Annotated in this window: 45 protein-coding genes (1 of these 45 only partly in view); 18 read left to right on the forward strand and 27 right to left on the reverse strand. The window is 59.1% G+C overall.

Features of this window, described 5'->3' with window-relative positions:
* Nucleotides 1-693, reverse strand: partial view of an AraC family transcriptional regulator gene (locus tag Q668_RS00245; protein WP_036218655.1) — the 5' portion only. The gene continues 348 nt to the left of window position 1, outside the view; 693 of the gene's 1,041 nt are visible here — the first part of the coding sequence; its start codon is at nt 691-693; its stop codon lies beyond the left edge, outside the window.
* Nucleotides 694-1,064: 371 nt separating this feature from the next.
* On the opposite strand from Q668_RS00245, the gene Q668_RS00250 reads away from it, so the two are divergent.
* From Q668_RS00250 to Q668_RS00265, 4 genes are all read left to right on the forward strand, one after another.
* The gene (locus Q668_RS00250; RefSeq protein WP_022987568.1) at nt 1,065-1,856 is read left to right on the forward strand and encodes an alpha/beta fold hydrolase; all 792 of its coding nucleotides are present in this window, start codon (nt 1,065-1,067) and stop codon (nt 1,854-1,856) included.
* A 91-nt stretch (nt 1,857-1,947) separates the two neighbouring features.
* Nucleotides 1,948-3,033, forward strand: coding sequence for an SMP-30/gluconolactonase/LRE family protein (locus Q668_RS00255; protein ID WP_036218657.1), 1,086 nt, complete (start codon nt 1,948-1,950; stop codon nt 3,031-3,033).
* A gap of 14 nt (nt 3,034-3,047) precedes the next feature.
* Complete coding sequence (locus Q668_RS00260) at nt 3,048-3,518, forward strand: acyl-CoA thioesterase (protein ID WP_036218660.1); 471 nt, start codon at nt 3,048-3,050, stop codon at nt 3,516-3,518.
* A gap of 85 nt (nt 3,519-3,603) precedes the next feature.
* Nucleotides 3,604-4,584, forward strand: a complete 981-nt coding sequence (locus tag Q668_RS00265; protein WP_022987571.1) for an NADP-dependent oxidoreductase — start codon at nt 3,604-3,606, stop codon at nt 4,582-4,584.
* 27 nt (nt 4,585-4,611) lie between these two features.
* On the opposite strand, the gene Q668_RS00270 is transcribed toward Q668_RS00265, so the two are convergent.
* The 3 genes from Q668_RS00270 to Q668_RS00280 all read right to left on the reverse strand — a co-directional run bounded on the left by Q668_RS00270 (nt 4,612) and on the right by Q668_RS00280 (nt 9,324).
* A complete protein-coding gene (locus tag Q668_RS00270) occupies nt 4,612-6,477 on the reverse strand; it encodes a cation:proton antiporter (RefSeq protein WP_022987572.1) in 1,866 nt (621 codons plus the stop codon).
* A 21-nt stretch (nt 6,478-6,498) separates the two neighbouring features.
* Nucleotides 6,499-7,290, reverse strand: coding sequence for a tRNA cyclic N6-threonylcarbamoyladenosine(37) synthase TcdA (tcdA, locus tag Q668_RS00275; RefSeq protein ID WP_022987573.1), 792 nt, complete (start codon nt 7,288-7,290; stop codon nt 6,499-6,501).
* Nucleotides 7,291-7,548: 258 nt separating this feature from the next.
* Entirely contained in the window at nt 7,549-9,324 is a 1,776-nt protein-coding gene (locus Q668_RS00280; protein WP_022987574.1) for an acyl-CoA dehydrogenase C-terminal domain-containing protein, read from the reverse strand.
* Nucleotides 9,325-9,533: 209 nt separating this feature from the next.
* Here Q668_RS00280 and Q668_RS00285 point away from each other — a divergent pair, with 209 nt between their 5' ends.
* Nucleotides 9,534-10,271, forward strand: a complete 738-nt coding sequence (locus Q668_RS00285) for an SDR family NAD(P)-dependent oxidoreductase (protein ID WP_022987576.1) — start codon at nt 9,534-9,536, stop codon at nt 10,269-10,271.
* A gap of 43 nt (nt 10,272-10,314) precedes the next feature.
* Here Q668_RS00285 and Q668_RS00290 read toward each other — a convergent pair whose 3' ends face one another.
* The 3 genes from Q668_RS00290 to speA all read right to left on the reverse strand — a co-directional run bounded on the left by Q668_RS00290 (nt 10,315) and on the right by speA (nt 13,599).
* The gene (locus tag Q668_RS00290) at nt 10,315-10,953 is read right to left on the reverse strand and encodes a ChrR family anti-sigma-E factor (protein WP_022987577.1); all 639 of its coding nucleotides are present in this window, start codon (nt 10,951-10,953) and stop codon (nt 10,315-10,317) included.
* Complete coding sequence (locus Q668_RS00295; protein WP_022987578.1) at nt 10,950-11,552, reverse strand: sigma-70 family RNA polymerase sigma factor; 603 nt, start codon at nt 11,550-11,552, stop codon at nt 10,950-10,952. Before Q668_RS00295 ends, Q668_RS00290 begins: the two co-directional genes overlap by 4 nt.
* Nucleotides 11,553-11,688: 136 nt before the next feature.
* Nucleotides 11,689-13,599 carry a biosynthetic arginine decarboxylase gene (speA, locus tag Q668_RS00300; RefSeq protein ID WP_022987579.1) on the reverse strand — a complete coding sequence of 637 codons (1,911 nt, stop codon included), beginning with the start codon at nt 13,597-13,599 and terminating at the stop codon, nt 11,689-11,691.
* A gap of 139 nt (nt 13,600-13,738) precedes the next feature.
* Here speA and speE point away from each other — a divergent pair, with 139 nt between their 5' ends.
* Nucleotides 13,739-14,620 carry a polyamine aminopropyltransferase gene (speE, locus tag Q668_RS00305; RefSeq protein ID WP_036218634.1) on the forward strand — a complete coding sequence of 294 codons (882 nt, stop codon included), beginning with the start codon at nt 13,739-13,741 and terminating at the stop codon, nt 14,618-14,620.
* Nucleotides 14,621-14,712: 92 nt separating this feature from the next.
* Nucleotides 14,713-14,907 (forward strand): DUF6316 family protein, encoded by a 195-nt coding sequence (locus tag Q668_RS00310; protein WP_022987581.1) that lies wholly within the window; start codon nt 14,713-14,715, stop codon nt 14,905-14,907.
* A gap of 72 nt (nt 14,908-14,979) precedes the next feature.
* Here Q668_RS00310 and Q668_RS00315 read toward each other — a convergent pair whose 3' ends face one another.
* A complete protein-coding gene (locus Q668_RS00315; RefSeq protein WP_011784067.1) occupies nt 14,980-16,251 on the reverse strand; it encodes an ammonium transporter in 1,272 nt (423 codons plus the stop codon).
* Between the two features lie 73 nt (nt 16,252-16,324).
* Nucleotides 16,325-16,663, reverse strand: coding sequence for a P-II family nitrogen regulator (glnK, locus tag Q668_RS00320; RefSeq protein WP_011784068.1), 339 nt, complete (start codon nt 16,661-16,663; stop codon nt 16,325-16,327).
* 351 nt (nt 16,664-17,014) lie between these two features.
* On the opposite strand from glnK, the gene Q668_RS00325 reads away from it, so the two are divergent.
* The 3 genes from Q668_RS00325 (at nt 17,015) to trmB (ending at nt 19,703) form a co-directional block, all read left to right on the forward strand.
* Nucleotides 17,015-17,266, forward strand: a complete 252-nt coding sequence (locus Q668_RS00325) for an accessory factor UbiK family protein (protein ID WP_022987582.1) — start codon at nt 17,015-17,017, stop codon at nt 17,264-17,266.
* Between the two features lie 84 nt (nt 17,267-17,350).
* A complete protein-coding gene (locus Q668_RS00330; protein WP_022987583.1) occupies nt 17,351-18,880 on the forward strand; it encodes a YifB family Mg chelatase-like AAA ATPase in 1,530 nt (509 codons plus the stop codon).
* A 97-nt stretch (nt 18,881-18,977) separates the two neighbouring features.
* Complete coding sequence (trmB, locus tag Q668_RS00335) at nt 18,978-19,703, forward strand: tRNA (guanosine(46)-N7)-methyltransferase TrmB (RefSeq protein ID WP_022987584.1); 726 nt, start codon at nt 18,978-18,980, stop codon at nt 19,701-19,703.
* Nucleotides 19,704-19,738: 35 nt separating this feature from the next.
* Here trmB and Q668_RS00340 read toward each other — a convergent pair whose 3' ends face one another.
* From Q668_RS00340 to Q668_RS00385, 10 genes are all read right to left on the reverse strand, one after another.
* A complete protein-coding gene (locus Q668_RS00340; protein ID WP_022987585.1) occupies nt 19,739-20,290 on the reverse strand; it encodes a hypothetical protein in 552 nt (183 codons plus the stop codon).
* A complete protein-coding gene (gene hemW, locus Q668_RS00345; RefSeq protein WP_022987586.1) occupies nt 20,290-21,438 on the reverse strand; it encodes a radical SAM family heme chaperone HemW in 1,149 nt (382 codons plus the stop codon). Before hemW ends, Q668_RS00340 begins: the two co-directional genes overlap by 1 nt.
* A gap of 4 nt (nt 21,439-21,442) precedes the next feature.
* Entirely contained in the window at nt 21,443-22,042 is a 600-nt protein-coding gene (gene rdgB / locus Q668_RS00350; protein WP_022987587.1) for an RdgB/HAM1 family non-canonical purine NTP pyrophosphatase, read from the reverse strand.
* A gap of 4 nt (nt 22,043-22,046) precedes the next feature.
* Nucleotides 22,047-22,496 carry a DUF4426 domain-containing protein gene (locus Q668_RS00355; RefSeq protein WP_022987588.1) on the reverse strand — a complete coding sequence of 150 codons (450 nt, stop codon included), beginning with the start codon at nt 22,494-22,496 and terminating at the stop codon, nt 22,047-22,049.
* Nucleotides 22,493-23,095, reverse strand: coding sequence for a methionine biosynthesis protein MetW (gene metW, locus Q668_RS00360; RefSeq protein ID WP_022987589.1), 603 nt, complete (start codon nt 23,093-23,095; stop codon nt 22,493-22,495). The genes Q668_RS00355 and metW overlap by 4 nt, the downstream gene beginning before the upstream one ends.
* On the reverse strand, nt 23,092-24,240 hold the full coding sequence (gene metX / locus Q668_RS00365; RefSeq protein WP_022987590.1) for a homoserine O-succinyltransferase MetX: 1,149 nt from the start codon (nt 24,238-24,240) through the stop codon (nt 23,092-23,094). The genes metW and metX overlap by 4 nt, the downstream gene beginning before the upstream one ends.
* A gap of 172 nt (nt 24,241-24,412) precedes the next feature.
* Entirely contained in the window at nt 24,413-26,377 is a 1,965-nt protein-coding gene (locus Q668_RS00370) for a dynamin family protein (RefSeq protein ID WP_022987591.1), read from the reverse strand.
* Nucleotides 26,378-26,595: 218 nt separating this feature from the next.
* On the reverse strand, nt 26,596-27,180 hold the full coding sequence (locus tag Q668_RS00375) for a YggT family protein (protein ID WP_022987592.1): 585 nt from the start codon (nt 27,178-27,180) through the stop codon (nt 26,596-26,598).
* A 22-nt stretch (nt 27,181-27,202) separates the two neighbouring features.
* Nucleotides 27,203-28,036, reverse strand: coding sequence for a pyrroline-5-carboxylate reductase (proC, locus tag Q668_RS00380; protein ID WP_022987593.1), 834 nt, complete (start codon nt 28,034-28,036; stop codon nt 27,203-27,205).
* A gap of 61 nt (nt 28,037-28,097) precedes the next feature.
* Nucleotides 28,098-28,811 (reverse strand): YggS family pyridoxal phosphate-dependent enzyme, encoded by a 714-nt coding sequence (locus tag Q668_RS00385; protein WP_022987594.1) that lies wholly within the window; start codon nt 28,809-28,811, stop codon nt 28,098-28,100.
* Nucleotides 28,812-28,863: 52 nt separating this feature from the next.
* Between Q668_RS00385 and Q668_RS00390 the strand changes: the two genes are divergently transcribed.
* The 3 genes from Q668_RS00390 to Q668_RS00400 all read left to right on the forward strand — a co-directional run bounded on the left by Q668_RS00390 (nt 28,864) and on the right by Q668_RS00400 (nt 32,575).
* Nucleotides 28,864-29,898: a type IV pilus twitching motility protein PilT gene (locus tag Q668_RS00390; protein WP_022987595.1), complete on the forward strand. Its 1,035-nt coding sequence runs from the start codon at nt 28,864-28,866 to the stop codon at nt 29,896-29,898.
* A gap of 17 nt (nt 29,899-29,915) precedes the next feature.
* A complete protein-coding gene (locus Q668_RS00395) occupies nt 29,916-31,037 on the forward strand; it encodes a PilT/PilU family type 4a pilus ATPase (protein ID WP_022987596.1) in 1,122 nt (373 codons plus the stop codon).
* Nucleotides 31,038-31,180: 143 nt separating this feature from the next.
* Entirely contained in the window at nt 31,181-32,575 is a 1,395-nt protein-coding gene (locus Q668_RS00400) for an OmpP1/FadL family transporter (protein ID WP_022987597.1), read from the forward strand.
* A gap of 37 nt (nt 32,576-32,612) precedes the next feature.
* On the opposite strand, the gene Q668_RS00405 is transcribed toward Q668_RS00400, so the two are convergent.
* Nucleotides 32,613-32,975, reverse strand: coding sequence for a hypothetical protein (locus tag Q668_RS00405; RefSeq protein ID WP_036218663.1), 363 nt, complete (start codon nt 32,973-32,975; stop codon nt 32,613-32,615).
* 86 nt (nt 32,976-33,061) lie between these two features.
* Nucleotides 33,062-35,791, reverse strand: a complete 2,730-nt coding sequence (gene polA, locus Q668_RS00410; RefSeq protein ID WP_022987599.1) for a DNA polymerase I — start codon at nt 35,789-35,791, stop codon at nt 33,062-33,064.
* 85 nt (nt 35,792-35,876) lie between these two features.
* Here polA and Q668_RS00415 point away from each other — a divergent pair, with 85 nt between their 5' ends.
* Nucleotides 35,877-36,215 carry a DUF2782 domain-containing protein gene (locus Q668_RS00415; RefSeq protein WP_036218666.1) on the forward strand — a complete coding sequence of 113 codons (339 nt, stop codon included), beginning with the start codon at nt 35,877-35,879 and terminating at the stop codon, nt 36,213-36,215.
* A 143-nt stretch (nt 36,216-36,358) separates the two neighbouring features.
* Complete coding sequence (locus tag Q668_RS00420; RefSeq protein ID WP_022987601.1) at nt 36,359-36,775, forward strand: hypothetical protein; 417 nt, start codon at nt 36,359-36,361, stop codon at nt 36,773-36,775.
* 31 nt (nt 36,776-36,806) lie between these two features.
* Here Q668_RS00420 and Q668_RS00425 read toward each other — a convergent pair whose 3' ends face one another.
* Together Q668_RS00425 and pyrE are read right to left on the reverse strand one after the other, a co-directional pair.
* The gene (locus tag Q668_RS00425; protein WP_022987602.1) at nt 36,807-37,499 is read right to left on the reverse strand and encodes a DUF4124 domain-containing protein; all 693 of its coding nucleotides are present in this window, start codon (nt 37,497-37,499) and stop codon (nt 36,807-36,809) included.
* 3 nt (nt 37,500-37,502) lie between these two features.
* The gene (gene pyrE / locus Q668_RS00430) at nt 37,503-38,141 is read right to left on the reverse strand and encodes an orotate phosphoribosyltransferase (protein WP_022987603.1); all 639 of its coding nucleotides are present in this window, start codon (nt 38,139-38,141) and stop codon (nt 37,503-37,505) included.
* Between the two features lie 82 nt (nt 38,142-38,223).
* Here pyrE and Q668_RS00435 point away from each other — a divergent pair, with 82 nt between their 5' ends.
* Nucleotides 38,224-39,030: an exodeoxyribonuclease III gene (locus tag Q668_RS00435; RefSeq protein ID WP_022987604.1), complete on the forward strand. Its 807-nt coding sequence runs from the start codon at nt 38,224-38,226 to the stop codon at nt 39,028-39,030.
* Nucleotides 39,031-39,177: 147 nt separating this feature from the next.
* Here Q668_RS00435 and rph read toward each other — a convergent pair whose 3' ends face one another.
* Nucleotides 39,178-39,894: a ribonuclease PH gene (gene rph, locus Q668_RS00440; protein WP_022992163.1), complete on the reverse strand. Its 717-nt coding sequence runs from the start codon at nt 39,892-39,894 to the stop codon at nt 39,178-39,180.
* Nucleotides 39,895-40,076: 182 nt separating this feature from the next.
* Here rph and Q668_RS00445 point away from each other — a divergent pair, with 182 nt between their 5' ends.
* The gene (locus tag Q668_RS00445) at nt 40,077-40,946 is read left to right on the forward strand and encodes a YicC/YloC family endoribonuclease (RefSeq protein ID WP_022987606.1); all 870 of its coding nucleotides are present in this window, start codon (nt 40,077-40,079) and stop codon (nt 40,944-40,946) included.
* Between the two features lie 185 nt (nt 40,947-41,131).
* Complete coding sequence (locus tag Q668_RS00450) at nt 41,132-42,373, forward strand: tyrosine-type recombinase/integrase (protein ID WP_022987607.1); 1,242 nt, start codon at nt 41,132-41,134, stop codon at nt 42,371-42,373.
* Nucleotides 42,374-42,383: 10 nt separating this feature from the next.
* On the opposite strand, the gene Q668_RS16660 is transcribed toward Q668_RS00450, so the two are convergent.
* The 3 genes from Q668_RS16660 to Q668_RS00460 are packed head-to-tail and all read right to left on the reverse strand — an operon-like array spanning nt 42,384 to nt 44,555.
* Nucleotides 42,384-42,626 (reverse strand): helix-turn-helix transcriptional regulator, encoded by a 243-nt coding sequence (locus Q668_RS16660; protein WP_023008356.1) that lies wholly within the window; start codon nt 42,624-42,626, stop codon nt 42,384-42,386.
* Nucleotides 42,619-44,343, reverse strand: a complete 1,725-nt coding sequence (locus Q668_RS00455) for a DUF927 domain-containing protein (protein WP_022987608.1) — start codon at nt 44,341-44,343, stop codon at nt 42,619-42,621. Before Q668_RS00455 ends, Q668_RS16660 begins: the two co-directional genes overlap by 8 nt.
* An 11-nt stretch (nt 44,344-44,354) precedes the next feature.
* Nucleotides 44,355-44,555: a helix-turn-helix transcriptional regulator gene (locus tag Q668_RS00460; protein ID WP_022987609.1), complete on the reverse strand. Its 201-nt coding sequence runs from the start codon at nt 44,553-44,555 to the stop codon at nt 44,355-44,357.
* Between the last annotated feature and the right edge of the window lie 513 nt (nt 44,556-45,068).

The following is a 45,068-nucleotide window of genomic DNA, read 5'->3' on the forward strand; positions in this document are numbered from 1 at the left end:
CAGTACGGCGTTTACCTGTTTCAGTACCGCCGAATACACATAGGGGTTGCGGTGCGGAATGCGGTGCCCCAGGTGCTTGCTGGCAAAGGCCATGCGGGTAATGCCACAGCCGAACAGGACCTGGCCGCCGAACAGCTTCTGGTATTCCGCGGCGTAATCCGGTTCCGGATGGGCAATTTCCACCCAGTCTGCCTCGATGCCCCGATGAATAAAGTGCCGGGTGCGGCACAGGGCGGCGGCCAGGGTGCGGTCCATGTCCTGCCGGCAGTAGTGGGCCGGGTTATCCGGTTGCCAGGTCAGAATGGCCTGCTCCGGCGTCTGCTCGAAGCTGAGCGTCACCGATTCGTTGATCAGTCGGTGCAGCCTTACGTACTGGACAACGGCTTCCCCCAGGGTGTCGCAATTGAAGAACACATGGCCTACCAGCCCCATGCGTTCCGGGTCGATCACTTGTCCCGCGTGCAGGCCTACGCCCGGGTCTGCGGTCAGCTGCTCGGCCAGTTCCCATAGCTGGTAGTGAATGCTGGCGGGAATGCGCAGGTCCGGGTCATCCAGTTCTTCCAGACGTACCCCTGCGATGTCTTCCACCCGGGCACGGTCCAGCAGGCCCCACTTTTCGAGGTAATGCACCAGTGCAAGGGTGCTGGAGGCCGCCACATGGGGCGTTGTTGCTGGATCCGCTTGGGGATGCATGGTGTTCGCTGGCTCCGCGGTTCGGTTCAGGCTGATACAAAATGTCAAACGATTGGCACAGCTGGTCAACGGGTATCAACACCTTAAACGATAGCATGTGTGGCATCAGGTTGAAGTAGCCATAACGCCAATTGGAGGTGTTGTATGACACAGGAAATCTTTGTTCCCCGTACCCAGAGCGAGCGCGAAAACATCGTGGCGCTGGCTGAATATCTGGACAGCATCTTCTATTGCTGATTTCTCAGTCGTAATGTCTGTGACCATTTAGCCGGGCCTTTGCCCGGCTTTTTTCTGCCTGAATTTTCCCTTGCCCCGTGCACTGGCGGTGGTAGTGTATCCGGTTCATTCAGATAACCGGAGGTTGCCTGCGTATGGGCGTTGAACTGAATCACCGTATTTCCGGCCAGGGAGAGCCGCTGATCCTGTTGCACGGATTGTTCGGATCCCTCGAGAACCTGGGCGGCATTGCCCGCCGGCTGGAAGATAACTGGCAGATTCACGCGCTGGACGAGCGCAACCACGGCAGTTCTCCCCACAGCGATGAAATGAACTATCCGGCTATGGCCGCCGATATCGTGGCTTACATGGATGCTCAGGGGCTGGAGCAGGCTACTATTCTGGGCCACTCAATGGGTGGAAAGGTGGCCATGCAGGTGGCCCTGAGTTATCCGCAGCGGGTGAAAGCCATCATCGTGGCGGACATTGCCCCGGTGACCTACCACCCCCGCCATGACGACATCCTCGAAGGTATGAAAAGCCTCGACCTGACCGGGGTCAAATCCCGAAAACAGGCAGACGAACGGCTGGCAGAATTCGTGGAAATCCCCGGTGTGCGGCAGTTCCTGCTCAAGAACCTGGAGCGTATTCCGGCCGAAGAACAGACCGACAGCGATATCATCTTCCGCTGGCGCCTGAACCTGCCGGTGATCGATGCCTGCTACCAGAACCTGGCGGACGCACCGGAAGGTGATGGCCCGTTTGAAGGGCCGGTGCTCTTTATCAAGGGCGCAGACTCCGCCTACATCCAGGAAAAACACCAGGACACCATCCGCCGCCTGTTTCCGAACGCCGAACTGAAAATTATCGAAGGCACCGGCCATTGGCTGCACGCCGAAAAAGCCGATACCTTCGCCACCCTGTGCCGGCGGTTTCTGGAACAGTAAGGTGTGATGCGGCCATTGCCGGTAACCGGTGGATGTCTGCTAAGGTGAGTGGTCCCAAACGAAGAATCATAAAACGGATCGGGCGTGCATGATGAAATGGTTACTGGCCGCAATATTGGTGCTCTTTGTGCTGGTGGGCAGTTTTCTGCTGACACCATCTCCTGTCGACAGCAAGGCCTGGGAGCCGCCCGAGCCTCCGGCCCTGACCGGAATCCTGGCGCCCAATAACCAGCTGCGACAGGCCGAGCTGCTGGCCCGGGGCCAGGTGTACGGCCCGGAAGACACCACGGTGGATGCCAACGGCGTGCTCTATACCGGCACCCAGGACGGCAAAATCGTTCGGGTATTTCCTGACGGCCGGGTGGAAACCTGGCTGCAGACCGAAGGCCGGCCACTGGGCATGGTGTTTGACCGCCAGGGTAACCTGATTGTGGCGGATGCCTGGAAGGGCTTGCTGTCGATAGCGCCGGACGGTGAGATTACCGTGCTTACCCGGGAAGCTGAAGGCACACCGTTCCGGTTTACCGACGATGTGGTTGTCGCCACGGATGGTCGTATCTACTTTACCGATGCCAGCTCCCGCTTCCGCCAGCCGGATTACATCCTGGACCTGCTGGAAATGCGCCCCCACGGTCGCTTGCTGCGCTACAACCCGAAAACCCGCAGAACCGAAGTACTGCTGCGTAACCTGTATTTTGCCAATGGCGTGGCGGTATCTCCGGATGGTGACTACCTGCTGGTAAATGAAACCTGGAAATACCGCATCCTGAAATACTGGATCAACGGCCCAAAAGCCGGCCGTACCGAAGTGTTTGCAGACAACCTGCCCGGTTTCCCGGACAACCTGGCCGTGGATGAACAGGGCCGTTACTGGGTTGCCTTCCCGACCCTGCGTAACCCCCAGGTGGACGCCATGCACCGCCGGCCCTGGATGAAGAACCTGGTTGCTCGCCTGCCTGCTGGCTTCCAGCCCGAGCCGGAGGAATACGGCCTGGTAGTGGCCTTTAATGACCGCGGCCGTATGCTCACCAGCCTGCACGACACCACCGGCAGCCATTTGCAGGAAATCACCTCGGTGAACCCGCACAACGGCTTTCTATACTTTGGTTCACTTCACAATGACCGCATCGGCCGGCTACCTTTGCAGGCTATTTCCGGTCTGGGGGAGCAGCCTTGAGCGATGAAACAGCCATGAGCGAATCAGAAGCACACAACTGGGATCTGCCGGATCCGTTCATCCTGCCCATCACCGTGCGGGAAGAAGACACCGACCGCCTCGGCCATGCCAATAACGTGGTCTACGTGCGCTGGATGGAAGACGTCAGCTGGGCCCACATCGAAAGCCTGGGGATGACCTGGGCCCTGCACGAAGAAACCGGCAAGGCCATGGCCATCACCCACACCGAGGTGGATTACCTGTTGTCTGCCAATGCCGGCGACGAGCTGGTGCTGGGTACCTGGCTGACGGACTGGGACGGCCGGTTCCGCTCGGCCCGTCAGTTCCAGCTGATTCGCGTGGCCGATGGCAAAACCCTGCTGCGGGGGCTTTCAACCCATGCCTGCGTGGATATGAAGAGCCAGCGGCCGTCCCGGGCACCGAAAGCCTTTGCCGAAATCCTCTCCGGTGCCCTGGTGCCGGGTGGTCGTGGTTTGCCCCTATAAAGCCCGCCGGGTGAAATTCTGCTAGTCTGAAGCTGAAACTGCGCGCCTGTTCAGGCGCTTGACTCATTGTTGTCTGGAGACACCCATGGAATCCTCTGAAGCAACTGACGCTGTGCCGATGCGCCACGTGGTCTATGACCGGTTTGGGGGCAGTGATGTTCTGCAGGTAACGGAGTCTCCGGTACCTGTGCCCGCCGGAGGCGAAGTGTTGATTCGAGTCCACGGCGCCGGCCTGAACCCCATCGACTGGAAAACCCGCAAAGGCCTGGGTTTTGTCGCCACGCAGATCGAAGGCCGTATGCCATGGACCCCGGGCTACGATGCCGCCGGTGAAGTCGTGGCCGTGGCTGATGACGTGACCACCCTGGCACCCGGGGACCGGGTGATGGGCATGATCGGCTTTGCCGAATCTGGCGGGGCCTATGCACAGTATGCCGTGGCCCGGGCTGACGAACTGGCCATCGTGCCGGAAGAGCTGGACCTGGTTACCGCAGGGGGCGTGCCGCTGGCGGCGCTGACGGCCTGGCAGGCGTTGTTTGAAGTGGCCGGGCTGGAGTCCGGGCAGAAGATTCTGATCCACGCCGGGGCTGGAGGCGTTGGCCACTTTGCCGTGCAGTTCGCCCTGGAGCGCGGTGCCCATGTGATTGCCACGGCGTCTGCCAGCAACCGGGACTTCCTGGCCGAGCTGGGCGTGCATGAAGTGATTGATTACCACACCACCGACATTGCGGACGAGTGCTACGGACTGGATGTGGTGCTGGATTTGATCGGTGGTGAAACCGGCAAGCGGTCATTGCAGACCCTGTCGGAATCCGGTGTGCTGGTGACCATTCCCACGGTGACCGCCGATGAGGTGGTCAGTGCCGCGGAAGCCATGGGCGTAAGAGCCCATGGTATGAAAACCCGGCCGGACGTTTTCCACCTGGAAGAAATTGCCGAGCTGATCGAAGACGGCGATGTGCGGGTGCACGTTGACCGGGTATTCCCGCTCGAGCAGGCTCGCGACGCCCACGACCTCCTGGAAGCAGGCCACGTGCGGGGCAAGCTGGTGCTCGACTGCCGCTGATCTGCCCCCGCTGGATTCAGCAGGCCGTCAGGCCTGCTGCTCTCCGTTGCTGGCGGCCTTCTGGTCGTCGGTATCGGATGCCCGCTCTTTCCGTTCCTTCTGGGGCTGTGGTGGCACCAGGCTGATCAGAACCCAGTCGTCTTCCGGTTCCAGGTCATCCATCGCTTTCACCGGATGGATGTGTTCCCGCCCGTCCATCACAAACAGCACCAGGGCTTCGTTCTGGTACTGGTTCAAGAACTGCTCGTAACTGAACTCCTCGCTCAGCTGGGTGGTCTTCACCGTATAGCCCTGGCTCACCAGGCTGGCCAGCTTGGCATAGCTCACACCGTCAAACAGACCCCGGGTCTGCTGCACCTTGCCGGCGGTTTGCAGGCGGGCGCGCTGGTCCTGGTCGCCTTCCGTCAACCCGAATACCGAGTGCTCGCCGAACCAGTCCAGGAAGTGATAAGTGGCCAGGCTGTTCATCTGTTTGTACGGCGACAGGATCAGCAGGTTGCCGATGCCGGTCAGGTCCATATGTTTTGCAGCATGTTCCGAGGCCGGGTTGCCGAAATACACCGGCAGGTTCTCCATGCGGGCCTGGCGCACGTTTTCCCAGTTGGTATCGGTCAGCATGGCCGGAATTTCGTGTTTTTTCAGGGCCTGGGCAATCAGGCGGGCTACCGGGTTGGCACCCAGAATCAGGAAGCCATGGGCCGGCGGTTCCTGTACGCCCAGCAGCTTGGCGACCGGCCGCGCCGTCAGGCTCTGGATCACCACCGTGGTAATGATCAGCATGAACACCAAGGGCACCAGCACGCCGGCGCTCTCATAGCCGATCCGTTCCAGCTGGAAAGCGAACAGGGCGGAGACAGCAGCTGCCACGATACCCCGGGGTGCAATCCAGCTCAGGTAAAGTTTGTCTCGCCAGGTGAGGGACGTACCGATGGCCGACAGAAAGATACTGGCAGGCCGGGCCACCAGCATCAGGCAGGCCAGCACTGCCACCAGGCCCCAGCCCAGGTCGGCAATGGCGGTAAATTCTACCCGGGCGGCAAGGATGATAAACAGGGCCGAGATCAGCAGTACGCTGAGGGATTCCTTGAACTCCAGGATGCTGTCGATCGGCACCTGTTTCATGTTGGCCATCCAGATGCCCATTACCGTCACGGTCAACAGGCCGGACTCATGGGCCATCTCGTTGGAAATGGCAAACACACCGAGCATGAAGGTCAGCGTGCCGGCATTGTGCAGGTACTGGGGAATCCAGTGCTTGCGAAGCACCAGGCCATTCAGGTAACCGGCTGCCGCGCCGATCAGGAAACCCACCAGCAGGGTTTTGCCGAAAATATACAGGGAGTGGCTGAAGACATTGCCCTGGCCCCAGGACACAATTCCTTCGAACACCAGCACCGCCAGCAGGGCGCCGACCGGGTCAATGATAATGCCTTCCCAGGTCAGGATATTGGCCAGCTTGGAGGTGGGCCGCACCGCCCGTAGCAGCGGTGCAATCACCGTTGGCCCGGTTACCACGGAAATGGCGCCAAACAACAGGGCCACTTCCCAGGACACCTCCAGGATCCAGCGGGCGGCCAGGGTGCCGATAATGCAGGTAACAATGGTGCCGACCGGGATCAGGTTGCGCACCATCTTGCCGTGGCCTTTGATTTCCTCGTACCGGAGCGTCAGGCTGCCTTCGAACAGAATGATGGCCACCGCAAGCGAAATCATCGGAAACAGGATATCGCCAAAGATATCTTCCGGATGCAGAAAGCCCGTCACCGGGCCGGCGATGATGCCGCCAGCGAGCAGAAACAGGATGGCCGGCATACGAACCCGCCAGGCAGCCCATTGGCAAATCAGGGAGGTAACGCCGATACCTGCGAGGATCAGGGTGGTGCTAATGGCCATAAGCGGGTTCCGGTTGGTTAATTAAAGATTGGCTTTGCGTGCAATTCTGTTCAGCAGCCGGGACGCGGCAAAGAATCCGAAGCTGGCGGTTACCGGGCTGGCGGCGCCAAAACCCGAGGCACAATCCAGCCTCACCGGGCCGTCTGTGGCCGGCTTCTGCAGGCACACTTCACCATCGGCCGCCGGATAAGTCAGCTGCTCCAGAGAGTATACGGCCTCAATGCCAAAACGCCGCTTGGGATTTCGTGAAAAGCCGTATTCCCGACGCAGCATATTACGAACCTTGGCCAGCAATGGATCCTGGGTGGTCTTGCTCAGGTCGGCCACCTGGATCTGGGTCGGGTCCATCTGGCCACCGGCACCGCCGGCACAGACAATCGGAATCTTGCGCCTCTGGCAGTGGGCAATCAGCGCCGCTTTTGCCTTCACGCTGTCGATAGCATCCACCACCGCGGTCATGTCTTCGGTAATCAGGTCGGCCACGTTTTTAGTGGTCAGGAACCCGAAGTGCACCCGGATATCCGCCTGGGGGTTGATGGCCCGAAGCCGCTCAGCCATGGCATCGGTCTTGGTGCGGCCATACTGGCCCTGCAATGCGTGCAACTGGCGGTTGGTGTTGGACACGCAGATGTCGTCCATATCAATCAGTGTAATCGTGCCAAGGCCACTGCGAGCCAGGGATTCCGCTGCCCAGGAGCCAACGCCGCCGAGGCCGACAATGGCGATGTGGGCATTGCGGAAAGCGTTCAGGGCTTTGCGGCCATAGAGGCGCTCTATGCCGCCGAAGCGGAAAGCGTAGTCGTCGCCGGTCATTCAGTCTCCGCGGGAGTGTCGCATGAAAGGCACTATTGTACCCGTTGATGACTGGATGGAGAAAAATCCACAAAAAAAGCCGCGCAAAGCGCGGCTTCAAGAAGGTGCCAACCTCACAAGGAGGCGGGTTGGACTAGTTCAGAGACACTAATCAACGTATTCATTATTGACCGGAAACATGTCTTGATAAAGGTCATGAATGGACATTTACCGGTCATTTCCGGCCAGATTTTTGGTCTGGCCGGCATTTATGGCCCGTCAGGCCACCCAGTGCTCATCGGAAAGCGACATCAGGCTGTCCTTTCCGCTCTGGATGTCTTTCAGCAGCCAGTCAGTTTCCGGCATCAGCTTTTCGAAGTAGAAGCGGGCCGAGGCCTGCTTGCTTTCCAGCAATGGCTTGTTGCCTTCGCCGGCTTCGAGTTGCTGGCCGGCAACGCCCGCCATCCGTGACCACAGGTAACCGATCACGGTCAGGGCCATCAACCGCAGGTACGGGGTGGCTGCGGCTCCGGCCTGCTCCGGGTCTTTCGGAGCGTTCTGGGCCAGCCACAGGGTGGCCTGTTCCAGGCCCTTGATGGCGCCTTTCAGTTCTTCCCGGTGGGGTGCTTCCGGGTTGTCCTTCAGGTAGCCGGTCAGCTCGGCAAACAGGGCGCGTACCAGCTGGCCACCTTTCAGGGCCAGCTTGCGGCCCACCAGGTCCATGGCCTGGATGCCGTTGGTGCCTTCGTAGATGCGGGCGATCCGGCCATCACGCACCAGTTGCTCGAGCGGCCAGTCCTGGGTGAAGCCGGAGCCGCCCAGCACCTGCTGGCCCCAGTTGGCGTTGTTGTAGCCTTCATCGGTCAGGAAGGCTTTGACCACCGGCGTCAGCAGTTGCACCAGGTCATCGGCGTTTTCACGCACCTTTTCGTCCGGGTGTGCCACGGAGAGATCCAGCTGGTGGCCGGTAAACAGTGCCAGGGCACGCATGCCTTCGTTCAGTACCTTCTGACGCATCAGCATACGGCGTACATCCGGGTGCACAATGATCGGGTCTGCCGGGCCGTCGGGATTCTTCGGGCCACTCAGGGAGCGGCTTTGCAGACGCTCTTTGGCGAAGGCCAGGCTCTCCTGGTAAGCCATTTCCGCCAGGCCCAGGCCCTGCATGCCCACCATCAGACGGGCTTCGTTCATCATGGTGAACATGGCGCTCATGCCCTTGTTGGGCTCGCCCACCAGCCAGCCCTTGGCGCCTTCGAAGTTCATCACGCAGGTGGCGGAACCCTTGATGCCCATCTTGTGCTCAAGGCCACCACAGAGGGCCGGGTTGCGCTCGCCGGAATCCGGCAGGAACTTGGGCACCACAAACAGGGAAATGCCCTTGGTGGTATCCGGTGCGCCCGGCAGCTTGGCCAGTACCAGGTGCACAATGTTGTCGACCAGGTCGTGTTCGCCGCCGGTAATCCAGATCTTGGTACCTTCGATGGCGTAGCTGCCGTCGTCGTTCGGGGTTGCCCTGGTGCGGATCAGGCCCAGATCGGTGCCGCACTGGGGCTCGGTCAGGCACATGGTGCCGGTCCACTCACCGGAGATCAGTTTTTCCAGGTAGGTCTGCTTCAGCTCGTCGGAGCCATGGGCGTAAAGGGCGCTGATGGCGCCGTGGGTCAGGCCCGGATACATACCCAGCGACAGGTTGGTGGAGCACACCATTTCGTCTACCACGAATTTCAGGGTGTGGGGCAGGCCCTGGCCACCGAACTCGATGGGTGCGTCCAGTGCGGTCCAGCCACCTTCCACGAATTTGTCGTAAGCGGCCTTGAAGCCATCCGGGGTTTTGACCAGCTTGGTCTCCGGGTCGTAGCTGCAGCCCTGGCGATCGCCAACCTGGTTGGTGGGCTGGATCACTTCCGCGGCCAGTTTGCCGGCTTCGTCGATCACGGCCGAGATCAGGTCGGGCGTGGCATCGGCGTATTTTTCCAGTTCGCGCAGCTTGTCTGCACCAAGGACATCAAACAGCAAAAAGCGAAGATCATTGGCAGGTGCCTGATATTGCATGGACTCTCTCCTGTTATCGGTGGGTAGCTCGGGCTACCGGTATTCGCCTTGCACGGTGGGTACAAAGTCGATGTGGTCATTCATACGGCTGTTTGAATGTTTTGGTTTGCTGCAGGCGAGCCCGATTGGATGGTTTTTTCGTATGGTTGGAATGAATCGGATTGATCACAACCTTCATCACAATTCTGATGACAACAGGGGAGAGTGGAATGGCAACCATCATTGCCGGTATATCAGGTGCAATTGGCCAGGCACTGGCCTTGAAGTATCTGGATGAGTTTCCGGAGCAACCGGTGATCGGTCTGTGCCGGAACCAGGCCAAGGCAGCGGAAGCGATGGGGAAGCCGCCAGGACTGCACCTTCGGCCCTGGGATGCGGAGTCTGCAGTGCCGCTGGAGGTGGATGATGAACTGGCACAAACGCTGGTGGATTCCGGCGGCATTCGCCGGCTGATCTACGCCGCCGGGTTGTTGCACGATGACCGGATGTTTCCGGAAAAGCGCCTTGAGGACCTGGACGCAGACAATCTGGCCAGGGCCTTCCAGGTGAACTGTGTCGGATTCGGGCTTCTGGTGCAGGCGTTGTCGCCCTGGTTCCGGGGGCCGCAGCTAACCCGTGTTGCTGCCATTTCAGCCAAGGTGGGTTCCATCAGCGATAATCACCTGGGTGGCTGGTATGGCTACCGCTGCTCGAAAGCGGCGCTGAATATGCTGGTGAAAAACCTGTCGGTGGAGCTGCCCCGGCGTTATCGGCCTGTAGCCTGCGTGGCGCTGCATCCGGGAACCACCCGGTCGGGGCTGAGTGAACCGTTCAGCCAGTCTCTGGCGAACCTGACGGTGCACGAGCCTGAGGGCACGGCAGACAATCTGTTCCGGGTTATTGAAGCCTTGCAGGAGCATGATAACGGCCGCTTTATCAGCTGGGATGGCAGCGACTTGCCTTGGTAAAAGCGGGGAAAAAGCCGCCGCAGACGGGCTGCGGCGGTAAAGGTCATCGAATAAACGGGTTCAGAAGGCGGGTAAAGGTGCCGGTAAGCTTCAGCGGTGCGCTCAGAACCGACAGGGTAATGCAGTCTTCGCAGCCAACGGCTACCGGTTTGTGTTCGTCTTCCTCGTTCAGCACGACGAAGTCCCACTGATTGAACACGCCTTTCTGGTCCGAGAAAGCACCCTGCAGCACGATGGTGGTTTCAGTGCCGCGGTGGGTGTGGGCCGGAGCCTTGCCACCTGCTACCAGTTTTTGCAGCACCACACGTTCGCCCTGGCCGGGGAACTTCTCGGTGATGTCCAGCACGCTGACATCACCCAGCTGACGTTTCCAGGGCAGGTCGTTGATGTCGTCGCCCAGCAGCTTCTGCAGCGGGCTCATGCGCGGCGCTTCTGCGATTGGGGAAACCGGCTCCGGCGCGCTGTCGATACGGGACATCAGCTGCTCGAAACTGGTATCAGACACACTGACTTTGGGCTGTTCGGCCATCATCACGGCGCCCAGGCTGTTCAGGGTGTCTACCCGGCTTCTGCAGTGAGCACACTGGTCCAGGTGCAAACGGATGCACAGGGCATGGGGCTCCGTGAGGTTGCCCGCACTGTACTCCATCAGGCTCAGGCTGTCGGGGTGGTGCCGTGTCATACGTTCTGGTCCTGCAAAATCACTTTAAGCTTGTTCAATGCCAGGCGTACCCGGCTTTTGACGGTACCTAGCGGGATATCGAGCTCGTCTGCCACCATCTGGTGCGATTTGTGCTCCATGTATACCTTGGCAATCACGGTAATCTGCTCTTCCGGTAACTGTCTGAGGGATTCGCGAATGCGCCGCTCAGACATCAGACGGTGAAGGGAGGTTACCGGTTCATCTTCGTTTTCGCCGGGAATCTGCCACAAATCTTCGGTTTCCACGGCCATTTCAGCGCTGGTGCGCTGCATTTTACGCAGCATGTCGATGCGCTGGTTACGGGCGATGGTGAAAATCCAGGTAGACGCGGCGGCCTTTTTCCAGTCGTACAGGCAAGAGCGGCGCCAGATCGAAATAAAGACTTCCTGAACCAGCTCCTCGGCATGGCTGGCCAGGCCGTTGGAGATGGCGTAGTACTTGATCTGTGGTGCAAAGTGCTCGAACAGGGCGTGATACGCGGCCCGATCCTGGCTCTTGCCGACTTTTTCCAGCAGGGCTCCCCACGGGTCCTTGCTGCGGCCCTCGCCTTTGGCGGGTTGCTTATCCAGTGTCGTCACCGGACGCTCCTTGACGGTCGCATGATTTGAGCTGGCTAATCTAATCATTCTATGCACTCACCACAGTGTTGTCAGTGAGTGTTTTTACGCCAGCCCGAAAGGTTCGGATTGCTCCGGGCGAAATTAATGCTGAAAGTTATTCTTCCAGGTAGGTGTAACCTTCCAGACCTGCTGTCAGCTCATCCAGCAACTGTTGCTGAAGGCCGGGTTCGAGAGTGCTGGCCCGGAATTTTTCCCGGTAGGCCTGCAACAGTGTGTCCGGCTCGAAGTTTACATAGCGCAGCACCTTGGCCACGGTATCACCGGTGATGGGTTTCCCGATCCGGTAGTTCCCTTGTTCGTCCAGCCGAACATCCACCGAATGGGTGTCGCCGAACAGGTTGTGCATGTCGCCCAGAATTTCCTGGTAGGCGCCGGTCATGAAAAAGCCCATCAGCAGTGGCTCATCCGGATTATGTTCCGGCAGGGGAAGGGTGGTTTCGATGCCCTGTCCATCCACGTACTGGTCGATGCGGCCATCGGAGTCACAGGTAATGTCCTGGATAACCGCCCGCCGGTTCAGGGGCCGGTTCAGGCCGTTGATCGGCATCACCGGGAAGATCTGGTCGATGCCCCACACGTCCGGCAGGGACTGGAACAGGGAGAAGTTTACGAACAGCTTCTCGGCCAGTTTTTCGTTCAGTTCGTCGATGATTTCCCGATGCGCACGGTTGGCACTGTCCAGCTGGCCGCGCAGCAGGCGGCAGCAACTGGTGTACAGGGTTTCTGCCTGGGCTCGTTCCTGCAGTGACAACAGGCCATGGGCGAACTGGGCATGGACGTCGGTCATGGCGTGCAACACGTCGTGGTAGATCTCGGCCAGGGAGCGCGGGGAATCGTCGTCGTTAAGGCTTTCCAGGTCCCGCCACAGATCCTGTAGGGGCGCCGGTGCTTCCTCGGCGGGTGCTGCGGGTTCACGGTGGTCCGGTTCTTCCCGGTCGATCACGTTGGTCACCAGCACCGAATGGTGGGCGGTCAGGGCCCGGCCGGACTCGCTGATCAGGTCCGGGTGCGGAATGCCCTGGCGGTCGCATTCGGCCTGTAGCACGTGCACCACGTTGTAGGCGTATTCGAACACGGTGTAGTTCATGGAGCAGCTGCTGCGGGAACGGGTGCCTTCGTAGTCCACCCCCAGGCCGCCGCCGATATCCACGGTGCCGATGGGCGCGCCCAGGTGGCGCAATTCACTGTAAAACCGGGCGCATTCTTTCAGGCCGGTCTGGATGTCGCGGATGTTGGCGATCTGTGAGCCCAGATGGAAATGCAGTAGTTGCAGGGTGTCCAGGGCGCCGGCCTGTTTCAGGGTGTGGACTACATCCAGCACCTGGCTGGCGGACAGGCCAAATTTAGATTTTTCACCGCCGGTGTTCTGCCAGTTACCTTTACCAATGGTTGCCAGCCTGGCCCGCACACCAATCAGCGGGGCCACATCGAGTTTTTTGGCTTCGTCCAGGATCAGCGGCAGTTCGGACTGCTTCTCCACCACAATGAATACCCGGTGCCCCAGCTTCTGGCCGATCAGCGCCAGGCGGATGTATTCCCGGTCTTTGTAGCCGTTGCAGATAATCACCGAACCACTCTGGCGCGATAACGCCAGCACCGCCATCAGCTCTGGCTTGCTGCCGGCTTCCAGCCCCACTTGATTGGCCGAGGCGGCCGGTTCAGCCGCCAGCAGTTCTTCCACCACCCGGCGCTGCTGGTTTACCTTGATGGGATACACCGCGGTGTAACGGCCCTGATAGCCGTGTTCTTCGGTCACCTTGTTGAACGCGCCACACAGCTTGTTGACCCGGTCGTGCAGGATATCGGTAAAGCGGATCAGCACCGGCAGGGCAATGCCGGCATCGGCCAGCGAGGCGGTGAGGTCTGGCAGGTTGATACTGGCCTCGCTCCGGCCGCGGTCTGGCCGGATTTCCACCTGGCCTTGCGGATTGACGGAGATATAGCCGTCGCTCCAGTGGGCGATGTTGTAAACCTTGTGGGCCGGCGATGCGGTGGTTTCAGCCATTGTTGCTATCCTGTCAGGAAACCCGGGGTGGCCGGCAAAGCGGCGTCAGGCTGCATTGTAGGAGCTGACCGCTGCCCCTACAATACGCCTCTTTTCAGATGCCCGGGCGCAATGCAGTGGCACACAGTGGGAGACAGACATGACAGCATTGAACGAAGGCTGGTTTACCGAGGTATTCCAGGACCAGGGCACCGCCTTTTCCCTGCAGGTTAAAGGTAAGCTTCACGAGGAACAGACCCCGTTCCAGAAGCTGGAAATCTACGAAACCGAAACCTTCGGCAACCTGATGGTGCTCGACGGCTGCGTGATGCTCACCACCCGGGACAACTTTCTGTACCACGAGATGATGACCCACCCGGCCCTGTTCACTCACAAAGACCCGAAAAAAGTGGTGATTGTGGGAGGTGGCGACTGTGGCACCCTGAAAGAAGTGCTCAAGCACCCGGGTGTGGAAGAAGCCTGGCAGGTGGAAATCGACGAGCGGGTAACGCGCATGTCGGAAAAATACTTCCCGGAGCTGTGTGAAGCTAATGGTGACCCCCGCGCCAATTTCTTCTTTGGTGACGGTATCCAGTGGATGCGGGACATCGAGCCCAACAGCATCGATGTGTTGATTATCGACAGTACCGACCCGGTCGGCCCGGCCGAAGGCCTGTTTGCCCTGGATTTCTATCGCGATGCCATGGCCGCGTTGCGCGATGGCGGCATCATCGTTCAGCAAAGCGAATCGCCGTTGTTACACACCGACAGCATCATCAAGGATATCCACACCGATATGCGCAAGGCCGGCTTCGGCCACGTGCAGACCCTGCCGTTCCCGCAGCCGGTTTATCCCACCGGCTGGTGGAGCTGCACCATGGGCAGCAAGGATAACCCGCTGAAGTATTTCCGCGAGGAAGGCGCCAACAACCGCCCGTTCGTAACCCGTTACTACAACGCTGGTATTCACCACGGTGCCCTGGCCATGCCGCAGTTTATGGTGGATGCCCTGGAAGACGAGGTGCACCCGGAAGAGGGTTGATTAAAAATTGGACAGGCTTCGAAGCTGGTCTAAACTGGTTGCAATGGTCATCTAATGGCCATTCTTCCGTTTAGCAGTCAGAAGGAGTTGTTATGGATGTCCGTAGCGGTGAACAGGAACGTCACTGGTTCCGGAGCGAGCGGTTTTCGTTGGTTAACGGGCAATGGTATTTCCAGACCCGTGAAGGCACGGTAGAAGGGCCTTTCGACGATGTCCGCGAAGCGGAAATGGAATTGCTGCTGTATCTTCGCCATGCCGAAGATGCCCTGTTTCAGGGAGTGGGTTAGTTCCGTCAATCATCCAGTAAAACAAGAGGGGCGCCAACCGGCGCCCCTCTTGCGTTTGGGTTTGCAACGGGATTACTGCTTGCCGCTGACAAACTCCGGATAGGCTTCCATGCCACATTCTGAGAGGTCTACCCCTTCGTACTCTTCTTCCTCGGTTACCCGGATACCCATGACCGCCTTCAGGATGCCCCAGACAACCAGGCTGGCTACGAATACCCAGATAAAAATGGTCAGGGCGCCGATGATCTGGCCGCTGAAGCTCACATCGCCGTTGGTAACCGGTACCAGCAGCAGGCCCAGCAGACCACAGACACCGTGGGCAGAGATGGCGCCGACCGGATCGTCGATGCGCAGCTTGTCCAGAGTGACGATGCTCAGTACCACCAGGATGCCGCCCAGGGCGCCCCAGATAGTGGCTGTCAGCGCGCTCGGGGTGGATGGCTCGGCGGTGATTACCACCAGACCGGCGATCGCACCGTTCAGCAGCATGGTCAGGTCAGCCTTGCCAAACATCAGGCGAGCGGTGATCAGGGCGGCAATAGCGCCACCGGCAGCGGCTGCGTTGGTGTTCAGGAACACCATGGCCACGGAGTTGGCACTGGCTACGTCGCCGAGTTTCAGCACAGAACCACCGTTGAAACCGAACCAGCCCATCCACAGGATGAAGGTACCCAGAGCGGCCAGGGGCATGTTGGCGCCGGGGAAGGCACGGATTTCACCGTTGGGGCCGTATTTGCCTTTACGCGGGCCAAGCAGCAGTACGCCAGCCAGGGCCGCAGCGGCACCTGCCATGTGTACGATGCCGGAGCCGGCGAAGTCACTGAAGCCAAGATCACCGAGGTTGTACATACCGAACACATCGGCGCCACCCCAGGTCCACGCGCCTTCCAGCGGGTAGATAAAGCCAGTCATGAAGACCGCGAATACCAGGAACGCCCACAACTTCATGCGCTCGGCAACCGCGCCAGACACGATGGACATGGCGGTGGCCACGAACACGACCTGGAAGAAGAAGTCAGAGGCCGCCGAGTAGATGGAGCCGCCGGTGAAGCCGTCTTCACGGGTGGCGAAGTCACCCAGTACGCCGTCCACGTCCACATCGGCGATGCCGGAGAGGAAGACGTTACCGCCGTACATGATGGCGTAACCGCACACCAGGTACATGGTGCAGGCCACGGCAAAGAGCGCGACGTTCTTGGTCAGGATTTCGGTGGTGTTTTTAGCACGCACCAGGCCGGACTCGAGCATGGCAAAGCCTGCGGCCATCCACATGACTAATGCGCCACACACGAGAAAATAAAAGGTATCTATTGCATACTGCAGGTGAAAGAGATTGCTTTCCATAGGAAGCCCTCCGCACAAGGCTCTTCAGGTTTATAGGTTTTTTGCGTTGGCTGATTCGGGGATCAGGCCGGGTTTACACCGCTTCTTCGCCGGTTTCGCCGGTCCGGATACGGATCGCCTGTTCCAGTTCGGTCACGAAGATCTTGCCGTCGCCAATCTTGCCGGTATTGGCAGCCTTGGTGATGGCTTCGATAACCTGGTCCAGCAGGTTGTCGCCGATGGCGATTTCAACCTTCACCTTGGGCAGGAAATCCACTACGTATTCCGCGCCACGATAGAGTTCCGTGTGGCCCTTCTGCCGCCCGAAGCCTTTAACTTCAGTAACGGTTACGCCTTGAACGCCAATCTCGGATAGTGCCTCACGGACATCATCCAATTTGAAAGGCTTGATGATCGCTGTCACAAGTTTCATTGCTTTCTCCTTGGTAAATGCTGCCACCTCGCACATCAATTGTGCGGATTGCGTACGAGGTCTATAGCATCGGGTGTGCCAACGCAAAAAAGGTATTTATTATCAGTAAGTTAAAAATACCTGGTTCCAGAGTGGCGCAAGCGCCTGCACCGTTGTGGTGCGTGCTGCGGGGCTGCGGTCCAAAAATGCGCAGGCCCGGTGGCCATCCGGCGGCCATTATAATGCCGACCGGGTACAGTATGGCAGGGCCGGCGGTGTGATACACTCCCGCAAACCCGGTTACTGCCATGGCCAATAGTCTGAATTGGCCGGCAATCCGATTTGAATGAAGTGTTATATGCGAGGTTTTCGATGAAAGGGCCGCAGGATTTCTTTGCACAGTTGCAGGGCCAGTTTGGCCAGTTTGTTCCCGACATGGCCCGTGCCGCCCGGGAAGATTTTGAAACCCAGGCGCGGGCTACCGTTATGACCGTGCTGTCCCGCCTTGAACTGGTGACCCGGGAAGAATTCGATGCCCAGCAGGCGGTGTTGATGAAAACCCGCGAGAAAGTCGAAGCGCTGGAAAAGCGGGTAGCCGAACTGGAGCAGAAGCTGCAGTCGTAAATGAAACAGCCGGGCGCAGGATGCCTGCCCGGCGGCCCTGATCCGTAACCGGGGGCCATTTGTCTGTTACCAAGGAAGGTTGTCATGCTAGCTATTGTCCATTCCCGCGCCAGCATTGGCGTTTCTGCCCCTGCCGTCACCGTTGAAGTTCACCTGTCCGGTGGTTTGCCGGCGTTGTCGATTGTTGGCCTTCCGGAAACCGGTGTGCGGGAAAGCAAGGACCGGGTGCGCAGTGCGCTGCTCAATGCCGGGTTTGAATTCCCCGCCCGCCGTATCACCATAAACCTGGCCCCTGCCGACCTGCCCAAAGAAGGCGGCCGCTTCGACCTGCCCATTGCTCTGGGTATCCTGGCGGCCTCCGGCCAGGTTCCTGCCGAAAGCCTGAAAGATCTGGAGTGTATTGGCGAGCTGTCCCTTGATGGTGCGTTGCGGCCGCTCAAAGGGATATTGCCGGCGGTGCTGGCGGCCCGGGAGGCGGGGCGTTCACTGCTGCTGCCCCAGGACAACGCCGATGAAGCCGCGTTGGCCAGTAACGGCGATGTGCTGGCGGCCAGTCACCTGTTGACGGTGTGCGAGCATTTGTCGGGCCGGGCGCGGCTGGTACCGGTGCCCCGGGCAGAAGACCCTGAGCCGCAGGGGCAGTATGCCGGCGCCGACCTGGCGGATGTCCGGGGCCAGCAGGTACCCAGGAGAGCGCTGGAAGTGGCCGCAGCCGGTGGTCATAACCTGCTGTTCTTCGGCCCGCCGGGCACCGGAAAAAGCATGCTGGCCAGCCGGCTTCCCGGCATTCTGCCCGCGCTCGATGATGCCGCGGCCATGGAAGTTGCCAGCGTGCATTCCGTTGCGGGTTTGCCAGTGAAGCCCGGTGGCTGGCGCCAGCCACCGTTCCGGGCGCCGCACCATACTGCCTCGGCGGTGGCCCTGGTGGGCGGAGGCAGCAGCCCCCGCCCCGGAGAAATCTCCCTGGCGCACCGGGGCGTATTGTTCCTGGACGAGCTGCCGGAATTTCAGCGGCGGGTACTGGAAGTACTGAGGGAGCCGATGGAAAGCGGCGAGATTGCCATCAGCCGGGCTGCCCGCCAGGTAACCTTTCCTGCCCGGTTCCAGGTGGTTGCCGCCATGAATCCGTGCCCCTGCGGCTACAGCGGCCATCCCACCATTGAATGCCAGTGCGGGCCGGCGCAGGTGATGCGATACCGCTCGAAGATCTCCGGCCCGTTGCTGGACCGCTTTGACTTGCATGTGGAGGTGCCGGTGCAGACCGGCGAAGTGCTGCTGGGCTCCGGTGAGGCAGGAGAAAGCAGTGCCAGCGTCCGGGAACGGGTGCTGAACGCCCGGGCAGCGCAAACGGAGCGGGGGAGCCTGAATGCCGCCCTGGCAGGTAATCTGCTGCACCAGTCCTGCCAGCTGAATGCCGGCAGCGAAAAATTGTTGTCGGCCGCCATGGAGCGGCTGGGGCTTTCGGCCCGGGCCCTGCACCGGATTCTTCGGGTGGCCCGCACCCTGGCAGACCTGGACGGTGAGCGGGACATCGCCCGCAACCATCTGATGGAAGCCCTGGGCTACCGTCAGCTTGATCGCCAGCAGAATCAGGGCCCGGTGGTTTCAGTCTGAGCTTCACCTGTCCGGGAGCAGGCCTGGCCCCGCGGAGTCTGTTAAACTGTCGGCAATTTCCTGATAACACATCCGCGAAGGCGCGTGAGGATAACAGATGAGCGACCAGAACGACCCGAAGGACACTTCCGGCGAAAACCCGATTACCACCCGCCGTGGTGTACGCAGCTTTGTACTGCGTCAGGGCCGGATGACTGAAGGCCAGAAAAAGGCCTTTGACCGCAGCTGGCCCAAGTACGGCCTGAGCCGCGACAACGGCATGATTGACCCCCGCGAGGTGTTCGGCCGCGACAACATGCTGAACCTGGAGATCGGCTTCGGTATGGGCAGGTCGCTGGCGGATATGGCCGAAGCCGCGCCGGAGCAGGATTTTATTGGCGTGGAGGTGCACCTGCCGGGCGTGGGCGCACTGCTTAAGGATGTGGAAGACCGTGGCCTGGAGAACGTGCGGGTCTACAACATCGACGCCAATGACGTGATCGACCTGTGCCTGCCGGATGCATCCCTCGACCGGGTGATGATCTTCTTCCCGGATCCGTGGCACAAGAAGAAGCATCATAAGCGCCGCCTGATCCAGCCCGAGTTTATTCAGCGCATCCGTCACAAATTGCGGGTGGGTGGTGTGCTGCACCTGGCCACAGACTGGGAAAACTACGCGGAACACATGCTGGAAGTGATGAACGATGCCGAAGGCTTCGCCAACACCCAGGAGCAGGGTGGCTACTCCCCGCGCCCGGATGACCGCCCGATCACCAAGTTCGAGAAGCGTGGCGAGAAGCTCGGCCACGGCGTGTGGGACTTGCTGTTCTATCGCACCAACTGATCTGCTGCCCCGGGGTGCCTCCTCAGCCACGCTGCTTAGCCAGGCTGGCTGAGGGGGTGCCGGCGCGCCGCCCGGATCACCACCAATCCCGCAATACCCAGCATCACTCCGGTAATCTTTACCAGCGCGAGAATCGCAGCGGAGCTGCTCATGGCATCGGTCGGCGTTGCCAGGTTGTTCAGCAGCACCGAGTTTTCCGCTACGTCACACAACCCTGCAATTACAAACAGTACCCGCACCCAGCGCGCTACCTTGCGTTCCCGGATACCCGGCCGGTCCCGGGTAAAGTGCCGGGTCAGCTGAAGCAGGGACGCCAGCCAGGCCACGGTGAACAGCAGCCCGAGCCACAGCGAGAGCTTGGCGAAAGCCAGGTTCTCCTGCCCCCAACTCTGCAGTATGGCACCACTCTGTTCAGCCGTTGCCGCCAGCTGGAAGCTGAAAATGCCCTGGGGCGCCGCTTCGGTTTTCAGAGACTGGTTAAGCACCGCGATGACCAGAAACAGGCCGACGGCCAGCACCAGGGACGCCTTCATGGGCGAACGCATGGGTTTTACCGGCAGGAACGGTGGACGCTGTACGGTAACCATCAGAGAAATTGCTCCAGCAGGCTGTTCAGATACCTCTGCCCCTGCTCCGTTGCCTGAATCCGGTGCGGGGTCAACAAACCCTGTTTTCTTAATGACCCAAGTTGTACCGCAACCGTGCTCAGGGGTAAACCGGTTCGTTCACTGAACAGTTGCTCGTCAGCCCCCTGTTTCAGGCGCAGGGCATTCATCATGAACTCCAGTGCCCGGTCTTCCGGCTCGATGGCTTCGGTGCCTGAAGTGCGGCTGCCGATCCGGTTCAGGTAGGCGTCCGGCTGCCGGGTTTTCCAGTAACGAATGATGCGCCCGTCTTCCAGGCTGACCTTGCCGTGGGCACCTGCACCCAGGGCCAGGTAATCGCCGAACAGCCAGTAATTCAGGTTATGGCGGCTTTCCCGGCCGGGCCGGGACCAGGCAGACACTTCATAGTCGGTGAAGCCGGCAGCATGCAGAAACTCCGAGCCCTGCTGGTAGATCGCCCAAAGCCGGTCGTCATCCGGCAGCGGTGGCGGCCGCGAGAAGAACTCGGTATTGGGCTCGATGGTCAGCTGGTACCAGGATAAGTGAGCAGGGTTGTGGCTCAGGGCCTCTCGCAAGTCGCCTATTGCCTGTTCCGGGGTCTGGCCTGGCAGGCCGTGCATCAGGTCGATATTGAAATTATCGAAACCGGCGGCCCGGGCCGCCTCGATGGCTTCGTGGGCGGCCTGGGCATTATGGATGCGGCCCAGCGTTTTCAGGTGCTCCGGGTTGAAGCTCTGCACACCGATCGACAGTCGGTTAATGCCGGCTTCCCGAAAGCTCTCAAAGCGGCCGGCTTCCAGGGTGCCGGGGTTGGCCTCAAGGGTAATCTCGGCGTTGTGGCTAAAGTCCATGCGCTGGCGTAAGGCCGTGAACAGCTGCTGGTAGAAGTTGCCGGTCATCAGTGACGGGGTGCCGCCACCGATAAACACAGTTTCGATGGGGCGGCCGCGCAGGTAGGCAAGGTCGGGCTCAAGGTCCTCCAGGATGGCCTGCAGGTACGCCGCTTCCGGGATATCGCCCCGGATGGCGTGGGAGTTGAAATCGCAGTAGGGGCACTTGCGCACGCACCAGGGTACGTGGATGTACAGGCTCAGGGGCGGGCAGACCGCCACGGGGGAGGTGGCGGTCATGCCGTCAGGCCTCCGCCTTTAACTGTTCCAGCAGGCTGGCCAGGGCGCGGCCACGGTGGCTGACACTGCCTTTCTGCTCCCGGGTCAGCTCGGCGGCGCTGCAGTCGAATTCGGGGGCGTAGAACACCGGATCGTAGCCAAAGCCGCCTTCACCGCGGGCCTCGGCCAGAATTCTGCCGGGCCAGCGGCCGTGGCAGATAACCGGTGTGGGATCGTCGGCGTGGCGCAGGTACACCAGCACACAGTGGAACTGGGCGCTGCGCTGTGCTTCCGGTACGTCTTTCAGGGCCGTCAGCAGGGCCTGCACGTTGTCGGCATCGGAAGCATTGGCGCCGGCATAGCGGGCAGAGCGCACACCGGGTTGGCCACCAAGGGCATCCACTGCCAGCCCGCTGTCATCCGCCAGTGCGGGCAAACCGGTTTCCCGGGCAGCATGGCGGGCTTTGAGAATGGCGTTTTCCACGAAGGTGACCGCCGGCTCTTCAGCTTCACCCACGCCCAGCGCGCCCTGGGCAACGGGCTCAAGCCCGAGTGGGCCGAGCAGGTCGGTCAGTTCGGCAATCTTGCCCTTGTTGTTACTGGCGATGACGAGTTTCTGTGACATAGGCTCAGTCGTTAAACAGCGTGTGGGAAAACCGCACCGGCAGGTCCTGCTGGTGGCCGGTGGGGCGGGCGGTAATGTTGAAAGTCATCAGGTCGCCGGACCGGTACTGGTATTGGGCGATGAAGTACACCGCATCGCCTTCCTGGATGCGCCGGAACGCCAGGAAGTTTACCTGCTGGATGTCGTTGGACACCTGGCCTTCAACCTGGCCACCCACAGGCGCAGGCTGGCCGTGTTCGTTCTCGGCCATGATGGAAATATTGACGATGCCGATGCCCTTGCTGCGCTGCAATTTGTTGGCCTTGGCAACTTCCGGGTCCAGGAAGGTGCTGGGAAAAACGCTCCAGTTAACCTGGTAGTCGCCAAAATCTTTCTCCCCGGCCTGGGCCTGCACGGCCATCAACAGGGCAAAGGCCAGAAACACCAGTTTTGAAACAGTACGTGTGATCATCATGGGTTCTCCCGTGTGATGCGGTAGATGGCAATTTCTCCCAGCAGGTTCGGCCACAGCCTGGCCAGCCAGCTGTTCTGGTGCTGGCCGTCGACCACCCGCCGGCTCTTGATGCGAATACCTTTCTGGCGGCACAGGGCCTCGAAATCCTTGAAGGTGCACAGCCGGATATTCGGCGTGTTATACCACTTATACGGCAGCGCATTGGATTCGGGCATGCGGCCGCTCAGGGCCAGGCCCCAGCGCAGTCGCCAGTGGGCAAAGTTGGGGAAGGTGACAATACCTTCCCGGCCTACCCGCAGCATTTCTTCGATGACCTTGTCTGGCCGGCGAACGGCTTGCAGGGCCTGGGTCATCAAAACCACATCGAACATGCCGTCATCGAAGTTATCCAGGCCCTGGGTGTCCAGGTTCTGCTCGATCACGCTCACGCCCCTGCCCATGCAGGTGGTGATGTGGTCCGGGTTGATCTCCAGGCCAAAGCCGCTGGCGCCCCGTTCCCGCTGAAGGAAATCAAGCAGGGTGCCATCGCCGCAGCCGAGGTCCAGCACGTGGTGGCCGGGTTCAACCCATTGCTGGATGATTTCGAGGTCTGGTCTCATGCGCCAACCTCCCTGGCAACACGGTCCATGTAGGCCGTGAAGATGTCGGTGTATCTGGGTGTCGGGATCAGGAACGCATCGTGGCCCCAGGGTGCATCAATTTCCGCGTAGCTGACTTTCTTGCGGGCGGAGATCATGGCATTCACCATCTCTTCCGACCGTTCAGGCGAGAACCGCCAGTCGGTGCTGAATGACAGCACCAGGTATTCGCACTGTGCCGGTGCCAGGGCTTTTGACAGGTCGCCGCCGTGTTCGTAGGCCGGGTCGAAGTAGTCCAGGGCCCGGGTCATCAGCAGGTAGGTGTTGGCATCGAAGCTTTCGGAGAAACGCTCGCCCTGGTAGCGCAGGTAGCTTTCCACCTGGAATTCGGCATCGAAGCCGAACTTGTAGGCCTCTTCCCGCAGTTCCCGGCCAAATTTCTCACCCATGGACGCATCGGACAGGTAGGTAATGTGGCCGACCATGCGCGCCAGCATCAGCCCGCGGCGAGGTAGGACGTTGTGTTCGTAGTAGCGGCCTTCGTGGAATTCCCGGTCCGAGGTGATGGCCTGGCGGGCCACTTCGTTGAAGGCGATGTTCTGGGCGCTGAGCCGGGGGGTCGAGGCAATCACCACTGCATGCCGCACCCGCTCCGGGAAATCCAGGCTCCACTGCAAAGCCTGCATGCCGCCCAGGGAGCCGCCCACAACCGCCGCCCATTGCTGGATGCCGAGATGATCGGCCAGTCGGGCCTGGCTTTTTACCCAGTCTGCTACGGTAATAACCGGAAAGTCCGGGCCGTAGAGTTTGCCGGTGGACGGATTGACGGAACCGGGCCCGGTGCTACCGTGGCAGCCGCCAAGGTTGTTCAGGCTGACCACAAAGAAGCGGTTGGTATCTATCGGTTTGCCGGGGCCAATGCAGCTGTCCCACCAGCCGGGTTTGCGCTCTTCCATCGAATGATAGCCGGCGGCATGGTGGTGCCCGCTCAGGGCATGGCAAATCAGGATCGCGTTGCTCGCATCGGCATTCAGGGTGCCGTAGGTTTCCATCACCAGGTCGTAGTTCTCGAGGGACTGGCCGCAAGCCAGGTCGATCGGGGCGTTAAAATGGATGGTCTGCGGGCTGACAAGGCCAACGGAATCCGAAGGCAGGGAATCGGGCATGGGTGTGTTGAGTTCCTGATCCGGTCCACAAGGTTCTGGCCATAGGCCATGGGGTGCGCGGAAAAAACGCGCCAGCACTGCAGTTTAAAGGCGGGGGGTGGTTGCTGCAACCGGCGCGGTGCCGGCGAGCAAGGCCCGGAGCCCGGGGGTGCGTTGCCCGGGCTCCGGTATGTCAGACAGCGCCGGAAATATTGACCACCTTCTGCTGCAACAGGGTGGGGGCCGGCTTGCGGATTTGCCGCATCATGGCATCGGCCAGCTCCAGTTGTTTGCGCAGGTCGGCAATGGTGTGGTCCAGTCGCTCCCGTTCACTCCGGGTGTCGCGGTCGGTTCGCACCATGTCGCGCAGGCGGCGGATCTGGTGCTCCAGCAACTGCTTCTGCTCCATGGAGTACTGCATGATCGGCAGCAAGGCCTCATGGGGCCAGCGCTCCACGTCAGCTCGTACCCGGGCATGCAGGGTGCGGGCTTCACCCACCATCACGTTGAAGAACCGGCGAACCAGCAGGGATTGCTCGGTCAGCAGGTTCTTGGGGCTGACCCTGAACCGCCTGGCTTTCTTGCGTAATTCCCGCACTGCGATCACATGGCGGCCGGCCCGCAGGGGGATAGGCTCCAGGTGCCGTGCCCGGTTATCTTCGTTATAGCGGCGGTAGATGGCGCCAACCATTTTTTCCGCAAGGTGGCCCTCGCTGAGCAGGTTGGTCAGGTCGGCTTCCAGCAGCTCGAAGAAGTGATCCATCGCCGCATTCATGCCCGCGGTCGTCCAGCTTTTCGACATTTTCAGCCGCACCTGCGCGGCATGGGTTTCAAAGCGTTCCTCGCTCACCAGCTTGCGCAACATCTCGCCCTGGGAGTCCATCAGCCGCCGGGATGAGCGCAGGGTAATCAGCTTCTTGTAGTAGAAGTCGTAATCCTTGTGGGCCCGTTCGGCGAGCCGGGCAATGGAGGCCTTGTCTACGGTGGCGCCGGTACAGGCCGTGCGTTCCTCTTCCAGGGCCGACAGCCGGATTTGCATGGCCGCCTGGCTGTTCTGCAGCATCCCCAGGAGATCGTTGATCAGGTTCTGGGTGATCAGCTCTTCCTTGTGCATCAGTATGCGGCGGACAATCAGTTGCTCGAGCTGGTCGATGTTGGAGCGTTTAAACAGGGCGTCGTCATTACGAATACGGCTGATCAGGCCCTGCTTGGCAGACAGCGGAATCACATCCTGCTGGCGGATGCCCAGGTGGTCAGCGGTGTAGCCGCGCACCCGCTCGATGGCATCGTTGGTGTGTTGCTCGCCCTGCAGGTCGTCCCAGAGTACGTCGATTTTGTTCAGTACCGCAAAGCGGCCGGCCCGGTGGTCGGCGTACTCGGTGTCGATGTGCTCGTTCCAGATCGCCATATCGCTGGCGGTTACGCCGGTGTCGGCACTGAGCACAAAGATAATGGCGTGGGCCCGGGGCAGCATACTGATGGTCAGCTCCGGCTCGGAACCCAGGGCGTTCAGGCCCGGGGTGTCGAGAATGCGCAAGCCGCGTTCGAACAGCGGGTGGCGAATGCTGATCTGGGCGTTACGCCAGGCCGGTACCAGTACGTTGCCGGGGTTGCTGCGGTCGTGCTCCAGCATGTCTTCATCGAACCCGAGTTTTCGGGCCTGCTGGGGCGTTACGCTCTTGGTGCGGGCAACTTCGGCCAGCACTTCTCGCATCACTTCGGGGTCGTGCTCGTCCAGGTCGTGCCTGACCCAGTGCTCCGGTTGCTTGCGCAGTTGCTGCAGGGAGAGCTCGCCGGTGCGGGTTTCGATCGGCAGCAACAGCAGGTAGTTCTGGTTGGCGCTGCGGTCGTAGAACAGTTCGGTGGGGCACATGGTGGTGCGGCCCGCCTGGGACGGCAGCATGCGCTGGCCATAGCCGGAGAAGAACAGGGCATTGATCAGCTCGGTCTTGCCCCGGGAGTATTCCCCGGCAAAGGCGATGGTCAGCTCATCTTCAATGAGCAGCTCCAGGCCGTTACGGATTCGGGTGCTGACGTCTTCTGAGAAAAGGTCGTTGTCCTGCAGCCACAGCCGGTAGCGGCCGATCTGCCGGATGAGTTCCTTCTTCCAGTTATGATAGGCCTCAACCTGCTGCGACAGAGTTCCGTGCATTTTCATCGGTTTATCCTTCTGCGCGACTTCCGGGTGCTCCCAGATTAAATGCCGTTAATCATAACCGCTTTGCCGGTTTTTGGCGCCCGAACCTGTCGCGGATCAAGGCGGAAGGCCCGGGATGACAAAATAAAAAAGCCGGAAAATCAAAAGGTTGATCTTCCGGCTCTCAAAAAGTCTGCGTTCCGACTTTTGTGTAACAAAATGTATTTTCGAGACCTGTTTTACATCCCGAGGCCGATCGAGCCGAGGCCGGCAGCCACCTTCATGTGATCGATCACCACAGTAATCACGTTCAGGATCAGGAACACGATGATCGGAGACAGGTCCAGCCCGCCCATGGATGGCATCATGTTGCGCACAGGCCGCATTACCGGCTCGGTAATCTGCGCCACCAGCTGGATAGCCGGGTGACCGCTCTGGGGCGCAATCCAGCTCACCACAACCACCGCGATAACTGACCAGAAGTAGATCTTCACAATCAGGCTGAGCACGTTCAGCACCGCCCACACCAGCAGGGTGATGGGGTTGATGGCGGGGATGCCACCGTTCAGGGCGACCAGGATCAGGAAGAAGGTGATGGCCTGGATAATGACGGCCAGTACCAGCGCGGCGCCGTCAATGCCGCCCCAGCCGGGAATGAATCGGCGCAGGGGGCGCAGCGGCGGGTTGGTGGCCTTCACCACAAACTGGGAAATGGGGTTGTAGAAATCCGCCCGCGCCAGTTGCAGCAGAAAGCGCAGCAACACGATGGTCATGTAGAAGGTGGACGCGATCAGCAGGATGGTAATGACAATGTCTGCCAGCATGAAGCTGTGTCTCCGTTATCGGTTACTGTTTGTCTGCCAGTTCTTTGGACATTTCTTGCGAGCGTTCGAAGGCGGCATTATAGGCTTTTTGCACCAGGCCTCGCATGCCGCCGTCTTCGAAGGTATTGATAGCCCGCTCGGTGGTGCCGCCGGGCGACATCACGTTGCGCTTGAGCTGGGCCGGGTCGTGCTCGCTGCGGGCAGCCATCTCGGCGGCGCCGGCCATGGTCTGAATGGCCAGCTCCCGGGCTGTTTCCGGGGCAATGCCGGCTTCGGTGGCAGCCGCTTCCAGGGCTTCGAGCATCAGGAAGAAATAGGCCGGGCCACTGCCGGACAGCGCGGTTACGCCATGCAGTTGTTCCTCATCGTCTACCCACAGGGCAGAGCCGATGCTTTCAAACACCGACTGCACCATGGTTTTCTGTTCGGCTGTTACCGCCGCATTGGCGAACAGGCCGGCGGCGCCTTTGCCAACCAGCGACGGCGTATTGGGCATTACCCGCACCAGGGGCAGGCCACCACCGAGCCAGCCGTCCAGGGTGTCAGACGCCAGGCCGGCGGCAATAGACACCATCAGCGGCCGGGTATTCTGAACCACCGGGGCGATATCCCGGCAAACTTCGGCCATCACTTGGGGTTTCACCGCCAGCACCACCGTGTCGGCCTGTTGGGCGCAGTGGCGGTTGTCGGTGGTCACGCTTACACCGAAGCGATCGCGCAGGGCCTGCAGGTGGCTGTCGTCGGGCGCGCTGACCCAGATGTTCCCGGCCTGGTAGCCGTTATCAAGCATGCCGCCAATGATGGCACTGGCCATATTGCCGGCACCGATAAAGGAAATGGTGGATGAGTTGCTCACGGTAAACTCCGGGCTTGGTCGATGGATTCGTTGATCCGGATGATAGCAGGAACCGGGCCGATCAGCTCAGGCTCTGTTTCTTCGCCCGGGCTCCGAACAGGGCGGTGCCCACCCGAACCCAGGTGGCGCCTTCGGCGATGGCCAGTTCCAGGTCGTCAGACATACCCATGGAAAGGGTATCCAGCGGGCCGGCGTCCGGGTAGTCCTGTTTCAGGTTTTTCAGGGTGCCGGCCAGCTTTCGGAAACTCAGCCGCAGCTCCGATTCCGGCTGGTCCGGGTCCGGAATGGCCATCAGCCCGCGCAGGCTGATGTTTGGCAGGTCACTGATTGCCGATACCAGCTCCGGCAGTTGGTCCAGCGTGCAGCCGGACTTGCTGTCTTCGTTGTTGATGTTCACCTGCAGGCAAATGTTCAGGGCCGGCAAAGACTCCGGCCGCTGTTCGCTCAGCCGGCGGGCAATCTTCAGGCGATCCACGCTGTGTACCCAGGCAAAGGACTCGGCAATCTGCCGGGTTTTATTGGACTGGATAGGCCCGATGAAGTGCCATTCGATGCCATCCAGGTCATCCAGCGCACCGATCTTGTCGAGCGCTTCCTGAAGGTAGTTTTCACCGAACGCCTGTTGCCCGGCTTCGAATGCGGTGCGCAGGTCTTCCGGTGGCCGGGTCTTGCTGACTGCCAACAGGCGCACACTGTCGGGGTCGCGCCCCGCCTTCAGTGTTGCTTTTTGTATGCGTCGGGTTACGCTCCCGATGTTGTCTGCTATGCTGCTCATAGTGTGAGTTTGCCGCTTCTGGACTAAAAGAAAAAGCCCTCCGAGGAATCCTATGGATATTACTGAACTGCTTGCCTTCTCGGCCAAACAGGGTGCGTCGGATTTGCACCTGTCTTCCGGTTTGCCCCCGATGATTCGTGTTGATGGCGATGTTCGCCGTATCAACCTTCCGCCCATGGAGCACAAAGAAGTGCACGGGCTGATCTACGACATCATGAACGACAAGCAGCGTAAGGATTACGAAGAGTTCCTGGAAACCGACTTCTCGTTCGAGGTGCCCGGCGTGGCCCGTTTCAGGGTTAACGCCTTCAACCAGAACCGCGGTGCCGGCGCCGTGTTCCGGACCATCCCCTCGAAGGTTCTGACTATGGAAGATCTGGGCATGGGCCAGGTTTTCAAGGATATCTCCTCGGTGCCCCGTGGCCTGGTGCTGGTCACCGGCCCCACCGGTTCCGGTAAGTCCACCACCCTGGCGGCGATGATGGACTACATCAACGACACCCGCTACGAGCACATCCTCACCATTGAGGACCCGATCGAATTCGTGCACGAATCCAAGAAGTGCCTGGTGAACCAGCGTGAAGTGCACCGGGACACCCTGGGCTTCAACGAAGCCCTGCGTTCGGCCCTGCGGGAAGACCCCGACATCATCCTGGTGGGCGAATTGCGGGACCTGGAAACCATCCGCCTGGCCCTGACCGCCGCCGAAACCGGCCACCTGGTATTCGGCACCCTGCACACCACCTCCGCGGCCAAGACCATTGACCGGGTGGTAGACGTATTCCCGGCGGAAGAAAAATCCATGGTTCGTTCCATGCTGTCGGAATCCCTGCAGGCGGTTATTTCCCAGACCCTGATGAAGAAAATGGGTGGCGGCCGGATTGCGGCCCACGAAATCATGATCGGTACCCCGGCTATCCGGAACCTGATCCGGGAAGACAAGATCGCCCAGATGTACTCGTCTATCCAGACCGGTGGCTCCATTGGCATGCAGACCCTGGACCAGTGCCTGGAGCGTTTGCTGCAGAAGGGCCTCATCTCTCGCGAACAGGCCCGTGCCAAGGCCAAGATGCCGGATAACTTCTGAGATAAGTAGGTAGCAAGATGGAATTCGAAAAACTGTTGCGGTTGATGGTCGAGAAGGGTGGTTCAGACCTGTTCATTACAGCAGGCGTACCACCCAGCATGAAAGTGAACGGCAAGGTTCTGCCGGTCACCAAGAACGCGCTGACACCGGAACAGACCCGCGAGCTGGTGTACGGCGCCATGAACGACAAGCAGCGCGCCGAATTCGACGAAAGCCACGAATGCAACTTTGCCATCAGCGCCCGGGGTATCGGCCGTTTCCGTGTGTCCGCCTTCTTCCAGCGCAACCTTTGCGGCATGGTGCTGCGGCGTATAGAAGTGAAGATCCCGCAGATTGACGACCTGGCACTGCCGGAAATCGTCAAGGACCTGGCCATGACCAAGCGGGGCCTGATCATGTTTGTGGGCGCCACCGGTACCGGTAAGTCCACCTCGCTGGCGGCCATGCTGGGGCACCGTAACCGCAACAGTCGCGGCCATATCATTTCCATCGAAGACCCGATCGAATTTGTGCACCAGCACCAGGGCTGTATCGTGACCCAGCGGGAAGTGGGTATTGATACCGAAAGTTTCGAAGTGGCCCTGAAAAACACCCTGCGCCAGGCGCCGGATGTGATCCTGATCGGTGAGGTGCGTACCCGCCAGACCATGGAATACTCCGTGCAGTTCGCCGAAACCGGCCACCTGTGCCTGGCCACCCTGCACGCCAACAACGCCAACCAGGCCCTGGACCGGATTATCCAGTTCTTCCCGCCCGAGCAGCACAACCAGATCTGGATGGACCTGTCCCTGAACCTGAAGGCCATCGTGGCCCAGCAGCTGGTACCCACGCCGGACGGCAAAGGCCGGAAGGCCGTTATCGAGGTGCTGATCAATACTCCGCTGGTGGCTGACCTGATCCGTAAGGCAGAGGTACACAAGCTTAAAGAGCTGATGGCGAAGTCGAACGAATCCGGCATGCAGACCTTCGACCAGGCCCTGTACCGTCTATACTCTGAAGGATCGATCACCTACGAAGATGCGCTGGCCCATGCCGACTCCGCCAACGACCTGCGTTTGATGATCAAACTGGGCGCAGATGCCCAGGGGGCTGACAAGCTGTCCTCTACCGTCGACAAACTCTCGATCCAGCACGATTAATTCCGCAGTACAAGGCCCCGGAGCCGGGGCTTTGATTTCAGACAAAAGTCGTAGATGGTTAGCCTGTTGAATAAGTAGCTTTGGCATTTGAGGCCGTTGCCATGTGCTGCGTATACTCCGCGCGAAACTAATAAGGAGACACCATGCACAAGAATACCAATGCACTCGTAAAAGCAATCCGCTTTGCTACCCTGGCCGCTGTTGCGGCACCTGCCAGCGTAATGGCCGGTGGTTTCTCTCTGAACGAACAAAGCGCCAGCCAGATGGGCGTCGCCAACGCCGGCGCTGCCGCCAACCCCGAAAACGCTACCACCGTGCTGTTCAACCCGGCCGGTATGAGCCAGCTGTCTGGTACCAATATCTCTTTTGGTGCGGCGGTTTTGGATATTGATGCTGAGGCGAAAAGTGGCGCAGAGGCAAGTAACCAGCTTGGGGGCGATGTGGAAGGCTCTCGGGGTGGTGATATTGCTGATCCTGCTGTGCTGCCAAACTTTTATATGACCCACGAAGTCAACGACTCAATCGATGTGGGTTTTGGTATTCATGCGCCTTATGGTCTTGCTGCTGATTACGACAATGACTTCAAAGGGCGCTACTTTGCTGATAAAACCGAGCTGACTGCTATCGCCTTCACTCCCTCGGTATCGGTAAACAATGGTAAAGGCCTTTCAATGGGCATTGGTCTTAACATCATGTACGCGGAAGGTCGGCTGAGCCGCTTTCAGGATCCTGCATTGTTAGAAGCAGGCATAGGACAAGCAATTGGGCAGCCTGTCAGCCTCGAAGATCCATATGCCGATGTAGAGGGTGATGACGTTGGCGTAACTTTCCGGGTTGGCTTTCTCTATGAGCTGTCAGAGAAAACTCAGCTTGGTCTAACCGCCCAGACTGGCACTGAGCTGGATCTGGAGGGCGATATCGAGATATCTAATTTCCCGGATCTCGCCAACCCCATGGGGCCGACGAAAACTCTGACTGAGCAAGTTCGAGTGCCGTTAGCTATTCCTGAGAGTGCTACCTTGGGTGTGCGTCATGAATTGACCTCGGACGTAACGTTGCTCGCGGGCGCGACATATGCTCGTTGGGGCAGATTTGAAGAGCTCGATATTGTCAGCCGTCGAGATGCTCCGGGTGAAGCGTCAAGTGTCACTGGTTATCCGTATATTAATCACGTAACCGAAGAGTGGAAAAACACCTGGCAGTTCAACGTTGGCAGCATCTGGCAGGCAACTCCGGAGTGGGCGCTCAAAGCCGGTTATGCTTTCGACGAATCACCGGTTGACGAGTATGTAACAGCCCGGATCCCATCTGAAGACCGTCACTGGTTGACCCTGGGTGCACAGTGGAAAGATGTGCAGAGTGGTTGGGCTGTTGATGTGGCAGTTGGTACGTTGATCTTTGCCGATGACGCGAAAGTTGATGATCGTGAGTATAGTCACTCTGATCCCACTGGCGCCCCGACCTCGGATGCCAACTACACCGCAGAATACGACCTCAGCGCCTGGAGTGCTGCCTTCGAAGTCAGCAAGGCGTTCTAATCAGCTGACCTCAACCCCGGGCTGACTCCCTTCGGAATCAGCCCACCACCTGCCCCCGGTAGATCACTTTCTTCTGCCGGGGGCAGGGTTCCCCCTCTACAGAACTCTTCTCCTGCCGGTCATCGGCAATCGGCTGTCCCCGGTACATTCGCGGCGCCACACGTTCCTCTTCCGTTTCCTCATTCAACTCGGGTACCCGCTGTTTCAGGGCTTGCCAGGTATACACCAGGTTCTTTGACCGGCTCTTGCCGGCATAGTTGGCCAGGTTTTGCGCCAGGTCGGCTTCGTTAAGGTGGAGCTTAACCCCGAACTCGGACTGGATCAGGCGCCGGCACTGGTGCACCAGCTTTAACAGGGAAGGGTCGAACAGCCAGTTGCGTTCAATGGTTGCGGAATTCATGGAAAGGCCTCGCATGGATGTCACTGCATCGGGTGTTACCCCGGACACCGGGGCCGATGCAGCTTTTATGCCATGCGAGCGCCGGGTTAGTGGGCCTGGTCCCAGTTGTCGCCCACGCCGGCTTCCACCAGCAACGGTACGTCCAGCTTTGCGGCGGCCGACATGCGTTTCACCAGTCCCTCGCGGACCTTCTCCACGGCGTCTTCCCGTACTTCGATGATCAGTTCATCGTGCACCTGCATAGTCATGCATGCGTCATTCTGGTGCTCGGCGTGCAGCCACTGGTCCACATCAATCATCGCCCGTTTGATGATGTCGGCGGCGGTGCCCTGCATGGGGGCGTTGATGGCGGTGCGTTCGGCAGCCTGTTGCATCTGCTTGTTACGGGCGTTGATCTCCGGCAGGTACAGCCGACGGCCAAACAGGGTTTCCACGTAGCCATCGTCGTGGGCCTGTTTGCGAATGTTGTCCATGTAACGCAGCACGCCCGGGTAACGCTCGAAGTAGCGGTCGATGTATTCCTGGGCCACCTTTCTTTCCACGCCCAGCTGGCGGGCCAGGCCGAAGGCCGACATGCCGTAGATCAGGCCGAAGTTGATGGCCTTGGCGCTGCGGCGCTGGTCGGAGCTGACTTCAATCAGGCTCACGCCAAAGACTTCGGCGGCGGTGGCTTTATGGATGTCTTCGCCATGCTCGAAGGCGGTCAGCAGGCCCTTGTCTCCAGACAGGTGCGCCATGATGCGCAGTTCAATCTGGGAATAGTCCGCTGCCAGCAGCTTGTAACCTTCCGGAGCGATAAAAGCCTGGCGGATGCGACGGCCTTCTTCGGTGCGGATGGGGATGTTCTGCAGGTTCGGTTCAGAAGACGACAGGCGACCGGTAGCGGTAACTGCCTGGTGGTAAGAGGTATGCACCCGGCCGGTACGGTGGTGAATCAGCTCCGGCAGGGTGTCGGTGTAGGTGGACTTGAGCTTGCTCAGGCTGCGGTGTTCCACAATCAGCCGGGGCAGTTCGTGCTCGTGGGCCAGTTCCTGCAGCACCGGTTCGGCCGTGGAGGGCGCGCCCTTCGGGGTTTTCTTGATCACCCGCAGGCCGAACTTGTCGTACAGAATCGCCTGCAGTTGCTTGGTGGAGCCCAGGTTGAAGCTTTCGCCGGCTACCTCGTGGGCTTCCTTCTCCAGCTCCGCCATGCGTTCGGCCAGCTCCTGGCTGTGCTGGCGCAGAGTGCTGGCGCTGATCAGGGTGCCACGTTGTTCCATGCGCGACAGTACCGGTACCAGGGGCAGGTCGATGTCGCGGTAGACGGATTCCAGTTTGCCGGTTTCTTTCAGTTTCGGGCTCAGGGCCTGGTGCAGGCGCAGGGTGATGTCGGCGTCTTCGGCGGCGTAGGGCCCGGCCTTTTCCAGGTCAATCTGGTTGAAGGTAAGCTGCTTGGCGCCCTTGCCGGCGATGGATTCGTAAGTGATGGTTTGCTCACCCAGGTACTCCCGGGCCAGGCTGTCCATATCGTGGCGGGTGGCCACGGAATTGAGCACGTAAGACTCCACCATGGTGTCATCGCTGATGCCTTCCAGGTGGATGTCGTGGTTGGCCAGCACGTTCTTGTCGTATTTCAGGTTCTGGCCAATCTTCTTCTGTTTCGGGTCTTCCAGCAGCGGTTTGAACTGGGCCAGTACATCGTCGCGGTCCAGCTGGTCCGGTGCGCCCATGTAGTCGTGGCCCAGGGGCACATAGGCCGCTTCGCCCGGCTCGATGGCAAAGGATACGCCGACAATTTCAGCGTCCATGTAGCGCAGGCTGGTGGTTTCTGTGTCGAAGGCGAACTGGTCGGCGGCTTTCAGGCGCTCCAGCCACTTGTCGAGCTCGGCCTGTTCGGTGATCACTGAGTACTGTTTCTCAATGGCCTTGGTCGGCTCCGGCTCAGAGGCGGCGGCTTTCTTGTCGCTGGCAGATCCTGCGTTTTCCAGCTCGGCAATCCAGCTGCGGAATTCGTATTCCTTGAACAGTTCGAGCAGGCTGTCGTCATCCTGCTCCCGCTCGGTGAGGTCTTCCAGCCCGAATTCCAGTTCCACATCCAGGCGGATGGTGGCCAGTTCCCGGCTCAGGGGCAGGGTGTCGATAGCCTCGCGCAGGTATTCACCGATCTTGCCTTTGATTTCGCCGGCGTGTTCGATCAGGTTGTCCAGGTCGTTATACGCCTGCAGCCACTTTACGGCGGTTTTCGGGCCGCATTTGTTCACGCCCGGGATGTTGTCCACCTTGTCGCCCACCAGGGCCAGGTAGTCGATGATCTGCTCTGGCGTTACGCCGAACTTCTCCACTACACCGTCCCTGTCCATGGCCGTTTCGGTCATGGTGTTGATTAAGGTAACGTGGTCGCTCACCAGCTGGGCCATGTCCTTGTCGCCGGTCGACACCACCACATCAGTGCCTTTGCTGGTGGCTTCGTGGGCCAGGGTGCCGATCACGTCGTCGGCTTCTACCCCGGGCACAATCAGCAGCGGGAGGCCCATGGCCCGCACGATGTTGTGGATCGGCTCTATCTGCATGGCCAGGTCTTCCGGCATGGGCGGCCGGTTGGCTTTGTACTCTTCGTACATGTCGTGCCGGAAGGTTTTGCCCTTGGCATCGAACACCACCACGACTTTTGATTCCGGGAAGTCCTGCTCCAGCCGCCGCAGCATGCTCACCACGCCTTTGATGGCGCCGGTGGGATGGTTCTTGCTGGTGGTGAGCGGGGGCAGGGCGTGGTAGGCACGGAACAGGTAGGAAGATCCGTCTACCAGAACCACGGGTGGGGTCTTTTTCTCAGTCATGTCAAAACGGGTCCGGATTCTGATTGAAGCGTGGGTTGGCTTGTGCAACTCTAGCCAGAAAGATGAACCAAAGGGTACCACGAAAATGAAACGAATCGCCTGTTCCGCCCTGTTGCTGGGCTGCTTCTGTGTGCCGGCTGTGGCCCAGGATGAGGGGGCCCTGGATGCCGTCCCGGTGGTCACGCCACAGGAGCCGCTGGTGATTTCCGATTACCAGCCGCCCGAAGGTGGCCCGGAGATTGTCATCCGCCCTGGCGAGAACGAAGTCTTCTACGAGTACCGGGTCAACGGCCAGCTTATGGAGATCAAGGTGGTGCCGGAAACCGGTCCGGAATACTATCTGGTGCCTGCCGATGGCGGTGGCTGGGTGCAGGATACCGATTCAGACTTGCTGGTTCCGAGTTGGGTAATCTTCCGTTGGTGATTACCTGAGCAGTTCTAGTATGAACATTCTAATTTTTGCCCGTAACCTGACTGTGAAAGTTACCAGAAGCCGGCTGTGCTGATCGCTGAAGTGCCGGCCGAAGTTGGAAAATCACGAACGTCTGAAACGTCAGGAGAGTCATCATGGGTAAACTCAAATCTTACCAGGAACAACTGCAGGACATCGTAGAGAAGGGCATCAACGCCGCGGAAGAGCAGCAGAAGAAGCTGGCCTCCAAGCCGTTCGACTACGCCGAGAAGCTGGAAGCGGAAGCCCGCGAGTACAGCGTGAAGAGCCTGCGCAAGCGTTATAACGGCTACTCCGAAACCCTGTTCGAGCAACTGCGCTCCCTGAACGGCCGTTTCGGTAACTTCGCAGCTGAGCTGGTTGCCAAGCTGGAGAAAGAAGCGGCTGAAAGTGCTGATGCCGTATCTGAAGCTGCTGAAGATGTGGCCGAGGCGGCCCAGGACGCCAAGAAGTCAGTCACCGCCAAGAAGCCGGCTGCCCGCAAAACTGCGGCGCGTAAGCCTGCGGCCAAGAAAGAAACTGCCTCAGCCTGATTAAGGCCGGTAGTGTAAAAGCAGAGGGCGCTCATTGAGCGCCCTCTGTTGTTTCCGGATCGGCATTTTCGCTTTCCGGGTTCAGGGGAATGGTTCGTTTTTCCCCGGTAATTTCTTCCAGCCTGAGAACGTCTTCCTCGTAGGCCTTGCGCACGGACTCGATGTCTTGCTGCTGGGCTGAGATTTCCCGCTCCACCTCACGAATCTGGGCTTCCAGCCGGCGGATTTTCTCCAGCGTGGCTTCGGGGATTTCACTCCCCGCCCGCTCCATATCGGCGGCGCGGCTTTGTTCGTTATCCAGCTGCCCGGAAATCACGTTGATATTGCCGCGTTTGAGCTGGATCAGGCTGTTCATTTCCTGGATTTTCCGGCGCAGGGCCCGGATGGCCTGATCCGGATGGCTGAAGCGCTTTCGCAATTGCCGGTCCAGCTCTTGCTGGGCCTCGAGCTGCCTCTGGCGCTCTTCTTCGGCTTGCCTGGCAGCTTCCCGCGCGGCGATTTCCTCGGCTGTCAGCGCCCGGGGTATGGTTTTCACAACCCGGCCGTTGTCGCTCAGGATTTCATAGCCGCGCTTGGTGGCTTCCTGGGGAATGGTATTGCCAATCACCAGTTGTCCGTTTTCGTCCGTGTAACGATACATGGTCGCCTGCGCGCCGGCAGAGGCCAGGAGCCCCAGGGCGACAAGACCGGCGAGAACCGGCGATGCGATCACACGGTGTTGCATTTATCAGACTCCGTAACGGTCCCGGTAGCTGGCTACGCTCTCCGCATGGCCGGCGAATTCCGGGTTGGACTTCAGGTAGTCCAGTACCTGTTCAAGGCGGATGATGCTGACGACCGGAATGCCGAATTCTTTTTCGACTTCCTGGATGGCCGAGAGTTCGCCATTGCCTTTTTCCTGGCGGTCCAGGGCAATCAATACGCCGGCCGGCTCGGCCCCGGCGGCCCGGATAATATCTATGGACTCCCGGATGGCGGTGCCTGCGGTGATCACATCATCCACAATCAGCACTTTACCCTGCAAGGGAGCGCCTACGATATTACCGCCTTCACCGTGATCTTTCTTCTCTTTACGGTTAAAGGCAAAAGGTTTGCTGTTACCGTCTGTTGCAAGGGCCATGGCGGTAACCGTAGCCAACGGAATGCCCTTATAGGCAGGCCCGAAAATGATGTCATAATCCAGTCCACTGCGTTCTATCGCGGCGGCATAGGCTTTGCTTAGTTGTAGCAGGTCGTCGCCGGTATTGAACAGTCCGGCATTGAAAAAGTACGGACTGGTGCGCCCGGATTTGAGGGTGAACTCTCCAAAACGCAGAACGTTCCGCTGGATGGCAAATTCGATAAATTTTTGCTGATAGTCATGCATGGCAAGGCTTCTGGCGGGATAGGATCTTTAATTAAAGCGTAAAACCGGTATCATACTACACAAACCGAATCAGGGAACACGTATGCGCGTAGTATCAATCAGCGTCAATGGCTTGGAGCAGGCTGTTGAGAAGGGCTTTTTTGACTGGCTGGCAGAGCAGGACGCTGATGTTGTCTGTGTTCAGGACCACCGGATGCGTGCCTACGAAGTTGAAGACAAAAACCTGATTCCGGAAGGGTATGAGGCCTACTTCATCGATGGCGAGCTGAACGAGCACGGCGGTGTCGGCATTTATACCCGCCACTTCCCGAAAGCCATTATGTACGGCTTTGCCAACGAGCAGGCGGACCGCGAGGGTCGCTTTATCCAGGCGGATTTCGACAAGGTATCTGTAGCCTGCGTTCTGGCGCCCTGTGCCCTGGGCCGCGAAGAAGAGCTGACTGGTGAAGACGACCTGACTGTTCTCGATCACAAAGACGAGTTCATGGAAGCCTTTGGCGTGCACATGCAGAAAACCCTGCGCAAGCGTCGTCAGTTTATCTTCTGTGCCAACCTGCAGACGGCTCACCATGTAACGGATGCCAGCCCGCTCTACCACAAGACGGATTTTTCCGGCTTCCTGCCCCATGAGCGTGCGTGGCTGGATCGTTTGTTCGATGAGATGGGCTGTATTGATGCATTCCGTGAGATCAACAAGCAGAGCAACCAGTTTACCTGGTGGCCGGAGCAGACCGAGGGTTCCCGCAAGAAGGCCGGTATCCGGGTGGATTACCATTTGCTGACGCCGGGGATTCGCAAGACCATTCGCGATGGCTGGATTGATGACGGTACGCGGTTCTCTGACCACGCGCCGGTGATCATGGATTACGATATCGAAATCGGTTTTTAAGCCGTTCCTTAATCCGGGGGAGGGCGCCGTTGTGGCAAGCCTTCCCCAGAACCGCTACGAGCACATCCCTGTGCGCTTATCTCAGGCCATCCATGGCCTTCGAAATTCTGGGGAAGGCTTGCCACAACGCCACCCCAGACTCCTGAGTTAGCCTTTCAGGGCTTCTTTCTGCAGTTCAAACAACTGATTAATCGCTTTCCTTGCCAGCGCCAGCATGGCGTCCAGTTCTGTTTGTTCGAACGGTGCGCCTTCGGCAGTTCCCTGAATTTCGATGAAGCCGCCCTGATCGGTCATGATTACGTTCATGTCGGTTTCGGCTTCGGAGTCTTCCGGGTAGTCCAGGTCGGCTACCGGCATGCCTTTGTATACACCCACTGAAATGGCCGCGACCATTTGCTTGAGCGGGGATCGCTTCAGGCGTTTGTTGGTGACCAGGTGGTTCAGGGCGTCTACCAGGGCAACGCAGCCGCCGGTGATGGCTGCGGTGCGGGTGCCGCCGTCGGCCTGGATGACGTCGCAGTCGATGGTGATGGTGTGTTCGCCCAGGGCTTCGAGGTCTACCGCTGCGCGCAGGCTGCGGCCGATCAGGCGCTGGATTTCTACGGTGCGGCCACCTTGTTTGCCACGGGCGGCTTCGCGGCCCATGCGGCTGCCGGTGGAGCGGGGCAGCATGCCGTATTCGGCGGTGATCCAGCCTTTGCCTTCGCCGCGCAGGAACGGTGGAACCTTGTTTTCGACAGAGGCAGTACAGATAACCTTGGTGTCGCCGAATTCCACCAGCACCGAGCCTTCGGCGTGGCGCGTGTAGTTCCGGGTGATGCGGACGTCTCTGGGTTGCTCAGGCGTTCTGCCGCTTGGTCGCATAGTGTGTCCTGTTTCTGAATATGAATGTCCGGCTGTTGCCGGTCGGGCGTTTTGAAAGGGCAACGAGTATAGCACGTAGCAAGGGGCAGGCGGGGGAGGCCGCGTGCCCCTTTGGTCGGGTTCGCCGCTCCGGGCGTTTGCCTGTTAAACTCGACGTTCCTTTGACGAACACTGGAGCCACTATGATCCGCAGCATGACTGCTTTTGCCCGCAAGGACACCCAGGGTGACTGGGGTACTCTCACCTGTGAGATCCGTACCGTGAATCACCGCTATCTGGAGCCTTCGTTCCGGCTGCCGGAGGCTTTCCGTGAGCTTGAGAACCGGTTTCGGGAGGAATTGCGCAAGCAGGGCTTGAAGCGCGGTAAGGTGGATATATCCATGCGCCTGCAGTCGTCCGAGAGTGATGTCCAGGGCTTTGAGATCAGCGATGAGATGGCCCGGGCTGTGAACGAGGCGGCCAACCATATCAATCGTATGCTGGATAACCCGGCTCACATCAACGCGCTTGATATTCTGCGCTGGCCGGGGGTGATGTCTCTGCCGGAAAAGGACTACAGCGCGGCGAAAGAGGCAGCGGCAGATCTGTTCGCCGAAACGGTGACCGAGTTGACGAGCGTGCGCGAACGGGAAGGCGAACGCCTGAGACCGCTGTTTGAGGATCGTCTGGCAACCATGGGTAAGCTGGTGGCGGACGTGCGCGAGAAAATGCCCCAACTGCTGGCCGCCCAGGAGCTGAACCTGAAAGATCGGTTCGAGAAGGCGAAAGTGGAGCTGGACCCGGAACGTATTGCTCAGGAAATGGTCATGCTGGCCCAGAAAAGTGATGTGGCTGAGGAGCTTGACCGGCTGGAAGCCCACATCAGTGAGGTCACCGACACCCTGAAGAACGACGATGCCATCGGCCGGCGCCTGGATTTTCTGATGCAGGAGCTGAACCGCGAAGCCAACACCCTTAGCAGCAAAAGTATTGATGCGGCGGTTACCCGTATTGCGGTGGATCTCAAGGTGCTGATCGAGCAGATGCGGGAACAGGTGCAGAATATTGAGTGATGTTCTTGGGGGTTCGACGTTGTTCTTGATGGCATTATAAATCAAATAGTTATGTAATTTTGACGCTCATAATGTTCGTGTAAGTTCTGCCAAGTTTGGGTAGTGATGGGTAGTAGATTGGGGAGTATTTTCTCGCTATATTGTATCGGCGAGATTGTACTCCCCAATTTTTTTAAGGCAGGAAAGTGGGCAAGCTACACGACAAGACCGTCAAGAAACTGATCAAAGAGAAGCCATCCGTGCGGCATGCCGATGGCAATGGTCTCTACCTCATGACCCCGAAGCGCGGCGATGCCTACTGGATGCTGCGCTATACCACCCCAGCTACCAAGCTCCGGCGCGAATACACCATCGGCAAGGTGGACGACTGGTCATTGGCCGACGCCCGTGATGAGGCGGCGAAGCTGAGGTTGGCGATCAAGCGTGAGGGTGCTGACCCGGTTCAGGAGCGGCAGAAGGTCAACCAAAACCCCTTCAAAACGCTCAATGACCTGTACGCGGACTACTACGAGCTTCGCAAACGAGAAATCGCGTCCCACCATAAAGAGAAGAGCCTGTACGAGCGTGAGGTCGCCTGGCGCATCGGAAAGGTGGAACTTGAAAAGATCCGACCAGTGGATATCAGTGAAATCCTGCGGGACGTGGCCACTGGCTATGACGACAATAAGCCCCGCCCAACCCTATCAAATGATTTGATGCGCCTGCTGAGGAACCTGTTTGATCATGGCATCAAACTGGACGTCACCAGGTTCAATCCAGCCTCGCCATTCCGTCCCAGGGACGCCGGCGGGGAGGAGAAGGCCGCCAACTACCCAATGAATGAAGACGAAGTCACCGAGTTCTTCACCAAACTCCGGGTGATTCCGGCGCAGTTCAGCCGTGAAAACTACCTGGCCTGTGCTTTGTTGATTGCGACCTGTACGAGAAAAATGGAGCTGCTGGCAGCGCCTTGGTCGGAATTCGATCTGGAGAACCGTATCTGGTACCTGCCCGAGGAAAGGACCAAAAAGAGAAGGGCCATCGATATCCCGTTGGCGGAGCCCGCCGTGGAATGGCTGAATGAGCTGAAGGTACGTTCCTGCGGTAGTGAGTGGGTATTTCCAGCTCGCAGGATCAGTAAAAAAGCACGGACGCCGTTTGTGTGTGAAAACACGCTGAACCATGCGCTCAAGAAACTCTTTGAGAAAAAGTTCTTTTCGTTCGACAAGCGCCGCGTCCACGATCTGCGTGGCACGGCCAGGACGAAGCTGGGCAAGCTTGGTTTTGATGACAATCTGGCTCAGCGCTGCCTGAATCAACTGCCCGGCAACCGGACGGACCGGGTTTATAACAAGCATGCGTACTTTGAAGAGCGAAGAGCGGCTCACGAGGCGCTCTGCGAGTGGCTGGCGCCCATCGTGAGAGGTGAAGTCAGCTCTGGAGGGTAAAGGGGCCAGATCAGGCCCCTTGTTGCTCAATCCAGGCCAACAGATCCGACAGGCGCCAGGCCACTGAGTTGCATCCCAGCTTGAGTCGTGCCGGAGCCACTCGCTTTCGTTCCAAGGTCCACCACTGCGTCCGGCTGACGGCTGTAATCGCTCGACGGTCCGACTCCCGAACCAGCCGCTCACACTGTCCAGAACGAGCCAGCAGCTTGGCGCGCACCTCCTCCGAAGGCGGACTGAAGGTCTTGTTACTCATTCTCCGTTACCTCCGAATCAACACTGGGATAAGTGGGAAACTGGGAAAGTCCATCTCCATCCGGTAGCGCTTCCCAATACGCCTTGATGCGATCAGGCCACAGGGCGAAAAAACGCTCCGATCGATCCCGTAGCTTGATTTTCATGGTGCCACGGCTCTGTTCATTGGTTTCCAGGAAATCTCTCTGGATCAGCGGCTCAATTTCCCGGGTGTATCGACTTCGAAGGCCAAGCTCCTTGATAAGAGTATTTTTGGGTATCAGCCACTGCGTCTCACCGGCCACTTTGCGTCGCAGACCAATTGCTCTTCCGTAATCCCCCCGCTCTATGTCAACGAGACGGTGATTCCATTTGTAAATAGCATCGCGAAGGCGGGCCAACAGGCGGTACTCCTCCGAATTGAAGATGTGACCCCGGCTCCGAAGCCAGGCTCCAACGACTTGGTGTACTGCTCGAACCGACTCCGCTTCCGTCCAGGGGAGGAGATAGTTCCGACATGCCAGGCATAGTGCAGCGGTGATCAGTGCGAACCGCCTGATCACTCGGACGACTTGCGAAGCCATATGAGGGGTCTTCCATTGCTCCGTCAACCGGGCAACCTCATTCTGGATGTAGCTGGGTAGGTCATTCACATCTTCTGTAAGACGCTCGAGCCAGTGCCGGAACAGTGTGCCGTGGTAGTGCCCGGTACGGCTTTTCAACGTGTCCACGAACTCTTGGGCACTGTTGAATCCATGCAACTTGTCAAAGGCTCCAAACCTCCCAAAAATCGGAATCTCGACAAGTCGGGTTTCTTGGCCGGCTTTAACCGACTTGCCTATTTCCTGAAATACTTCCGATAGCCATACCTCACCGGTACTTAAAGCCAGAGTTCGCCAGTGCGTTTGTGCAGTAAGGTCCCCTGATATATTCGCACGCAACTTACTGGCACCGGTCATTATATGATACGTCGCTACATCGACATCTTCCGGGCGCGCCAGGCCAATTTCATCCAATGCCAGCAACATGTCATTGTGCTCAGCAGCCACGGCTGCCAAGCCATTGGCAGTCGATACCCAGTTCCGCACAAACGTTGGTGCACCACACACGCTCGCGGCCGCCTGCAGTAGTGTCGTTTTACCGCTGGAGCTATTGCCGCCGAAGTGAAAAGCCCCATTTTCAATCTCCGCATGCTTCAGCAGTGGTGCCGCAAGGGCTACCCCAATGCTGAACATCGCCAGCGGGTTGCCCTCACACAGCTTCCCCACTTGAGCTTGCCAATCCTGGAGAGAACCGTTTTCCTGAAGTAGAGGGGAGGTTGATAGCTGCCCGACGAAGTAGTGCTGCTCATCCGCCTGACCTGCCGTCCAGCTACTCGTCGCGAAGATGGGGCCGTGCCAACCTGTACGGTCGACGGTTGTGGCCGGCGGCGCCTTTGCCATTTCCTCAAGCAGGTAGCGTTGTAGTCGTGCCCAACTGATATTGCCAGGCTCCAGCGGATAGCCGCTGTCCACGAGCAGCTCCCGTATCTGTCGGGCGTTATCGCCGTTCAGGTTGCGCGCATACACCACCTCGCGGAGCAGGACGTTGTCCATATTTTTCCACTGCAGCAGCGCACCGTGACCGTGCTTCTTGTTGGAGAGTCGGGTTCTGGCAATAACCTCAATCCATCCACCAACTCTTTGCCATTCATCAGAGCTGAAGCAGTACAGGCCAGAGTCTCTCAATTGAAATTTCATTTGCCCCTCCGTCACAACCGATCCAGCCAGTTTCTAACATCCTGGATCCGAAACCTGACGGCTCGACCTTGCGGGTTTGGCTTGATGGGGGCGGGGAAGCGACCTGATCGGACGTATCGACGTAGCGTGGCTTGCGATAGCTGAGTGACGGCGCACACTTCTTCGTATGTGAGCAAGCGCTCGTTGGTCTCGCTAGAAAACATGTGTTTCATTATCTACTCCTGGTTCGTTGATTAACGGCAGGAGTGATTATTAGTAATCAGGAGTCAGGACCAGAACCGTGAAATTGGCCATTTTGGGCGCAAAGAGAAAAAAATTATAACTAGATGAAATTAAAGGTTAACTTCTGTCATTAAGGCGATTTTCATGGGAGCCTCATCGGTTTACGAGCAAAATCTGGCGAAATGTAAGCAATCGCTGTTACCCGCCACCATCACGGCATCATTTTGTGAAGCGGTAATGCGCATTGACTTTCACATGTGAAAGTCAATGCTGGACGTGATCAAAACAGCCTCTTAAAGAGCCTTTTCGAGGCCCTGTTATTTTACGGGGCATGTCCATATCACAACGGGGCTCCAAAAGGTCTCTTCCAAGCCCTTTGTAAGTGCCCCGAGGAAGTAGCGGGAATTGTCGTAGCGACGACAGTCAGTCCGGTTCCATCAAGCCACCGGATACCGGTGTTTTCACTGAGGTGGGAGGCCAGGGTGCGTATTCCAGACCAAGGT

This window comes from Marinobacter sp. ES-1, assembly GCF_000475255.1.
Classification (GTDB): domain Bacteria; phylum Pseudomonadota; class Gammaproteobacteria; order Pseudomonadales; family Oleiphilaceae; genus Marinobacter; species Marinobacter vinifirmus.

Bases quoted from the DNA above. Each gene is read 5' to 3' on its own strand.
- Q668_RS00250 (WP_022987568.1), top strand. From the start codon at position 1,065: ATGGGCGTTGAACTGAATCACCGTATTTCCGGCCAGGGAGAGCCGCTG.
- Q668_RS00255 (WP_036218657.1), top strand. From the start codon at position 1,948: ATGAAATGGTTACTGGCCGCAATATTGGTGCTCTTTGTGCTGGTGGGC.
- Q668_RS00260 (WP_036218660.1), top strand. From the start codon at position 3,048: ATGAGCGAATCAGAAGCACACAACTGGGATCTGCCGGATCCGTTCATC.
- Q668_RS00265 (WP_022987571.1), top strand. From the start codon at position 3,604: ATGGAATCCTCTGAAGCAACTGACGCTGTGCCGATGCGCCACGTGGTC.
- Q668_RS00270 (WP_022987572.1), bottom strand. From the start codon at position 6,477: ATGGCCATTAGCACCACCCTGATCCTCGCAGGTATCGGCGTTACCTCC.
- tcdA (WP_022987573.1), bottom strand. From the start codon at position 7,290: ATGACCGGCGACGACTACGCTTTCCGCTTCGGCGGCATAGAGCGCCTC.
- Q668_RS00280 (WP_022987574.1), bottom strand. From the start codon at position 9,324: ATGCAATATCAGGCACCTGCCAATGATCTTCGCTTTTTGCTGTTTGAT.
- Q668_RS00285 (WP_022987576.1), top strand. From the start codon at position 9,534: ATGGCAACCATCATTGCCGGTATATCAGGTGCAATTGGCCAGGCACTG.
- Q668_RS00290 (WP_022987577.1), bottom strand. From the start codon at position 10,953: ATGACACGGCACCACCCCGACAGCCTGAGCCTGATGGAGTACAGTGCG.
- speA (WP_022987579.1), bottom strand. From the start codon at position 13,599: ATGGCTGAAACCACCGCATCGCCGGCCCACAAGGTTTACAACATCGCC.
- speE (WP_036218634.1), top strand. From the start codon at position 13,739: ATGACAGCATTGAACGAAGGCTGGTTTACCGAGGTATTCCAGGACCAG.
- Q668_RS00310 (WP_022987581.1), top strand. From the start codon at position 14,713: ATGGATGTCCGTAGCGGTGAACAGGAACGTCACTGGTTCCGGAGCGAG.
- Q668_RS00315 (WP_011784067.1), bottom strand. From the start codon at position 16,251: ATGGAAAGCAATCTCTTTCACCTGCAGTATGCAATAGATACCTTTTAT.
- glnK (WP_011784068.1), bottom strand. From the start codon at position 16,663: ATGAAACTTGTGACAGCGATCATCAAGCCTTTCAAATTGGATGATGTC.
- Q668_RS00325 (WP_022987582.1), top strand. From the start codon at position 17,015: ATGAAAGGGCCGCAGGATTTCTTTGCACAGTTGCAGGGCCAGTTTGGC.
- Q668_RS00330 (WP_022987583.1), top strand. From the start codon at position 17,351: ATGCTAGCTATTGTCCATTCCCGCGCCAGCATTGGCGTTTCTGCCCCT.
- trmB (WP_022987584.1), top strand. From the start codon at position 18,978: ATGAGCGACCAGAACGACCCGAAGGACACTTCCGGCGAAAACCCGATT.
- Q668_RS00340 (WP_022987585.1), bottom strand. From the start codon at position 20,290: ATGGTTACCGTACAGCGTCCACCGTTCCTGCCGGTAAAACCCATGCGT.
- hemW (WP_022987586.1), bottom strand. From the start codon at position 21,438: ATGACCGCCACCTCCCCCGTGGCGGTCTGCCCGCCCCTGAGCCTGTAC.
- rdgB (WP_022987587.1), bottom strand. From the start codon at position 22,042: ATGTCACAGAAACTCGTCATCGCCAGTAACAACAAGGGCAAGATTGCC.
- Q668_RS00355 (WP_022987588.1), bottom strand. From the start codon at position 22,496: ATGATGATCACACGTACTGTTTCAAAACTGGTGTTTCTGGCCTTTGCC.
- metW (WP_022987589.1), bottom strand. From the start codon at position 23,095: ATGAGACCAGACCTCGAAATCATCCAGCAATGGGTTGAACCCGGCCAC.
- metX (WP_022987590.1), bottom strand. From the start codon at position 24,240: ATGCCCGATTCCCTGCCTTCGGATTCCGTTGGCCTTGTCAGCCCGCAG.
- Q668_RS00370 (WP_022987591.1), bottom strand. From the start codon at position 26,377: ATGAAAATGCACGGAACTCTGTCGCAGCAGGTTGAGGCCTATCATAAC.
- Q668_RS00375 (WP_022987592.1), bottom strand. From the start codon at position 27,180: ATGCTGGCAGACATTGTCATTACCATCCTGCTGATCGCGTCCACCTTC.
- Q668_RS00385 (WP_022987594.1), bottom strand. From the start codon at position 28,811: ATGAGCAGCATAGCAGACAACATCGGGAGCGTAACCCGACGCATACAA.
- Q668_RS00390 (WP_022987595.1), top strand. From the start codon at position 28,864: ATGGATATTACTGAACTGCTTGCCTTCTCGGCCAAACAGGGTGCGTCG.
- Q668_RS00395 (WP_022987596.1), top strand. From the start codon at position 29,916: ATGGAATTCGAAAAACTGTTGCGGTTGATGGTCGAGAAGGGTGGTTCA.
- Q668_RS00400 (WP_022987597.1), top strand. From the start codon at position 31,181: ATGCACAAGAATACCAATGCACTCGTAAAAGCAATCCGCTTTGCTACC.
- Q668_RS00405 (WP_036218663.1), bottom strand. From the start codon at position 32,975: ATGAATTCCGCAACCATTGAACGCAACTGGCTGTTCGACCCTTCCCTG.
- polA (WP_022987599.1), bottom strand. From the start codon at position 35,791: ATGACTGAGAAAAAGACCCCACCCGTGGTTCTGGTAGACGGATCTTCC.
- Q668_RS00415 (WP_036218666.1), top strand. From the start codon at position 35,877: ATGAAACGAATCGCCTGTTCCGCCCTGTTGCTGGGCTGCTTCTGTGTG.
- Q668_RS00420 (WP_022987601.1), top strand. From the start codon at position 36,359: ATGGGTAAACTCAAATCTTACCAGGAACAACTGCAGGACATCGTAGAG.
- Q668_RS00425 (WP_022987602.1), bottom strand. From the start codon at position 37,499: ATGCAACACCGTGTGATCGCATCGCCGGTTCTCGCCGGTCTTGTCGCC.
- pyrE (WP_022987603.1), bottom strand. From the start codon at position 38,141: ATGCATGACTATCAGCAAAAATTTATCGAATTTGCCATCCAGCGGAAC.
- Q668_RS00435 (WP_022987604.1), top strand. From the start codon at position 38,224: ATGCGCGTAGTATCAATCAGCGTCAATGGCTTGGAGCAGGCTGTTGAG.
- rph (WP_022992163.1), bottom strand. From the start codon at position 39,894: ATGCGACCAAGCGGCAGAACGCCTGAGCAACCCAGAGACGTCCGCATC.
- Q668_RS00445 (WP_022987606.1), top strand. From the start codon at position 40,077: ATGATCCGCAGCATGACTGCTTTTGCCCGCAAGGACACCCAGGGTGAC.
- Q668_RS16660 (WP_023008356.1), bottom strand. From the start codon at position 42,626: ATGAGTAACAAGACCTTCAGTCCGCCTTCGGAGGAGGTGCGCGCCAAG.
- Q668_RS00455 (WP_022987608.1), bottom strand. From the start codon at position 44,343: ATGAAATTTCAATTGAGAGACTCTGGCCTGTACTGCTTCAGCTCTGAT.
- Q668_RS00460 (WP_022987609.1), bottom strand. From the start codon at position 44,555: ATGAAACACATGTTTTCTAGCGAGACCAACGAGCGCTTGCTCACATAC.